Source organism: Nonomuraea sp. NPDC048881 (genome assembly GCF_040649795.1).
In the GTDB taxonomy this organism is placed as follows: domain Bacteria; phylum Actinomycetota; class Actinomycetes; order Streptosporangiales; family Streptosporangiaceae; genus Nonomuraea.
The window spans coordinates 223,816-281,486 of sequence record NZ_JBEZGC010000008.1 but is presented as its reverse complement, the minus strand read 5'-3'; the positions used below and the strand labels follow the sequence as shown (position 1 = coordinate 281,486).

The window sequence follows — 57,671 nt, the reverse complement described above, 5'->3', positions numbered from 1 at the left end:
AGGGTTGTGTGCGGTTCGGGTATTTCCGTGCAGCTTCCCGAGGTGGCAGGGGGCGTGGGGGAGGAAGTTGGGCCGTCCAGGTGGTGGTCTGGACGGCGGGCGTCTTCGTGGAGGGAGGAGGGGAGCTCAGTTTGTGGGGTGAGGGGGGTTCGTGGGGAGGGAGTCGAGCCAGTGGGTCAGGCGGGTGCCCTGGCGGGTCATGATCTCGGGGTCGCGCAAGGCGTTCGCCAGCAGCGACATCCCCTGGTACGCCCCGACGAAGGTGAGCGCGAGATCGTCGGCGTCCGGCTGGCCGAGGTCGCGGAACTGGCGCTCCGACCAGTCGAGGAGCAGCCGTACGACCCGGCCCGCCTCGACGTCGAGGCCGCCCTCCGCACGTTTGTCCAGCTCGGAGGCGAGCGTGCCGGTGGGGCAGCCGTACCGGGCGGCGATGTCCCGCTGGCTCACCCAGGCGTCCACCATGGCCTTGAGGCGGGCGCGCGGGTCGGGGAGCCGGTCGAGTTCGGCGGTGAGTTCGGCCAGGTGCCCGGCGTGTTCGGACAGTGCGGCCAGGACCAGTTCGTCCTTGGTCTTGAAGTAGTAGTACACGTTTCCCACGGGCACGCCGGCGGCCTCGGCGATGTCGGCGATGGTCGTCCGCTCGACGCCCTGCTCGTGCAGGACGCGGGCGGCGGCGGCCATCAGCCTGCGCCGCTTGTCGGCCCCCCGGGCCCGTGTCCTCGTTGAGTCAGTCACCCAACTTACTATATGTCCAGGACGGCCGGGACGGGCGGTTCCACGTACCGAATGAGTCGGCGCGGCGCGGGCGGGCTGGGTGAGGACGTGGCGAAGATGTCGGGAGGCGCACGACGTGAGTGGCAGGACGTGAGGCGGCAGGCTGAAAGGCGGCCACCCAAGCTGTGGCGGCTGAGCCACATCGTGCTTACCTGGGTACGCGTGGAGGAGCAAGGCTGTCGCTGAGGGGTAGGGGCGGGCGATGTTCGATGTCGCCGCCGATGTGCCGGTTGTGGACAGCGGTGGCGCTGAGCTCTGGATTCCCTCATGACAGAGTTAGCGATCAACGTCCAACGTCTGCCGGGCTGCCATGTGGTGCATCTCGACGGCGACCTCGACCGCGTGACCCGCATGCCGCTGGCCCGTACGCTCGCGGAACTCCTGGAGGCGGAGCGTCCGAAGGTCGTGATCGATGTCACCGACCTGGCCTTCTGCGACTCGTGCGGCCTCTGGGCCCTCATCGTCGGCCAGCGGCAGGCCGAGCGGCGCGGCGGCAGCGTCCGGCTGGTCGGGGTGCACGGGCCGCTGGCCCGCCTGCTGGACATCACCAGTCTGTCGCGCCTGTTCCCTTCGGACGACGGCCCGGCCGAGACCGCGAGCTGGGCCAAGCCGCGCGGTTGGCCGTCCTGACCCGGAGGGACGGTGAGGGCGGCGGCCACGGCCGCTCGGCAACGACATGCGCGGGTCCGGGCCCAGTACGGGTCAGCCGAGCCAGGGGCGCGGCGAGGGCTTCAGGCCAAGAGCCCGACGACGGCCCTTCGGGGGCGGCGGGGATCGCGGCGGACGCCCAGGCCGGATGTGCCGGTGAAGGGTCACAGCACGGCGCCGGGCCGACGCGGGATCGGGAGGGGCCGGCAGCGGGTCGAGAGCGTCCGGCAGCGGGATCGGGAGGGACCAGAAGCATGGCCGGGAGGGGCCGGCAGTGGGGTTGGAATGGGGTCGGTAGCGGAGTCGGGCCCGGGCCCTGGGGGGTGCGGGCGAGGTCGGGCGGGGCGGGGGCCTGCGGGGCCCGGCGGGCGGTGACGGGCAGGGGCCCCGAAGCGGGCCTGGGTGTCAGGTCAGGACGGTGGGGAGGGGGCCGGGTCCGGGCCAGGGGGATGTGACGCGTTGATCACCTGGTACAGCTGATCCTCCGGCCCCAGCCGCCAGCCGAGCAGTTCCAGCAGCTCGCGCACCGTCGACGAGGCGTTCTGGAGCACCAGCCTGCGCGGAGGCGGCAGGTCGGTGGCCGTGCTGATGATCAGCCGCAGCCCGCCGGCGTCGATGAAGGTAAGCTCGGACAGGTCCAGATGGACGTCGGTCTCGCCGATGCGTAACGCCCACGCCAGCGCTCGGGCCAGTGCGGGCCGTCCATGGTGGTCGATCTCGCCGCGTACGCGCAGGCCGAAGGGGTGCACCATGGGCAGCACATCGGCAGGGTCGCCGGTCTGGTCGGTCATTGAAATCACACCAATGCGGTCGTCTAGGGCAGAGCCGAGCCGCGCCACGTTCCCTATCGAGGGAAGGTGCGGGCGCCCCTGACAGATCGCCGAAAACAAGAGGGCCCGGCGCGCCGCGCGTCCATACAGCGTCGGCACATCGGGCAGAGGGAGAAGCAGATGTCGGGCGATCAACCCTTTCCGCCAGGCATCGTCCAGGTCACCACGGCTTCGGCCGCCGGTGAACCGGACAGGTGCGCCCGTGGCGCGCCCGGCTCGGCTCGTTTACTCGGTCGCCTTACTCTCTGCCCTCGATCGAGCGCTTTACGCCGCCGTAACCCCCGTACCCGGTAGGGGCAAGCCATGCAAGCACCCTTCCACCTGCGGTGCACCATCACCAACAATCTCGCGCTCACCCGCGATCTGGTGCGCGTCTACGCCACCCACGCGGGGCTGTCCGGCGCGCGGCTCGACCACCTGGTGCTCGCCGTCAACGAGGCCGCCGCGAACGTCCTGGAGCACGGTGGCGGTCGCGGCACGGTGACGGCCTACACCGACGCCGCCGTCCTCACGGTCGATGTATGCGACACGGCCGGACGCCTGCGGGCCGAGCATCTGGCCGACGCCCGGCTCACGCGTCCCTCGCCCTCGGCGCGGCGCCTCGGCCTGTGGCTGATCCATCGTCTGTGCGACGAGGTCGGCATCGACCATCCGCAAGGGGGCAGCAGGCTGCGGCTGCGTATGCGTCTGCCCCTCGCCACCCGTCTGCGTCCCTGGCAGGGGGGCGACTCCTCACCCGCGGCCAGCTAGCCACGGTGATCCGCCCGTCCGTCTCTGCTGGGCGGACGGGTGGTGAGCCGTCCTGATGAGCGGTGAGCCGCCGGTGAGGACGCGGTGAGCCGGCCCCGCCACTGTTGACCTGTCTCCGCGACCGCGGAGCACAGGCCACACACGTGGGGAGCGGACAATGGGCATGCTGACCGGCAAGACGGCGCTGGTGACGGGCGGTTCCCGGGGGATCGGCCGGGCGGTGTCGCTGCGGCTGGCCGCCGAGGGCGCGCTGGTGGCCGTGCACTACGGCGGCGACGACGAGGCGGCCAAGCAGACCGTCGCCCTGATCGAGGAGCGGGGCGGCCGGGCGTTCGCCGTGCAGGCCCGCTTCGGCGCGAAGCCCCAGCAGAGCGTCAAGGACGCGGAGGGTGCGCAAGAGGGCAGGGGCGTTGAGGGGGCGGTGGAGCGGTTGTTCGAGGGGCTGGCCGACGGGTTGGCCGGGCGTGGCCTGGACATCCTGGTCAACAACGCCGGCATCGCCTCGACCGTCCCGATCGCGCACCTGACCCCGGCGGAGTTCGAACGGGTGATGACGGTCAACGTCACCACTCCGTTCTTCGTGATCCAGCGTGCGCTGCCGCTGCTGAACGACGGCGGCCGCATCATCAACATGGGCTCGACGGCCAGCCGGTTCGCCGTCACCACGCAGATCGGCTACACGATCAGCAAGGCGGCGCTGGAGGCGATGGCACCGACGCTCGCCAACGAGCTGGGACGGCGTGGCATCACCGTGAACACGGTCGCGCCCGGCGCCGTACGGACCGACATGACCGCGGGCTACACCTCGATCCCCGAGGTGGTGGCCGCGCTGGAGTCCATCACCGCGCTCGGCCGGCTCGGGGAGCCCGAGGACGTCGCCGACGTGGTCGGCTTCCTGGCCGGTCCGGCGGGCCGGTGGGTGACCGGGCAGACCATCGACGTCTCCGGTGGCACGTACCTCGGGCCGCTCGCCTGACGGCGTCTTGGAACACTTTGCCCATCCATTACGGACCGTGCATATTCCCGTACGGGGAGCTTGCATAGCCTGATTTCATGGGAGATGTCCCCCACAACCCGCCACCACCTCCCGGCCCGGCGGCCGGCGACGGCGGCTGGACCCGCGACGGCGGGCCGGTCCACAACGGGGGCCCGGCCCACGACGAGGCGCGGGCCAACGCCGAGGAGCGGGCCCGTAAGGAGGGGCAGGCCCGTAAGGAGGGGCAGGCCCCTGACGAGGGGCGGGCCTCCGACGAAGAGCGCACCCGCGACGAAGGACGGCTCCACGACGAGGGGCAGGCGCACGACGGTGGCTCGGCGGGCGATGCGCACGTCGACAGGCTGCTGCTCGGCGCGGCCACCAGCACGCAGGCGCACGTGTGCGTGCTCTTCGTCCTGGCCGAGGACGGGCGTGTGCTGATGATGGACGCCGAGTCGGGGCTCCCCGAGCCCTTCTCGCGCTCGTGGGTCCTGATCAGGTCCACCGACCAGTCGCCGGTCGCGGTGGCGGTGCGGCAGCGGCGGCTGGTGTGGGTGCCCGACCGGGAGGCCATGGCCCGCGAGTTCCCGCTCGTGGCGCTCGCCTTCCCGTACGGGTTCGCGCTGGCCGTCGCGCCCCTGGTCGACCGCGACGGCGAGGTGCGGGGGGCCATGATGCTGCTCTGGCCGCCCGCCCCGGCCCGCCGTCCCACCCGGCACCAGCTCGACGTCCTGACCGCCACCTGCGCCGACCTGGCGGAGATCGTCCCGAGGGGGAACCGGCCGGTGCCGCCGGGACACCAGCCGCGCGTGCTGACCAGGGAGCCGCCCGGCGGCGAGGACCTGCTGACCTGCCTCAACCGGCTGCCCGAGGGCTACTGCATGCTCGATGTCGAGGGGCGGCTCACCCTGGTCACCGCCCCCGCCGAGGAGCTGCTGCAGGCCGAGGCGGGCGAGCTGACCGGCAAGCGCCCCTGGGACGCCCTGCCCTGGCTGGGCGAGCCCGCCTACGAGGACCGCTACCGCGCCGCCGTGGTCAGCCAGGAGGTCACCTACTTCACCACCCGCAACCCGGGCGGCCAGTGGCTGGCCTTCCACCTCTATCCGGGCCTGGCCGGCGTCACCATGCGGGTCACGCCGAGCACGATGGCCCGCGACCCGCGTCCGGTCATGCCCGACCAGCTCGTCGCCGCCGACCGGCCGCCGCGCCTCGTCGCGCTGCACGAGATGCTGCACCTGGCCACCACCCTGGCGCGGGCCGTCACCGCCCAGGAGGTGATCAACCTGGTCGCCGACCACGTGATGCCCGCCTACCATGTGCAGGCCCTGGCCATCCTCACCTCCAGGGGCGGGCGCATGCAGGTGGCCGCCTCGCGCGGGTACAGCGACCAGGCGATCGAGGAGTACGACGGCCAGCCCCTTCTGCACCTGTCGCCCGGCCACCCGCTGGCCGCCGGCGCACCGGCCTTCTTCGGCAGCTGGGCCGAGCTGCGCGCGACGTACCCGGAGGCGATCAGGTCGGACGACATGTCGGCCTGGGCGTTCCTGCCGCTGACGGCCGGCGGGCGGACGGCCGGCATGTGCATCCTGGCCTACGACCGTCCCCACCGCTTCACCACCGACGAGCGGGCCAGCCTGACGGCCCTGAGCGGGCTCATCGCCCAGGCGTTCGAGCGCGCCCGCCTCTACGACGTCAAGCACCAGTTCGCGCAGTCGCTGCAGTCGAGCCTGCTGCCGCGCACCCTGCCCGGCGTCCCGGGGCTGGAGGTGGTCGCCCGCTACCTGCCCGCCACGCCCGGCATGGACATCGGCGGCGACTTCTACGACCTGATCCGGCTGGAGGAGAAGGTGGCCGCCGCCGTCATCGGCGACGTCCAGGGGCACGACGTCACCGCCGCCGCGCTGATGGGCCAGGTGCGTACGGCCATCCACGCCCACGCGAGCGCGGGCGCCAACCCCGGCGAGGTGCTCGCGCACACCAACCGCCTGCTCAACGAGCTGGCCCCGGACCGGTTCACCAGCTGCCTGTACATCAGCGTCGACCTGGGGCGGAGCATGGCGTGCGTGGCCAGCGCGGGCCACCTGCCGGCGCTGCTGCGCCGGCCCGGCGAGCCCGCCCAGGTGGTGGAGTCCGCCCCCGGGCTGCTGCTCGGCATCGAACCCGGCGCCGAGTACGCCACCACCCAGCTCGCCCTGCCGCCCGGCTCGGTGCTGGCCCTCTACACCGATGGGCTCATCGAAGTGCCCGGTCACGACCTCGGCGAGGCCATCGGCGGCCTGGCCGCCGGGTTCACCCCCGCGCCGGATCAGCCGCTCACCGACGTGGCCGAGGACATGATCGCGGCCGCGGCGGCCGTCGAGCACCGCGCCGACGACATCGCCATGCTGCTCCTGCGCACCGGCCCAGCCTGAGCAGCGCCGACCGAATCTGAGCAGCGCCGATCGAATCCGAGCAGCACCGGGCGGGGGCAGGCGTCCCGGTCGGGTCAGGCGCGCCACTCCGGTGTGCGTTCCTGGCGGGCCTGGGCCAGGGCCTCCCTGACGCCCTCGGCGTCCTTGTCGGTGGTGTAGACGGGGCTGCCGGGCTGCTGCCGCCACGACTCGTCGAGCCCGCCGGCGTCCACGGGGTCGAAGCCGAGCGCGTCCACCAGACCCATCACGATCTTCTTGCCGCGCTCGTCGTCGGCGGCCACGGGCAGGGCGATGCGCCCGGGGGTGCCGGAGGGGCGGCCGCCGTGGGCGAGGTGGTCGGCGAAGATGTTGTTGAACGCCTTCACCACCGGATGGCCGAGCTGCTGCTCGACCCATCGGCTCTCCGGCATCCCGGCCTCGATCTCGTCGATCCGGCCGTCGCGCTGGGGGTAGTAGTTGCCGGTGTCCACGACGGTCAGGCCGCCGGTGACGTCGTCGAACAGGCCGTCGGGCAGCTCGGGCACCTTGCCCTGGGGGATCGTGACCACGACCAGGTCGGCTCCCTGGGGCGCCTCCTCGACGGTCACCGGGGTCGCGCCGGTCTCGGTGGCCAGGCCGGTGAGCGTCTGGGGGCCCCGGGAGTTGGCCACCGCCACCTCGTGCCCCAGCTCGGTCAGGCGCCGGGTGAGCGTGCCGCCGATGTTCCCCGCGCCGATGATGCCGATCTTCATGCTCCGCCCCCGGTTGTGCGCCTCAGCTACTGCTCGCCAGGATATCGTCACAATGCGTTATCGCTGTTCGGAGGCCGTGTCGGCGCGTCGGACGGCACCCGAACCCGATTCCGGGCGGATGGTTCCAGCGGCGCCGCTGGCATCAAGTGGTCACCGGCACGCAACTTCCTGGTCGTTCCGCGGCGGAATCTGCGCGCGACGAACCCGCACACTGGAACCCATAGGCAGGCAAACGGACGTTGGAGGACCGAATGGGAAATTCAGCATTACGTTCCGTCTCGCACGACGCTGGGCGGCGTGAATTCGTTAATCACGCGGGCGGGACGCGTCCGCATATCCAGCTGGTGTCCGACGAGCCGGGGATTCGGGGGTTGTTCCGTTACCGTCCCGAGGCGGCCGAACCGCTGACCCTGCTCTCCGAGGTGCTGCTGTGCGGGGACAGTCCGCTGACCCGGGGCGAGCGCGAGCTGATCGCGGCGTACGTGTCGTCGCTCAACCGGTGCCGGTTCTGCTTCCACACCCACGCGGCCTTCGCGGCCGTCCGCGTGCCGGACGGCATGACGCTGGTCGACGAGACCTGCGCCGACCCGGCGGCGGCCCCTCTCTCCGGCAAGCTCAAGGCCCTGCTGGGCATCGCCGGGGCGGTGCAGCGCGGCGGACGGGAGGTCACCGACGAGCACGTGCGCGCGGCCAGGGCCGAGGGCGCCACGGACCTGGAGATCCACGACACGGTGCTGATCGCGGCGGCCTTCTGCATGTACAACCGGTACGTGGACGGCCTGGCCACACTGGCCACCGACGACCCCGGCCACTACGCCGACCGGGCACGTCTGACCAGCGGATACGTGAAGGTGTGGAACGACGAGGCGCTGGACGAGGCCGGCTGAGCGGCCCCGTCCGGCGGGCCTGATCAGCCGAAGAACTCGTCCACCGAATAGGGGTCGAGCGGGAAGCTCCAGCGCTCGCTGATCTTCCCGTCGGTGATCCGGAACAACTGCATGCCGCGGTCGTCGAGCGAGCGGCCGTCGCGCTCACCGCGGATGCGCAGGACGGCGGCGACCTGGTCGCCGCCGACGAGGTAGGACTCCGGCTCCAGGCGCAGCGTGCCGGTGGTGGACTTCAGCAGCTCGGCGAGGTAGCCGAGCACGGCTTCCTTGCCGGAGTAGTCGCGGGCCATCGGTCCGCGGCCGGGGACGTGGAAGATCACGTCGTCGGCGAGCAGCCGGCGAAGGTCCTCCAGGTCGCCCTTGGCAATGGCGTCGTAGGTGTTGCCGGCAACGGTGATGTGGGGATGCTCATCCATGACGACCGCCAGTCACAAACGGGGTTTAGGTGGCGTCCGTGACATTACGCGCGTCAGTTGCAGGAGACAAGAAGGAGGCACAATTAACGAGATCTTGCGCAATTTGCCAGAGTGTGCAGACTAGGAGAAAACCGCATCGATGGGAGCTTGCGTGCCCCATATTGCCCTCGATTCCGATGAACCCGGAATCCGCGGACTTTTCCAGTTCAGCCCAGAGACGGCCGCCCCGATGAACGCGCTGGCCGAGGTCCTCCTGCGTGGCGACAGCACACTGAGCCGCGGCGAGCGGGAGCTGATCGCGGCCTACGTGTCAGGGCTCAACGAGTGCCGGTTCTGCACGGCCTCGCACGCCGCGTTCGCCGCCGCCCAGCTCCCCGAGGGCATGACGCTGGTGGACCAGGTCCGCGCCGACCCCGGCACGGCGCCCGTCACGCCCAAGCTCCGCGCCCTGCTCGCCATCGCCGCCGCCGTGCAGCGGAGCGGCAGGGACGTCACCGACAAGCTGGTGGCCGCGGCCCGGGCGGAGGGGGCCACCGACAAGGAGTTGCACCACACCGTGCTGATCGCGGCCGCGTTCTGCATGTTCAACCGCTACGTCGACGGCCTGGGCACCTTCGCCCCCGACGACCCCGCCGGGTACGACCTGGCCGCGCAGCGCATCCTGACGCACGGCTACACGACCGTCCCACCGGCGGCGGGACAGCAGGACTGATGGACGCGGAACACCACCGGTTCGTGATCGTCGGCGCCGGACCCGGCGGGCTGCAGCTCAGCTACTTCCTGCAGCGCGCCGGGGCCGACTACGTCACCCTGGAACGCGAGGACGCGCCCGGCGGCTTCTTCCGCAGCTACCCGCGCCACCGCCGGCTCATCTCGCTGAACAAGGTGCACACCGGCGAGAAGGAGCGCGAGATCCAGCTCCGCTGGGACTGGAACTCCCTGCTCAACGACGAGCCCGACCTGATGTTCCCGAACTACTCGCGCGAGTACTTCCCGCACGCCGACGACCTGGTCCGCTACCTGGCCGACTTCCAGCGCGTCCACGGGCTGCGGGTGCGGTACTCGACGGCCGTCGAGCGCGTCGAGAAGGACGGCGCGGGCTTCGTCGTCCACACCGGTGACCAGGTTCTCCGCGCCGACTGCCTGATCGTCGCCACCGGCTGGGGCGGCCCGCACATCCCCGACATCCCGGGCATCGAGCTGGCCACCGGCTACGAGGACGTCCCCGTCAACGGCGAGGACTTCGCCGACCAGCGCGTCCTGGTCATCGGCAAGGGCAACTCGGCGTTCGAGACCGCCCAGGCGCTGCTCCCGTACGCCGCGGTCATCCACCTGGCCAGCCCCAGCCCCGTCCGCCTGGCCTGGACGAGCAAGCACCCCGGCCACGTCCGCGGCCAGTACGGCGCCTTCCTGGACAGCTACTGGTTCAAGACCCTGCACGGCGTCCTGGAGTGCACCGTCGACCGCCTCTGGCGCGAGGGCGGCGGGATCAGGGCCGCGATCACCTACACGCTGGCCGACGGCGAGCAGGCGCTGCTCGACTACGACGCCATCCTGCGCTGCACCGGCTTCACCATGGACACCGGCCTGTTCGGCGACTCCTGCCGGCCCGCGCTGACCCCCGGCGGCCGGATGCCGGCGATCCGCCCCGACTTCCAGTCGGCCGACGTCGACGGCCTGTACTTCGCCGGCACCCTCATGCAGGCCCGCGACTTCAAACGGGCCTCCTCGGCGTTCATCGACGGCTTCCGCTACAACCTGCGCTCCCTGACCGCCCTGCTGCTCGAACGCTACGAGGGCCGGCCGCTGCCCGTGCGCGAGCTGCCCGCCGACGCCGACGTGCTCACCGGGTCGATGCTCGACCGGGTCAACCACAGCTCGGCGCTGTGGACCCAGTTCGAGTACCTGTCCGACGCGTACGTGCTCGGCCCGGACGGCGTCGTGCGGCACTACGAGGACCTGCCGGAGGACTACGCCCGCGAGCGCTTCGCCGCCGCCGGGCTGTGCCTCACGCTGACCCTGCGCTGGGGGCCGCGCGACCGGGCCGACGTGTTCGCCATCCAGCGCCACCCCACGCCCGAGCGGGCCGACGAGTGCGCCTTCCTGCATCCCGTCGTCCGGGCCTGGCGGCACGGCGAGCCGGTCGCCGAGCAGCACCTCCTGGAGGACCTCCAGGCCCGCTGGCGCGACCCCGTACGTCACGTCGAGCCGCTGCGCGCGTTCCTGGCCGACCGGCTCCAGCCGTAGGAGCCGGCCGGCTTCAGCCGTAGGAGGAGCCGGTCGGCTTCAGGCGTAGGCGGAGAAGCGGGCCACGAGATCGTCGACCACGTCGGCGAGCGCCCCGCGCCGGGCGTGCGCGGCCCGCTGGCGCTCGGCGCCGCCGCCGTTCTCGCGCAGCAGCCGCCACCCCTCCTCGGCCGCCTCCAGGTCGCCGGCCGCGGCCAGCGCGGGCCCGACGTGCTCCAGCAGCCGCGTCACCAGCTCGGCGACCGGCCGCGCCGCCCCCGTGAAGGGATCGACGCCGGACCCGCCCAGCCCGTCCCTGGCGGCCCGCCAGTAGGCCACGCGCAGCAGTTCGGCGGGCACCTCGGGGCCCGGATCGCCGTCCCGCACCCGGTGCAGCGACGTGGTGACCAGCGCCCGCACCACCAGCGCGAGGAACACCGACTCGCGCGTGGAGGCGGGCACGTCGGCCACCCGCACCTCCACCGTGGGCAGCCGGGCCGACGGGCGCACGTCCCAGAACAGCGTCCCGGGGTCGACCAGCGCGCCGCTGTCGGTCAGCGCCGCGACCGTGCGCTCGAAGTGCTCCAGCGACCCGAAGTACGGCGGCGGCCCGGCCACCGGCCACTTGCCCCAGGCCAGCACCCGCCAGCCCGCGTAACCGGTGTCGCGGCCGGCCCAGAAGGGCGAGTTGGCCATGAGCGCGAGCAGCACCGGCAGCCACGGGCGCACGTGGTTGCAGACCAGCACGGCCTGCTCCCGGTCGGGCACGTGGATGTGCACGTGACCGGCGCAGATGGCCTGCTCGTCGTGCAGGGCGCGGTAGTTGTCGATGCCGACGCCGTACCGGGGGTGCTCGGTGATCGGCGGCGGGACGACGTCGCCGATCACCGGCGTGCCGGAGGCGACCACGGCCAGCCCCTCGGCGCGCGCGGCGGCGGCCACGACCTCGCGCATCCGCCGCAGCTCCGCCTCCAGCTCGGCCCGGCTCGCGCAGGGCGCCGTCTTGGCCTCCACCTGGAACTGCGTGATCTCCGTGCAGACCCGGTCGCCCAGCCCGGCCGCGGCGCGCCCGACGACGGCCGCCGCCCCGGGGGCCACGGCGCGGGTGGCCGGATCGACGACCAGGTACTCCTCCTCGACGCCCATCAGGCGGGCGGTCACGCCGCCGGAGGTCTGCCGTAACGACTCGGCGGTAGCCGTCATGTGCGCTCCACTCCACTGCTCGACTCGACTGCGGGGACACCGCGCGGTGGGGGACACCGCGGGACACCGCGGGACACCGCGGGGATACTGCGGGGATACTGCGGGGACGCTGCCATCCGATCTTGCCCTGCCGGTGGCCGCCGCAGGGCCGAATGGCGCACACGCCCCGGGGGAATGGCTCTCCTGGCCGCATCACCCCCGCATCCGAAGGAGGGCCCGCCCGTGACCGCGACCATGTCCGTGGAGGAGGCCGGGCACGTGTTCGCCACGCCCGCCGCGTACGCCGACGAGACCCGGCTGCACGAGGCCCTGGCGCTGCTGCGCCGCGAGTCCCCCGTGCACCGCGTGGAGGTGCCGGGCTACAACCCCTTCTGGGCCGTCACCCGGCACGCCGACCTGCTGGAGATCGAGCGGAACAACGCCCTGTGGCTGAGCGCGCCGCGCCCGGTGCTGCGGAGCGCGGAGATCGACGCCCGGCTGGCCGAGCAGCGGGCCCGCGGCACCGGCCTGAAGACGCTCGTCCACATGGACGACCCCGAGCACCGCGTCGTGCGCGCCGTCGCCGCCGACTGGTTCCGGCCCAGGGCCATGCGCGCCCTGGAGGTACGCGTCCGCGACCTGGCCCGGCGCTACGTCGACCGGCTGACCGCCCACGGCGGCTCCTGCGACTTCGCCCGGCAGGTCGCCGTGCACTACCCGCTCTACGTCATCCTGTCGCTGCTGGGCCTGCCCGAGTCGGACTTCCCGCGCATGCTGCGGCTCACCCAGGAGCTGTTCGGCCAGGACGACAGCGACAACCGGCGCGGCGGCACCGCCCAGGACCACACCGCCGTGCTGGCCGACCTGCTGGACTACTTCCGCGAGCTGACCGCCGCGCGCCGGGCCAGGCCCACCGGCGACCTCGCCTCGGAGATCGCCAACGCCCGCGTGGACGGCCGCCCGCTGAGCGACCTGGACGCCGCCTCCTACTACGTCATCATCGCCACCGCCGGGCACGACACCACCAGCTCCACCATCGCCGGCGGCCTGGAGGCGCTCATCCGGCACCCCGGCGAGCTGCGGCGGCTGCGTCGGGACCCCGGGCTGCTGCCGCTGGCGGCCGAGGAGATGATCCGGTGGGTCAGCCCGGTGAAGGAGTTCATGCGCACCGCCGCCGCCGACACCGCCGTACGCGGCACGCCGGTCAGGCGGGGGGAGTCGGTGCTGCTGTCGTACCCGTCGGCCAACCGGGACGAGGAGGTGTTCGCCGAGCCGTTCCGCTTCGACGCCGGCCGTGACCCCAACCGGCACCTGGCCTTCGGCTCCGGCGTGCACTTCTGCCTCGGGGCCGCGCTGGCCCGGATGGAGATCCGGGCGCTGTTCGCCGAGCTGCTGCCCCGGCTGGAGAGCGTGGAGTTCGACGGCGAGCCCGCCTGGGTGGCCACCACGTTCGTGGGCGGGATCAAGCACCTGCCGATCCGCTACACGCTGCGCGCGTGAGGCCGCCCGCGCAGCCGGCGGGCGGTCAGAACAGCGTGGGGGGCTCGGCGGGCATCGGCTCGGGCAGCGGGCGCAGCTCCGGCACCCGGGCGCGCACCTCGTCGTGGAAGCGGCGGGCGAGCATCGGCGCGTCGGCGTTGTCGGGCGTGTGGACGAACACGGTGGGGGAGCGGCCCTCGCGCAGCCATCCGGCGACCGTGTCCACCCACTCCCGCCAGCCCTCGACCGTGGCCTCGACGGAGTCGCGGCCCAGGTAGCGGACGATCGGATGGCCGGTGAGCGCGCGGGTGCGGCGCGGCACGCGCGGCTTTTTCGTCCACGCGTCGCGTTCGGCGTCGCTGGTCGGCGGGGTGCGGAACAGCGTCACCGTGTCGAACGGCACCCATTCGGCGCCGGCGGCGGCCAGCACCCGTTCGAGCTGCCCGGCCTGGCGGGCGTCGTCGAAGAAGGCGCGGTGGCGGACCTCCACGGCGTAGCGGTGGGAGCGGGGCAGGCGGTGCAGGAAGGCCGCCAGCGTGCCGAGGTCGGCGGGGCCGAAACCGGGCGGTAATTGCACCCACAGGGCGTGCGCGCGTGGCCCGAGCGGCTCGATGGCGTCGAGGAAGGCGTGCAGCTCCTGCTCGGCGCCGGTCAGCCGGTGGTGGTGGGTGATGGCCTTGGGCAACTTGACCACGAAGCGGAAGTCGGGGTCGAGCTGCCGGGCCCACGACTCCACCGTGGCGCGGGCGGGGGTGGCGTAGAACGTGGTGTTGCCCTCGACCGCGTCGCACCAGGTGGCGTAGGCGCGCAGGCGCTCGCCCGGCGGGAGCGGATGGGGCAGGAAACGTCCGTTCCACGGTGTGTGCGTCCACATCGCGCATCCCACATGAAGCCGCATGCCTCCGACGTTAGCGGAGCTGCCGGGTGCCCGGGGCCGCCGCGGATGTCCGAGTACGCCACCGTTTAGGCTGGTCGCATGGGCATGGTCGGGACGGTCGGGCTGGTGCTGCATCCCCAGCGCGACTCCAAGAAGGCGATCGACACGATCCTGCGCTGGGCCGCGGACAAGGGGGCCACCGTCCTCGGGCTGCCCGAGGAGGTCGGGCGCATCGACTGCAGCGCGGTGCCGGTCGACGCGGTCGCCCTGGTCGAGCGGGCCGACCTGCTGGTGGGGCTCGGCGGCGACGGCACGATGTTGCGGACCATGCGGCTGCTGGCCGGCCGGCCCACGCCCATTCTGGGGGTGAACCTGGGCAAGCTCGGCTTCCTGGCCGAGATCGACGTGGACGAGCTGGCCGGCACGCTGTCGGCCATCGACCGCCACGAGTACACGATCGAGCCGCGGATGGCGATCAGGAGTGTGGTCGCGGGGGTCGCGGTGACCGCGTTCAACGACATCGCGCTGGTCCGCATCCCCGGCGAGGGGCTGGCCGGGGTGTCGGTCACCCCGTCGGGCAGCCCGTTCGTGAGCCTGTCCGCGGACGCGGTGATCGTGGCCACCTCCACCGGCTCCACCGCCTACAGCTTCTCGGCCGGCGGGCCGATCGTCTCGCCCCGCGTGGAGGCCATCCTCGTGGTGCCCGCCGCCGCCCACTCCTCCTTCAACCGGGCCCTGGTACTGCCCGCCGACGAGGAGGTGACGCTGGAGGTGCTGCCCACGAGCGGCCGGCTCGCCGTCGAGGTGGACGGACGGGTGGTCGGCCACCTGTGCCCTGGCGACACCGTCACGGTCACCGCCTGGCCGGGGGCGGCCAAGGTGGTCCGCCTCGGCACCACCTTCTACGAACGCGCCCGCCGCAAGCTGCGGGTGGACGGCAGCGCCGAGGTCGGCTGACCCCGCTCAGCGGCGGTGCCGGGCGGGCCTGGTGAGGGGCCCGCCGGCCCGCACGGGCCTGGTGTACGGCTCGCCCTCCGGCATCTCCGCGGGCCGCGCGCCGCGGGCGGCGACCAGGGCCGACAGCGCGGTCGTGATCGGCACGGCGGCGATCAGCCCGAGCGTGCCCACGACGCTGCGGACGATCTCCTGGGTCACGACCGGCGTGGTCAGCACGTCGCCGAGCGGCTGCGCGCCGATGCTGAACAGCAGCAGCAGCGGCAGCGACGCCCCCGCGTACGCCAGGATGATCGTGTTGATCACCGAGGCGATGTGGGCCCGTCCGACGCGTCCCGCGGCCCGGTACAGGCGGGCGAAGCCGTAGGAGGGGTTGGCCGCGGCAAGCTCGCCCACCGTCACCGCCTGGGTGACGGTGACGTCGTCGAGCACGCCGAGCGCCCCGATGATGATGCTGGCCAGCAGCAGCCCCTCGGTGTCGATGGACAGGCTCATGCCCAGCGTCAGGGCGGTGTCGTCGGTGACGCCGTTGAGCCGGGCCAGGCCGAGCGCCCCGTACGACAGCAGCCCGGTGAGCGCGAGACTGGCCAGCGTGCCCAGCACGGCCATCGACGTGGTCAGCGAGAAGCCGTGGGTGAGGTAGAGCACCGTCAGCATGATCGCGGCCGAGCCGACGACGGCGACCAGCATCGGCGGCTCGCCCGCCAGGACGGCCGGGATGACGAACGTCAGCAGCAGCCCGAACGTCACCGCCAGCCCCACCAGCGCCGTCACCCCGCGCCACCGCCCGAACGCGATGACCGCCAGCGCGAACGCGCCGCCCAGCAGCCACAACGTCGTCGACCGGTCGTGGTCGGAGAGCTGGTAGTCCCCGTCGGCGGCGCGCAGCAGCAGCACGTCGTCGCCCGCCGTGAACCGCTGGGCCCCCGGCCCGCCCGGCAGCCGCAGCGTGACGTCGCGGCCGGTGTCGGGCCCCGAGCCGACCCGTACGGTGGCGTTGCCGCAGGTGGCCGGGTCGGGCACCGGCATGCCCTCCTGGACGGCCGGGCAGCGCCTGAGCGTGACCGAGGCGATCGTGCCCTCGACCCGCTCGACCGCCGGCCCCTCCCGCCCGTCCTGGCCGACCGGCGCCGCCTGCCCCGCGGGCCAGAGCCACACCAGGCAGGCCAGCGTGGCCAGGGCCAGCGGCACCAGCACGGCCAGGCTCGCCACGACCGCGCCGCGCGACGGCGGCGCTGCGGCCACGCCGTGGCCGTGACCGTGACCGTGACCGTGGGAATGGCCGTGGAAATGATCGGCGCCCATCGCGTGAAAGATCCTCCTAGGCTTCCGGGACTGCGACAGTAACGCACCGGGCGCGGGGTAGGAGCCGGGTGTGGCGACGCTGGTGGGCACCTCCGGATGGCAGTACAAGGACTGGCGCGGCGTGCTGTACCCCGAGGGGGTCCCGCAGCGGTTGTGGCTGGAGACGTACGCGGCCGAGTTCCCCACGGTCGAGAGCAACAACGCCTTCTACCGCCTGCCGTCGCCGGAGACGTTCGCCGCCTGGCGGGAGCGCACGCCCCACGGGTTCGTGATGGCGGTCAAGGCCAGCCGCTACCTCACCCACATCAAGCGGCTGGCCGGGCCCGAGGAGCCGGTCGCCCGGCTGATGGCGGCCGCCGGGGCGCTCAAGGAGAAGCTGGGCCCGGTCCTGCTGCAACTGCCGCCCACGCTGCGCGCCGACCCCGCCCTGCTGGACCGCTGCCTGGGCTGCTTCCCCGGCGGCGTGCGGGTGGCGGTGGAGCCGCGGCACGACTCCTGGTGGACCGGCGAGGTGCGCGAGGTGCTGCTCGCGCGGGGCGCCGCGCTGTGCTGGGCCGACCGGCTCGGCCGGCCGCTGACGCCGCTGTGGCGCACCGCCGACTGGGGGTACGTGCGCCTGCACGAGGGCCTGGCCGCCCCCCGGCCCTCCTACGGCGCGGCGGCGCTGAAGAGCTGGGCGAGGAGGGTGGAGCAGGCCGGATGGCGGGACGTCCACGTCTACTTCAACAACGATCCGGGGGGAGCGGCCGTGCGCGATGCCCGGCGATTTGCCAGACTCACCTGATGCGCACGCGTCTGTACAGGAACGGCGTCCTCGAAAAGGAGGGCTTCCCCGTCGAGGAGGTCTCCGACCACGTCGGCGACCCCGAGGCCGCCGTCTGGTTCGATCTGTGCTCGCCCACCCCCGAGCAGCTCAACCAGGTCGGCGAGGAGCTCGGCCTGCACGAACTGGCCGTCGAGGACGTCCTCAGCGACCACCAGCGCCCCAAGGTGGACGTCTACGACAACCACCTGTTCATCACCGTGTACGGCATCCACCTCGACGAGGGCCGCCTCGTCCCCGTCGAGGTGAACGCCTTCGTCACCCGCAACGCCCTGGTGACCGTGCGGGAGAACGCCTGCTTCGACATCGACGAGGTGGTCAGGCGCTGGGACGCGACCTCCCGCCTGGCCGGGCACGGCGTCTCCTTCCTGCTGCACGGCCTGCTCGACTACGTCGTGGACAGCCAGTTCGACCTCGTCCAGGACCTCGACGCGCGGGCCGAGGCCATGGAGGAGTCGCTGTTCGACGACGCGCCCCGCGACGGCAGGCAGCTCCAGCGCGCCATGTACGTGCTGCGCAAGGACACCGCCAGGCTGCGCAAGATCTCCATGCCGATGCGGGAGGTGCTCGGCACGCTGCTCCGCCGCGACCAGGAGATCGTCGCCGACCCGGTGATGGCCCCCTACTACGAGGACGTCTACGACCACGTCCAGCGGGTCGCCGAGTGGGTGGAGGCGATCCGCGACATGCTCGCCAACGTCCGCGAGACCCGCCTGGCCCAGCAGGGCTTCCGCCTCAACGAGATCATGAAGCGGGTGACGAGCTGGGCCGCCATCATCGCGGTGCCCACCGCCATCACCGGCTTCTACGGCCAGAACGTGCCCTACCCCGGCTCCGGGGACATCTCGGGCTTCTGGGTGTCGTCGGTGCTGGTGGCGGTGGCGTCCGTGGTGCTGTACGCGGTCTTCAAGAAGAAGGACTGGCTCTGAACGCCGGTGACGGACGTCAGAAGCGCGGCCGGCACTCCGCGGCCAGCCTCTCGACCGGCACCGGGCCCGCCTGGCCGCCGTCCCGCAGCCGGACGGACGGCACGCCGTCCGAGACCTCCCGTGGCCCCACCACGAGCTGGTACGGCACCAGCCGGTGCGCCCTGATCCTGGCCCCGAGGCTGCCCCGGTCCGCGGGCGCCAGCTCGGCCCGCAGCCCGGCGGCCACCGCCCGCCGCAGCAAGTCCTCGGCCGCCGGGAGCTCGGCGTCCGACAGCGGCAGCACGACCGCCTGCACGGGCGCCAGCCACGCCGGGAACGCGCCGCCGTGCACCTCGATCAGGTGCGCGACCAGGCGCTCGATCCCGCCGACCACGCTGCGGTGCACCATGACGGGACGCCGCCCGCCCGCGTACGACAGGTCGAAGCGCTCGGGCTGGTACAGGTCCACCTGGACGGTCGACAGGGTGCTCTCGCGTCCCGCCGGGTCGGCGATCTGGATGTCGATCTTCGGGCCGTAGAAGGCGCCCTCGCCGCGTTCCTCGTCGTAGGCGCGGCCGCGTTCCTGCAGCACCTCGCGCAGCACGGCCTCCGAGCGCGCCCACATCGCGGGGTCGTCCACGAACTTGCCGCCCTCGCCGCGCAGCGAGAGCCGGTAGCGGGCGGCCTCGATGCCGAGCTGGGCGTGCGCGGCCTCGATCAGGTCGAGCGCGGCCGACACCTCGGCCGCCGCCTGCTCCGGCGCGCAGAACACGTGGCCGTCGTTGAGCTGGATGGCCCGCACCCTGGTCAGGCCGCCGAGCACGCCCGACAGCTCCGAGCGGTACATGCCGCCGAGCTCGGCCACGCGCAGCGGCAGCTCCCGGTGGCTGCGCCCGCGCGAGCGGTAGATCAGCGCGTGGTGCGGGCACAGGCTGGGCCGCAGCACGAACTCCTCACCGCCCACGTTCATGGGCGGGAACATGTCCTCGGCGTAGTGCGCCCAGTGGCCCGACCGTTCGTACAGCTCGCGCTTGCCGAGCACGGGGGAGTTGACGTGCACGTAGCCGTGGCGGCGTTCGAGCTCGTGGACGTAGTCCTCCACGGCCTTGCGCACGGCGGCCCCGGCGGGCAGCCAGTAGGGCAGGCCGGAGCCGATCAGCGGGTCGGTGCCGAAGATCTCCAGCTCGCGGCCGAGCCTGCGGTGGTCGTTCATGATCGTCCTTTGCGGTGAAAGGGCGAACGACCAGCTCCCGGGCGCCCGCCCGGGATGCATGGAATCAGCGCGCCGGGACCGTGTCCGGCGTCGTCGTGACGAGAGCGCGCTGCATGCCTGCCACCGTAGCACCGCGGCGGCCGTGAAGAAAATCTTCAACAGCCGGTCAAGGAATGGCAAATGATATAAAAGAGCACGTGGCTGAGATCACCTTGAGCGTCCGCCAGTTGCAGGCGTTCGCCGAGGTCGGCTACCAGGTCGCGGGCGGTGGCGGCGCGCACGCGGCGATGGCGGCGCTGCGCCAGGTGGTCCCGCTCGACGCCTACGAGTTCGTCGCCTTCGACCCCGCCACCGGCCGGCACCACAGCGTCGTCTCCGACGGCCACCGCCGCATCGACCGCGACGCCGCCGAGGAGTACGCCGCGCTCGACGCCTGCCGCGAGGCCATCGCCGGGCGGCGGCCGGTGCCCATGCCGCAGCCGGGCACCGAACGGTACTTCCGCCGCCACCTGGCCCCCTACGGATGGCGGGCCGGGCTGACCGCGCCGCTGTTCCTCGCCGACGGCGGCCGCTACACCGGCCTGCTGCACCTGGCCGCCAAGGACGCCTTCCCGCTGCTGGCCGGCGCCCTGGTCGCCGCCGTGAGCCCGATGCTCGCGCACGTCACCGACCTGACCCGGTGCGTGATCGACCCCGCCGGGCTGCCGCCCGACTTCCGCGCGGTCGCCTTCGACCGGCTCGGCGAGCGCCGCGCGGTGCCCGGCCACGAGGTCTCCCGCGAGCTGTGGGACGACCCCGCCATGGCGGCCTTCGCGCGGGCGTTCATCGACTCGCGCGAGCTGAGCCGGCGCGGCCTGTGGCTCGACGGCGGCGGCCGCTGGCACGAGGTGCGGCTGCTGCGGGCCGGCGTCGGCTACCAGGGCTCGCTGCAGGGCGCGGTCGCCGCCGAACGGCCCTGCCCGCTGCCCTACGACCTGACCGGCCGCGAGGTCGACGTGCTCACCCGGGTCGCGGCCGGCGACTCCAACCCGCAGATCGCGGCCTGCCTGGTGCTGAGCGTCCGGACGGTGACCACCCATCTGGAGCACATCTTCGCCAAGCTGGGCTGCGACAGCCGCACCAGGCTCACCACGAAGGCGCTGGCCGAAGGGTTGTGCCGGCTCGACCTGTGACGCACGGCTCCTGCCCGGCGGGCACGCGGGCCTGCGTCAGCTCGAACCAGACGGTCGTCGAGCCCCCCTCGCGGACGAACCCCCACCGGTGGCTGAGCGCCTCGATCAGCGGCAGCCCCCGGCCGCTGGTCGCCTGCGGAGCGGTCCGGCACACGCACGGCGGGCCGTCCGCGCCGCCGTCGGCCACGCACACCCGGACCGTGGTGTCCGAGCTGAGCACCGACACCGTGAACGAGCCGCCGTCCCCGGACCTGGTGTGCAGGATCGCGTTCGTGGCCAGCTCGCTGGTGAGCAGCACCACGTCGTCATGGAAGGGGTGATCGCGGCCGAGCGCGTCCGTCACGAGCCCCCTGGCCCGCGAGACCTGGGACGCGACCCCCGGAAGCCGGACCGCGAGGTCGCGGAAGCCGGGCGTCTCACCCCCGTCGGCATGGTCTGAGTCCCTCGGCGCCACGGCGACCTCCCCCGAATCAGGTGACGTCATGAGACGCGCGGGCAGGGGGCGAGAGATTATCGCGAAAAGGTAGGAATGCTCTTTCCAAGGTCGCCTGCACGACCTGCCGCGGCGACCGAGTACGCTGCGATCGACGAGTCGTCTAGGCCCGTGGGGGAGCAAAGCGTGCACAGCAGCCTACTCGCCCGGCCGTCGGAGGAGGTCGCGTGAGCAGCCTGGAGGCCGTCTGGGTGGAGCCGTACGACCGGCCCGGGGCGGCCGTCGTGACCGGCGTCTTCGACATCCTGCACGTCGGCCACGTGCGCTACCTGGGCGCCGTGGCCGCCCGCGGGCTGCCCCTGGTGGTCGGCGTGGAGGACGACCCGCGCGTGCGGGCGTGGAAGGGGCCCAGCCGGCCGTTCAACCCGGCGGCGGAGCGGGCCGAGGTGCTGGCCGCGCTGCGCTGCGTGGCCGGCGTATTCGTGGTGGCCGGGCCGCCCGAGGCGCACGGCCCCGAGGACTACATCGACCTGCTCGCGCCGATGCGGCCCGGCGCGCTGGCCCACACGGCCGGCGACCCGCACGCGGGCGCGCGGGCCACGGCGGCGGCCATCCTGGGCGCGGAGTGCTGGGAGATGGCGGCCATCCCCGACCGCTCCACGACCCGCATCGTGAACGCCGCCGGCAAGGGCTGACCAGGCGGCCCCGGAGCGGCCGGGGCGTCGCTGAAACGGGCAGCGGCCATGATCGCGTAATCTTTCATGCCATGATGGCCGACCTGGTGGCGAAGCGGGTGACGAACCTGCTGGCACCGCAAGTGCTGGTGATCGTCATGCCGCCCGCCGTGGGCCTGCTCGCCCAGGGATGGGCCGGCGCTGCCTGGGGGCTGGTGGCCTCGGCGTTCTGCGGCGGCGTGCCGGCGGCGGTGATCGCGCTCGGCGTGCGCTCGGGGCGGCTCGACTCCCACCACATCGTCGACCGGGCCCGCCGCACCGGTCCGCTGCTGGCCGCCGTGGCCGCCGTGCTGGTCGCGCTCGCGCTGCTGGTCGTGCTGGGCGCGCCGCGGCTGCTGGTGGCCACGGTGACCGCGATGCTGGTCGCCCTGGCGGTGACCGTGCCGATCACCACCCGCTGGAAGATCTCCTTCCACGCCGCGGTCTCGGCGGGCACGGTGGTGGTGCTGGCGCACGTGCTGCCCGCCGTGCCGGTGGCGATCGCCGGCGCGGCCGTGGTGGCGCTGGTGTGCTGGGCCAGGGTCCGCCTCGCCCATCACACCTGGGCGCAGGTCGCGGCGGGCGCGGTCACCGGCACGCTCACCACGTGGGCGACGCTGGCGCTGTTCGGGGTCTGAGTGCCGGAATAGCCCCGCCGCCACGCGGGTTGGCCGGGACATGGATGCCACGAACCGGGGCCGGGTCCGCGTCGAGCGGTCGGCCAAGCGCGTGCGGACCTACCTGGGCGGCCGGCCGATCGCCGACACGACCCGGGCCCTGCTGGTGTGGGAAGGCCCCTTCTACCCCACCTACTACTTCCCCCTCCAGGACGTCGATGAGGCGGCGCTCAAGCCGACCGGCGCGTCCAGGCACTCCCCGAGCAGGGGCGACGCCGTCGTCCACACGGTCACCTCGGGCGCCGCGCAGGCCCCGGAGGCGGCGTTGGTCTACGGCGACTCGCCGCTGGAGGAGATCCGCGGGCACGTGCGCTTCGACTGGGACGCCATGGACGCCTGGTTCGAGGAGGACGAGGAGGTCTACGTGCACGCCCGCGACCCGTACACGCGGGTGGACATCCTGCCGAGCTCGCGGCACATCCGGGTGGAGGTGGACGGGGTCACCGTGGCCGACTCGCGCAACGCCCGCATCCTGTTCGAGACCGGCCTGCCGGCCCGCTACTACCTGCCCAAGACCGACGTACGGCTCGACCTGCTGGAGCACACCGACACCGCGACCCGCTGCCCGTACAAGGGGACGGCGGAGTACTGGTCGGTCAACGGGAAGAAGGACCTGGCCTGGTCCTACCGCACGCCGCTGCCCGAGAGCGAGCGCGTGGCGGGTCTGATCGCCTTCTACAACGAGAAGCTGGACATCTTCGTCGACGGCGAGCGCGAGGAGCGTCCGCAGACCAAGTTCTCCTGACCGAGGTCATGCGCCCTGCCGGCGCCCCGCCGCTCGGGCGGGGCGCACGCGGGCCTCAGGCGGCCGGCGACCAGTGCGGGTCGCGGCCGAGGTAGCGCAGCAGGGCGGCGACCTCGTCGCCGGAGGCGTCGTCGGGGAGCGCCGGGGCGTAGGCGCCCCACGGGCGCAGCGGGTCGGCGATCTGCCGGGCGACCTCCAGCAGCGGCCCGGCCATCTCCGGCGTCAGCGGCGAGGGCTGACCGGTGGCCACGGCGATGTCCCAGGCGTGCACGGCCGCGTCGAGCGCGCACGCCGTCGAGCCCGCCCACGGCGACATCTTGTTCGGCGGCACCGGCGTGGGCACCTCGGCGGCGTCGCGGTCGACCGCGGCCCACGCCCTGGCCGAGCGGGTCAGCGCGTCATCGAGCTCGGCCGCCGGGTCGGCGCCCGGCTCGGCGGGCGGGTCGAACGGGTTGAACGCCGGCCCGGCCTCGCCCGTGAGCGTGGCGGCGAAGCCGATCTGGTCGCCCACGGCGTGCTTGAAGACCTTGGTGACGCTCCACTCGGAGCACGGGGTCGGCAGGTCCCAGCCGCCCGCCGGGATGCCGCTGACGGCCTTGCGCAGCGCCTCGTGCGAGGCGTCCAGAACGTCCCAGCCGCTGATGATGTCGCCCATGTGGAGCTCCTTTCGAGATGACTCCATATTAGCAGAACGGAATAGTTTGTTCCACTAGTTTGCGACGGCCTTCGCGAGACCGTCGATCAGCAGGTCCAGGGCCTGGTCGAAGTCGGCGGCCGGATCGACGCCGCCGCGCGTCCAGTGGAGCAGCCGGGCGAAGTGCGGCAGGTGGACGGGGTCGAGGGCGCGGATGTAGACGCCCACCTGCTCCTCGCCCGCGTGCCGGCCGGGGGCGCCGCCGAAGCCGCCGGTGGACAGCAGCAGGGTGCCGAACACCAGGCCGTTCACGGCGGTCAGCGCCCGCCAGACGCCCAGGTCGTCGAAGCCCGCCGCGTACAGCGTGCCGACCAGGCCGTCGAGGGTCCGCAGGGCGTGCGGCGAGGTCGGGTTGGACCGGTCGGTCGCCAGCGCCAGTGGGACCACCGGATGGCGGCTGAACGCCCGGTGCATGTTGCGTGCCGTCGCGCGCAGCTGCTCCTGCCACGGCAGCTCCGGGTCGGGCGGCTCCATCTGGCGGAACACCAGCTCCACGATGCCGTCGACCAGGTCGGCCTTGTTCGAGACGTGGTTGTACAGCGACATCGCCTCGACGCCCAGCACCTTGGCCAGCCGCCGCATCGACAGGCCGTCGAGGCCCTCGTTGTCGGCCAGCTCCAGGGCTGCGGCCAGCACTTTGTCCCGGTTCAGCGGCTCGCGCCGTGCCATCGGCTCTCCCTTCGCGCTTGACAGAGCTTACGGTGTACGTGCTCTACTTACGACGTAAGCATACGGCGTAAGTAAGGAGTCGGCATGACCGACGTGATCATCGTGGGCGGCGGGCCGGTCGGGCTGCTGCTGGCCTGCGAGCTCCGGCTCGGCGGCGCGCGGCCGCTGGTTCTGGAGGCGGCCACCGGCGCGGAACGCGTGAGCCGCAGCCTCGGCCTGCGTTCGCTCAACGCCCGCACCCTGCACTCGCTGGGGCTGCGCGGGCTGGTGGAGCCGCTGGCCGAGGCGCAGTGGCGGATGCTCGACGAGCTGGCCGCAGGCCCCGAGCCGGACCGCTCCGACATGGTCGGCATGATGACCGAGCTGCTGCGGAAGGGCGTGATGCGCGGCCACTTCGCCGGCCTGCCGCTGCTGGCGCAGGACGGCACGGCCGAGTACGTCATGCTCAAGCAGCACCGGATCGAGGCCGTGCTGGCCGCGCGGGCCGCCGAGCTCGGCGTGCCGGTCCGGCACGGCCGCGCCGTCGTGGACGTCACCGCGCACGCCGACCGCGTGGTGGCCACCCTGGCGGACGGCGAGCGCGTCGAGGCCGCCTACCTGGTGGGCTGCGACGGCGGGCGGAGCCTGGTGCGCAAGCGGTCCGGGTTCGCCTTCTCCGGCACGCCCGCCACCATGACCGGCAGGACGGCCGTGGCCACGCTGACCGGCCCAGGGGTGGTCGGCTCGTCCCTGCGCAGCCCGGGCGGGCTGGTGAACCTGTCGCTGGTGCCCGGAGAGATCGCGACCATCGAGTTCGACGGCGGCCCCGGCGACGCGTCCTCCGGGCGGGACGCGCCGGTGACCGCCGAGGAGCTGGCGGGCAGCCTGCGCCGGGTGACCGGGGAGGACGTCGGGGTCGCCCGCCTGGAGGCCGGCATCCGCTACAGCGACAACACCCGGCACGCCGACTCCTACCGCAAGGGACGCGTCCTGCTGGCGGGGGACGCCGCCCACGTGCACTCGCCGATCGGCGGCCAGGGACTCAACCTGGGGCTGCAGGACGCCGTCAACCTGGGCTGGAAACTGGCGCTGGTCGCCCGCGGCGCGGCCCCGGAGAGCCTGCTGGACACCTACACCGGCGAGCGTCACCCGGTGGCGGCCCGCGTGCTGCGCAACACCCGCGCCCAGGTGGCGGCGATGCGCCCGGGAGCCCAGGTGGACGCGCTGCGCGAGGTGCTGGCGGAGGTGATGGCGCTGCCGGACGCCGAGCGCCACTTCACCCGCATGGTCGAGGGCACCGACGTCGACTACGCGCCCGCCGCGCCCGACCCCCGCGTGGGCCGCTTCACCCCGTCCCTGACCGCCACCCCGCTGCCGGACGCGCAAGCCGCGACGGCGGAACAGGCCGGGCGGCCTGTCGCGGAGCTGCTGCGGGACGGGCGGGGGCTGCTGCTCGACCTGTCCGGCGGCGCGGGCGCGTCGGCCGACGCTCTGGCGGGGCACCGCGACCGCGTGCGCCCGGCCGTGGCCGACATGCCCCAGGCCGGTGGCGGGTCGCTGCTCGTCCGTCCCGACGGTTACGTCGCCTGGGCGGGCGGGAGCGGTCTGGAGGACGCGCTGACCGCCTGGTTCGGCCCGGCGGCCCGAGGGCGTCGCCGGGCCGGGACGGTCAGGTGAGCAGGCGGGTCAGCACGCGGGTGCCGAACTCCAGGCCCTCCACCGGCACCCGCTCGTCCTTGCCGTGGAACATGCCGAAGTAGTCCAGGTCGGGCCGGAGCATGAGCGGGGCGAAGCCGTACCCCTGGATGCCGATGGTGGCGAAGGACTTGGCGTCGGTGCCGCCGCTCATCACGTACGGGACCGGCCGCGCCTGCGGATCCTCGGCCACCAGCGCCCCCGCCAGCTCGTCGAAGAACGCCGACGGGTACGGCGCGGCGGGCGCCTCCTCCAGGTTCACGAACTCACGGGTGATCTTCGGCCCGAGCAGTTCGTCGATCGTCGCGAGGAACTCCTCCTGCAGGCCCGGCAGGTACCGGCCGTCCACGTGCGCCGAGGCCGTCGAGGGCACCACGTTCACCTTGTAACCGGCCGCCAGCATCGTCGGGTTCGCCGAGTTGCGGATCTGGCCGTGGAACAGCTCGCCGAGCGCGCCCAGCCGGTCGGCCTCGGCGTCCAGCCGGTCCAGGTCGATCGGCCGGCCGGTGATCTCCGACAGGCTCTCCAGGAGCGCGGCGACCGACGGCGTCAGGCGTACCGGCCACTGGTGCGCGGCGACCCGCGACAGGGCGTGGGCCAGCGTGGCGACGGGGTTGTCCACGGCGGGCCGCGAGCCGTGGCCCGCCACGCCGTGGGCGGTCACCTTCATCCAGGCGGTGCCGCGCTCGCCGACGGCGATCGGGTAGACGCGCCGCCCGCCGGCCTCGACGCTGAAGCCGCCCGACTCGCTGATGGCCTCGGTGACGCCGTCGAACAGGTGCCGGTGCTCGGTCACCGCGTACCGGGAGCCGTGGTCGCCGGTCGCCTCCTCGTCGGCCAGGAAGGCCAGCACCAGGTCCCGCTTGGGCCGCACGCCGCGCGCCGCCATGTCCAGCACGGCCGCGAGCGTCATCGCGCACGAGCCCTTCATGTCCACCGCGCCCCGGCCGTACACGCAGCCGTCGGTGATCTCGCCGGAGAACGGGTGCATCCGCCACTCGGCGGGGTCGGCCGGCACCACGTCCAGGTGGCCGTGGACGAGCAGCGCGTCGGAGGAGTCGCCGTCGATCCTGGCCACGACGGTCGTGCGCCGGGGTTCCGACTCGAACACCACCGGCTCCAGCCCCGCGTCGGCCAGCAGCGTGGCCACGTACTCGGCCGCCGGGCGCTCGCCCGAGCCCGGGTTGGTGGTGTCGAACCTGATCAGGTCCGAGCAGATCTCGGCGACGCTCTTCACGCTCTCCCCTTCAGCGTCAGCGGCGGCACGCCGGGCGTCTCCAGGTCGAAGATCAGCCCGTAGAAGGCCAGCTCGGCCTCCAGCACCGCCACGATGGTCTCTTCCCTGCGCCAGCCGTGCTGCTCGCCGGCGAAGGTGAGCAGAGCCCACTGTTTGCCGTGCTTGTCCAGTTCGGCGGTGAATCGCTCGGCCTGGCTCACGTCCACGATCGCGTCCTCCAGACCGTGCAACATGAGGCATGGGCCCGATGCCCGGGCCGCGTTCAGGAGCGGCGAGCGGTCGGTGTACCGCTGCCGCGTCTCGGGCAGCGGGCCCACCAGGCCGTCGAGGTAGCGCGACTCGAAGTCGTGCGTCTCGGCCGCCCAGCTCTCCGGGTCGGTGATCGCGTAGTGCGCGACGCCGCCCGCGAACACGTCGCTGTGCACCAGCGCGGCCACCGTGGTCCAGCCGCCGGCGCTGCCGCCCCGGATCGCGATCCTGGCCGCGTCCGCCAGGCCGAGCTGCACCAGCCCGCGCGCCACCTTCGCGCAGTCCTGGACGTCCACCACGCCCCACTGGTGCCGCAGCCGCTCGCGGTAGGCCCGGCCGTAACCGGTGGAGCCGCCGTAGTTCACCACGGCCACGCCGATCCCTCTGCTGGTGAAGTAGGCGACCTCCAGGTCCAGCACGACCGGCGTGTTCCCGGTCGGGCCGCCGTGCACGAAGATCACGTACGGCGCCGGCCCGGCGACCCCCGCCGGCGGGTGGAGATGGGCGTGCACGCCCTCGATCGTCACCGCCTCCGGGGTGGGCAGCAGCGCCCGGTCCGGCAGCGGCTTGGGGGCCGAGACGACCTCGTGCCCGCCGGTGGCGAGATCGACCAGCGTCACCTCCAGCGGCGTGTACGGCGTCGCCCCCACCGCCACCGCCTTGCCCCCGGCCGCCGACACCGTCGAGGCCCAGTACGTGTGCCCGTCCCCGCCGATCTCCCGCAGGCCGCCCGTCGCCGGGTCCAGCACGCCCAGGCGGCGGTGGTCGGCGGTGCCGTACACGACGACCAGCTGCTCGCCCGCCGGGGCCAGGCAGGCCAGGCCCGGCTTCCAGGCCGCCGCGCCGAACTCCAGCTCCACGGGGGTGAGGTTGCGCGAGGGGGAGCCGTCGAGGTGCACGAGGTGCACGTTCCACCAGCCGGTCGGGTCGGTGACGGCGTACAGGGACTCCTCGTCGCGCCACTCGGCCTGCGTCACCGACTCCTCGGGGCCGCCGGCCACGACCCGGTGGGGGCCCGCGACGCCGTCCGGGGACAGGTCGGCCACGCACAGCTCGGTGCCGTCCCAGGGCATGTCGGGGTGGTTCCAGCCGATCCAGGCGATCCGGGTGCCGCCGGGGGACAGGCGGGGGTTCATCAGGAAATGGTGGGCGCGGGCGACGACCCTGAGCGGGCCGCCGTCCAGGGGGACCGCGACCAGGTCGCGCGCGTCGTCGATCTCGCGGACCGCCCACACCTCGTCGCGGCCGGGCGGCAGGTAGAGGTCGCCGTACCGGGCCGGGCCCTCGGGCGTCAGGGCGACCGGCTCGGCGGCCGTCCCGGGGGCGGCGTCCAGGCGGTAGAGCCGCTGGTCGGCCCAATGGGTGAAGACCAGGCCGCCGCCCGGCAGCGGGCGCCAGGAGCGGCCGCCGTACTCGACCAGGCGGTTGCGGGCGTTCCAGCCCTGAGGCAGCGCGTCGGCGCGCGAGCCGTCGGGCAGGCGGCGCACCACGCAGCGCCTGCCGCCCTCGTGCGGGCGCGGCTCGTCCCACCACACCTCCACGCCCTCGGGCGTGGCGACGGCCTCCACCCACTGGGGGCCGCCGTCGGTACGCGCCACATCGATCGGTCGAATACTCATGAAAGATCACCAATTGCCGTTGGTACAGGGAGGCAGCGGGTGCCCGGGCGGATGGAGGACGTACACGATGCCGCCGCTGCCCGAGCTCCTCAGCCACACGTTCTCGAACGCTGCCCGCGGGTAGATCCGCCGAACCTCGCCGTCCGCGGGCGCGGCGGGGTCGTTGACGACGACGTCGCCCGCGGCGGTGAAGCCGGTGACGACGAGGATGTGGCCGTTCGTGGAGTAGCCGGAGCCGGGCAGCTCATGGGCCCGGAACGACAGCGAGGCGATCACCGGGATCCCCGCCAGCACGAACGCCTCCAGCTCGGCCGCCGACAGCAGCCTGGTCACGAAGCCGGTCAGCCCGTAACGCCCGGCGTAGGCCACGTTGAACGGCCAGTTCCCGGTGCCCTGGTAGCTGTCGTCGTAGGTGCCCATGGCCGCGTGGTCCACCGCCGGGGCGGGGTCGTCCGCGCCCACCCAGGCCAGCTCGCCGGGCTCGGGGCCGCGGCCCCAGAAGGCCAGCACCATCGCCACCGAGGCGGGGCTGCACCAGTTCGCGCCGCCGCCGTCCCAGCGCGGGTGGTGCCCGGCGTGCGCGTACTGGGAGTGGCCGGGCACGTCCAGCTCGACGTGCCCGGCCACCCCTGGCGTGCTCACCGTGACCGGACGCTGCGGCAGGGCCGAGGCCAGCACGCCGAGAGAGGTCATCCGCGCGCCCTCGCCGCGCGCGGTGACCCTCAGCTGGAACGCCACGACCGGCCGCCTGGCCACGAACGTGTCCACGGCCACGTCGCCGTCCTCGTCGCCCTGGCCGGGCACCGAGGTGCGCGTCCCGTGCTCGGACCACCGGCCCATGACGTACCACTTGGTCAGCGTGCCCGCCCCGGTCCTGGCCCGCAGCTCCACCTCGACCCCGCCGCCGGGCGGGGTGCGCGCGGTCCACGAGGGCACGAGCTGGGTGGCCGCGAAGCCGACCCGGTGTTCCTCGCTGGTCCACGTGCCTCCGGGCACGGTGAGACGGGTGAAGGCGACGCGCGCCAGATCGACGGTGAGCACCAGCCATATTGTGGTTTCACACCCGGTGTCGCACATCGGTTGGTTTACGTACCAGCCCGGACGTGCCCCCGGCGCGCGGGACGCCGGGGACGCGCGTGGCGCCCCCGGCGGAGCCGGATCAGAGGTAGAGACCGGTGGACTCGTCCGTGCCCGCCGGGGCGATCGCGCGGCCGGCGCGCAGGGCGTACAGCTCGGCGAGCGTCGCCCCCGAGGCGCCCACGCCCTGCGACGACCCCAGCCAGGCGACCGCCTCGTCCCTGGTCAGCGGGCCCACCTCGATCTGCGCCAGGCACCGGCCCGGACGGATCACGGCCGGGTGCAGGCGGGTCAGGTCTTCGTTCGTGGTGATGGCCACCAGCACGTCGCGGCCCTGGCCGAGCAGGCCGTCGGTGAGGTTGAGCAGCCGCGACAGCCCCTGCCCCGCCTGGGCCTTGGCGCCCGAGCTGATCAGCTCGTCGCAGTCCTCCAGCACCAGCAGCCGCCATCGCTGCGTGTCGTCGTCGGTGTCGTAGCCGACCGCCACCTCCATCAGGTAGCCCGGGTCGTTGAACAGCCGCTCGGGGTCGAGCACGCAGTCGACCTGGCACCAGTCGTGCCACTGCTTGGCCAGCGTGCGCAGCAGCGTGGTCTTGCCGGTGCCCGGCTGGCCGTGCAGCAGGATGAGCCGGCCGTTGACGTCGGCGGGCGTGGTCGCCATCAGGCGGCCGAGCGCCGGGCGCACCTGCGCCGAGTAGTTCGTGCCGATCTCGTCCCACGGCTGGGCGGTGATCGGCTTCTCCGACCGGTTGCCGCCGTGGGAGCCGCGCCACCAGAAGCCCATCTCGACGTGGTCGGCGTCGGGCATCGGCTCCTCGGCACCGTCGATGCTCTCCTTCAGCACCGAGGCGGCCAGCTCCTCGCTCACCGCCGTCACGCTCACCGTGGCGGTGCGGTTGCGGTGCCGCACGACCCGCAGCGTCCAGCCCTCGCCGCAGATGAGCCGCGACTCCGAACCGTCCTCCACCTGCGCGGTGCGCAGCATCCGGCCCTCGGCCGGCTGCAACCGGGCGTCCGGACGTACGCGCTCCAGATTGGCCAGCTTGGACCAGGGCTGGACGCCGGTCGCGAACGGCGACAACGCCAGGGCGTCGATGACGTCGATCGCTGAGTCGGCGTCGTCGATCCAGATGTTCATCGGCAGCTCGGACGAGGAGTCCGCGCTGGGGAACGGCACCTCCCTGATCACAGACATAGGTAAAGGATCTCCTTCGTGGGCTCGGATGTCGAAGGGTTATACGAGTGGTTCGGTCACTTTTTGCCGAGATCGCCGGTCTGGGTGACCATGCCCAGACCGGGCACGTCCCGCCAGGTGTAGGTGAGAGTGTCGCCTTCAAGCTCCAGCCAGACAGTACCCGGGATGCAGCCGCCCGTGGACGTCCCGAGGGAGAAAGTCAGCCGGTCCGGGCGCACCTCGGTCAGGGTGATCGTGGCGGCGCAGTCGACCTGGGAGTCCTTCTCCGTCCAGGCCGCCCGCGACTGGCCGGCCTTCAGTTCCACCGTGTTCTCGGCGCCGTCGGGGTCGAGCGGGTTGGTGGTGTCGGTGTGGCCGGACCAGGTGCCGGCGAAGGCGGCCGGGATCTTCAGATCGCCGGTGCCGCCAGGGGTCGCGGTGGCCGGCGCCGTGGCCGTCCCGGAGGTCGCGGCGGGTGTGGCGGGGCCGGTGGCCGTGGCCGGCGGGGTGGAGAGGGCGGCGGCGGCCGTGGACGGCGGCGGGGTGGACCGGGTGGCGGTCGAGCCGGGCGTGCGGGTGGTCAGCAGGACCACGCCGCCGGCCACGGCCAGGGCCAGCAGGGCCGCTCCGGCGCCGACGAGGGCGCGGCGTCCCCGATTTCGGGCCGCGCGGCTCTCGCGCGTGTCGGCCGCCCCCGCGTCCCTCAGAGCCCGCGCTCCTGGCCCCGGTGCCGCTCCTGCTCCCGGTCCTGTGGCCGGGGTGGGGGAGACCAGGGTCATCAGGAGGGCGGCGGCCGTCGGGCGGTGGGCGGGGTCCTTGGCCAGGGCGCCGGCGACCGGCCCGCGCAGCCGGGGCGGGAGCGCCGACAGGTCGGGCTCGGCGTGCAGCACCCGGTGCAGCACCGCCGGCACGGTGTCCGCCCCGAACGGGCTGACCCCCGTGGCCGCATAGACCATCGTCGCCCCCCACGCGAACACGTCGGAGGCCCCGGAGGCGGGCGAGCCCGCGATCTGCTCCGGCGACAGGTACGCGGGCGTGCCGACCAGCCCCGAGGTGTGCGTCGCCGCCCCCTCGGCCCTGGCGATGCCGAAGTCCACCACCCGCGGCCCGTCCGGCCCGAGCAGCACGTTGGACGGCTTGAAGTCCCGGTGGACGACCCCGGCCGCGTGGATGGCCGCCAGCGCGGTGGCCGTGCCGACCGCCAGGCGTTCCAGCTCCCCGCCGCGCAGCGGGCCGCGCCCGGCGACGTTCCCAGGGGCGTTCCCGGCGGTGTTCCCGGCCACCCGGTCTGCCAGCGAGGGCCCGTCCACGAACTCGCTCACCACGTACGGCCGCGAGCCCCGCGTCGAGACGCCGAGCACGCGGGCCGTGCAGAAGGAGGCGATCGACTCCAGCGCGTCGAGCTCGCGCGCCAGCCTCGCCCGGGTCTCCTGGTCACCGGCGTTGAGCAGCTTGACCGCGACCGGCTCCCCGGAGGCGGAGTGGGCCAGGTAGACCACGCCCTGCCCGCCCTCGCCCAGACGCCCGGCCAGCCGGAAATCGCCCAGGAACGCCGGATCGTCCGGTGTGAGGGGGATCACCATGGCGGCTACGTTACCGGTCGCCATGCGGAAGCCAAGATCGCCCGGTACCTTGTGACGTCGGTTTAAATCACTCCTTACACGGAGGTATCGGGGAAGTGTCGAGGATCACGGTCCGCGAACGGGCGCGGTACTGGTTCGACAACACCATGTCCAGGGGGACGGCCTCGCTCATCGGCTGGCTCGCGGTGGTGTCGGTCGCGCTCATCCTCGTGGTGGCAGCGCTCACGCTCTGGCTCGCGCCCGACGAGCCCGACGGCGTCAGCGGCCCAGGGCAGGTGCTGTGGGTCGCCCTCATGCACGCCCTCACCCCCAGCAAGGTCGCCAGCGACAAGGGCTCGTTCGGCTACATGACCGTCATGTTCGCCGGATCGCTGGGCGGCATCTTCATCGTCAGCATGCTCGTCGGCCTGCTGTCCAACGGCCTCAAGCAGAAGGTGGACCGCCTGCGCAGAGGCCGCTCGCGCATCGTCGAGTCCGGCCACACCGTGGTGCTCGGCTGGTCCGACCAGATCTTCACGATCGTCACCGAACTCGTCAAGGCGCACGCCAGCCAGAAGAACTCGGTCATCGCCGTCCTGGCCGACCGCGACAAGCTCGCCATGGAGGAGGACATCCGCGAGCACGTCGGCGACCTCGGCAGGACCCGCCTGGTCTGCCGCACCGGACGTCCCACCGAGCCGCGCGACCTCGGCCTGATGAACCTCACCGCCGCCAGGTCCGTCGTCGTGCTCTCCCCCGAGGGCGAGGACCCCGACGCGCACGTCATCAAGATCCTGCTCGCCCTGGCCAAACGGGACGGCTCACACCCGCCCGTGGTCGCCGCCCTGGCCTCCGCCCGCAACCTGGCCGCCGCCCGGCTGGCCGGCGGCGAGGACGTCCACCTCGTCGACTCCGACGACACCGCCTCCCGGCTGATCGTGCAGTCCTCCCGCCAGTCCGGCATGTCCGTCGTCTGCATGGACCTGCTCAACTTCGACGGCGGCGAGATCTACCTGCGCGCCGACGAGGAACTGGTCGGCGCCACCTACAGCAAGGCCCTGCACGCCTACGAGACCGCCGCCGTCATCGGCTTACGCGGCCCGGCCGGCGTCGTGCTCAACCCGCCCATGGACACCGTCATCACGGCCAAGGACCAGGTCGTCGTCATCGCCCACGACGACTCCCACATCACCCTCGCCACCGGCGAGCCCCCGATCGACGAACAGGCCGTCACCACCGCCGCCGCCCCGCGGCCCGAGCCCGAACGCACCCTCCTGCTCAACTGGAACGGCCGCGCCGAACAGATCGTGCGCTACCTCGACGGCTACGTCTCCACGGGCTCGGTCCTGGACATCGCCGCCGACCACCCCAAGGCCGGCACCGGCCTGACCGGGCTGCGCACCCTCACCGTCAACGTCAAGGACTGCGACACCACCGACCGGTACGCGCTGGAATCCCTCGGCGTCGGCCTCTACCAGCACGTCATCGTCCTGTCCGACGACCGCTTCGACCCCCACCACGCCGACACCCGCACGCTCATGACCCTGCTCCAGCTCCGCGACATGCAGAGCACGCTCGGCGAGCACTACTCGATCGTCAGCGAGATGCACGACGAGGGCAACCGGGCGCTGGCCGAGGTCACCGAGGCCGACGACATCGTCATCAGCGACACCGTCATCGGCCTGCTGCTGGCCCAGCTCGCCGAGAACCGGCACCTCGCCGACGTGTTCGGCTACCTGTTCGACTCGCACGGCTCGGAGATCTACCCCCGGCCCGCCGCCTCCTACGTCCGGACCGGCGCCGAGGTCACCTTCGCCACCATCGTCGAGGCGGCCCGGCGCAGGGGCGAGACCGCGATCGGCTACCGCGACAACGTCTCCAGGAACGTCCCGCCGCACTACGGCATCGTGCTGAACCCCGCCAAGAGCGACACCGTCGTCCTCGGCCGGGGGGACTCGGTGATCGTCCTGGCCGAACGCTGATCCCCGGCCCGGCCCAGGCCGGTGGGCTACCGTGTGCGGCGTGAGGACCATCGACTGGGCCGGCGACGCCGTCGAGCTCGTGGACCAGACCCTGCTGCCCGGCCGGTGCGTGCGGCTGCGCGTCGAGACCGTGGCCGAGCTCGTCGCGGCGATCAGGCGGCTGGCCGTGCGCGGGGCCCCCGCGCTCGGCGTGGCCGGCGCGCTCGGCGTCGTCCTCGCCGACGGCGACCTCGGCCAGATCGCCGAACTGCGCGCGGCCCGCCCGACCGCCGCCAACCTGGCCTGGGGCGTCGACCAGGCCGCCGCCCACCTGGACGAGGGCCGGCAGGCGGTCCTGGCGGCCGCGCTGCGGATCCGCGACGACGACATCGCCGCCTGCCTGGCCATGGGCGAGCGCGGCGCCGCCCTGCTGGAGGGCGACCGGTTGCGGATCATGACGGTGTGCAACACCGGCGGCCTGGCCGCCGTCGAACGCGGCACCGCCCTCGGCGTCGTCCAGACCCTGCACGAACGCGGCCGCCTGGCCGAGGTGCTCGCCCTGGAGACCCGCCCGCTGCTCCAGGGCGCCCGGCTCACCACCTGGGAACTGGCCAGGATGGGCGCGCCGCACCGGCTGGTCGCCGACTCGGCGGGGCCGTACCTGCTGGCCAAGGGCGAGGTGGACGCGGTGCTCATCGGCGCCGACCGCATCGCCGCCAACGGCGACACCGCCAACAAGATCGGCTCGTACGCGCTCGCGCTCGGCGCCGAACGGGCCGGAGTGCCGTTCATCGTGGTCGCGCCCGAGTCCACCATCGACCCCGCCACCCCGACCGGCGACCACATCGAGATCGAGGACCGCGACCCCGAGGAGATCCTCACCGTCGGAGGTGTACGCCTGGCCCCCGAGGGCACACAGGCGCTGAACCCCGCGTTCGACGTGACGCCGCACGATCTGATCACCGCGATCGTGACCGAACGGCGGGTGATCAGACCGTGAAATAGCGCGATCCCCGGACCTGCTCACCTCGCTGGCGTTACGCTCGGTCGTCCCGATATCTACTCTCGGAGAGCACTCGTGGACATCGATCTGGTGTTACGCCGCGACTGGCAGGCCCGCGCGCCCCGCGGCTCCTACACCCAGCTTGACTCGACCAAGGGCGTCAAGGTCCACTACACCGGCGGCCGGGTCGAACCCGCCATCGTGTCCGACCACGCCGGCTGCGTCTCCCTCGTGCGATCGATCCAGGCGTACCACATGGACGGCAACGGCTGGATGGACATCGGCTACAGCTTCGTCGCCTGTCCGCACCGGAAGGTGTTCGAGGGACGGGGGCTGCATCATCTGCCGGCGGCCAACGGTCCCGGGCTCAACTCCGGTCACTACGCCGTGCTCGCGCTGGTCGGCAACGCCGGGCTCGTGCAGCCGCCCGACGCGATGCTGGACGCCGTCCTCGACGCCGTCCAGTACGTGCGCGACCGGGGCGGCGCCGGCAAGGAGATCAAGGGCCATCGCGACGGCTACTCGACCGACTGCCCCGGCGACCCCCTGTACGCCTGGATCAAGCGCGGCGCGCCCCGCCCCGGCGGCGGCACCACCCCGCCACCGCCCAAGGGCGCGCCGCCCTTCCCCGGCCGGTTGCTGAAGTACCCGCCGGTCATGGAGGGCGAGGACGTGCGCACCTGGCAGCGGCAGATGCACAAGCGCGGCTACGACCTGACCGTCGACGGCGCGTACGGCGCCCGGTCCCGCGACGTGTGCCGCAAGTTCCAGCGCGAGCAGGGCGTCGAGGACGACGGGATCGTGGGCCCGCTCACGTGGAGGCTGGCCTGGGAGGCGCCGACGGCTGACGGGTAACCCCCGGATTACTGCGGCGGCCGGGCAGCGCCTACTATCCGTTGCATGGAACTGGCAGCGGGCTTTCCTCCCACCACTCGCGACGACTGGCGGAGGCTGGCGGTCGAGGTCCTGCGCAAGTCGGGGGTCGAGGCGGGCTCGCCCGAGGAGGCGCTGTCCAGCCCGACCTACGACGGCGTGCCGGTCATGCCGCTCTACGACGCGGGCGACCTGCCGGGCGATCCGGGGCTGCCGGGCGCGCCGCCGTTCACGCGGGGGGCGCGGGCGCGGCCCGGCTGGGACGTCCGGCAGCGGCACGCCGTGGCCGACCCCGAGGCGGTGCTGGCCGATCTGGAGAACGGCGTCACCTCGCTCTGGCTGGTCGTCGGCGACGGCGCGATCCCGGTGGGCGCGCTGCCCGCCGTGCTGAAGGACGTCTACCTCGACCTGGCCCCGATCGTGCTGGAGGCGGGGGAGCACACGCGGGAGGCCGCCGAGGCGCTGTTCGGCCTGGCCGCCGCGCAGGGCGTCACGCCCAGCGGCAACCTGGGCGCGAGCGGCGTCGAGGGGGTGGAGCTGGCCGGGCGGTGCGTCGCGGTCCCTGGGCTGCGCGCGGTCATGGTCGACGCCACGCCGTACCACGACGCGGGCGCCGCCGACGCCGAGGAACTGGGCTGCTCGATCGCGCGGGGCGTGGCCGAGTTGCGCACGCTCACCGGCGCCGGCCTCACGGTTGAGCAAGCGCTAGGCCAGATCGACTTCCGGTACGCCGCCACCGCCGACCAGTTCGCCACCATCGCCAAGCTGCGCGCGGCGCGCCGGTTGTGGGCCAGGGTGGCCGAGGTGTGCGGCGCCGCCGAGCACGGCGGCCAGCGCCAGCACGCCGTCACCAGCGCGGCCATGATGACCGCCCGCGACCCCTGGGTGAACATGCTGCGCACCACGCTGGCCTGCTTCGCGGCGGGCGTCGGCGGGGCGGAGGCGGTCACCGTGCAGCCGTTCGACGCCGCGCTCGGCCTGCCCGACGCCTTCTCCCGGCGCATTGCCCGCAACACGCAGTCGCTGCTGCTGGAGGAGTCGGGGGTCGGGCGGGTGGCCGACCCCGCCGGCGGCTCCTGGTACGTCGAGCGCCGCACGGCCGACCTGGCCGAGCGTGCCTGGGCGTGGTTCCAGGAGATCGAGGCCGCCGGAGGCGTGGCGGCCGCCGGGGAGCTGATCGAGCGGCGCGTCGCGGCCACCCGGGCCCGCCGCGACGACGACATCGCCCACCGCCGCTTCCCGATCACCGGCGTCAGCGAGTTCCCCGATCCCGGCGAGAAGCCGCTGCGCCGGCCGCCCGCCCCCGCCGGGCGGCCCGTGGCCCGCTACGCCCAGGAGTTCGAGGCGCTGCGCGACGTCGCCGACGCCCTGCCCGAGCGTCCGAAGGTGTTCCTGGCCACCATCGGCCCGGTCGCCGCGCACACCGCGCGGGCCTCCTTCGCCGCCAACCTGTTCCACGCCGGCGGCCTGGCCACCGAGACCGCCGGGCCGGGCGCCGACCCCGAGCAGATCGCCACCGCCTTCGCCGTGAGCGGCGCCGCCGTCGCCTGCCTGTGCTCCACCGACAAGCTGTACGCCCAGCACGCCCGCGCCGTGGCCGCCGCCCTGCGGCACGCGGGGGCGAGACGCGTCTGGCTGGCGGGGAAGGGAGACTACGAGGGCGTGGACGCCTGCCTCTACGCGGGGTGCGACGCGCTCGCCGTGCTCCGTCAGACGTTCGAGGACCTGGAGGTGCTGCGATGATCCCCGACTTCTCGGGCGTCCCGCTCGGGCCGGGGGCCGGCTCCGGCGCGGCGGCCGTCCCCGGGGGCGAGGTGTGGGAGACGCCCGAGGGCATCGGGGTCAAGCCGCTCTACACGGCCGCCGACCTCGACGGGCTCGACTTCCTGCGCACCTATCCCGGCGTGGCCCCGTACCTGCGCGGGCCCTACCCCACCATGTACGTCAACCAGCCCTGGACGATCCGCCAGTACGCGGGCTTCTCCACGGCCGAAGACTCCAACGCCTTCTACCGGCGCAACCTGGCGGCCGGGCAGAAGGGCCTGTCGGTCGCCTTCGACCTGGCCACGCACCGGGGCTACGACTCCGACCACCCGCGCGTGGCCGGCGACGTGGGCATGGCCGGGGTGGCGATCGACTCCATCTACGACATGCGGCAGCTCTTCGACGGCATCCCGCTCGACCGCATGTCGGTGTCGATGACCATGAACGGCGCGGTGCTGCCCGTGCTCGCGATGTACATCGTGGCGGCCGAGGAGCAGGGCGTCGCGCCGGAGGAGCTGGCCGGGACCATCCAGAACGACATCCTCAAGGAGTTCATGGTCCGCAACACCTACATCTATCCGCCGGCCCCTTCGATGCGCATAATCTCGGATATTTTCGCTTATACGAGCGAAAAGATGCCGAAGTTCAACTCGATCAGCATTTCTGGGTATCACATCCAGGAAGCCGGGGCGACCTGCGACCTCGAACTCGCCTACACCCTCGCCGACGGCGTCGAGTACCTGCGCGCCGGGATCGCCGCCGGGATGGACGTCGACCGGTTCGCCCCCAGGCTGTCGTTCTTCTGGTGCATCGGCATGAACTTCTTCATGGAGGTCGCCAAGCTGCGCGCCGCCCGGCTGCTGTGGGCCAAGCTGGTGTCGCGGTTCGGGGCGGCCAACCCCAAGTCGCTGAGCCTGCGCACGCACAGCCAGACCTCCGGCTGGTCGCTCACCGCCCAGGACGTCTTCAACAACGTCGCCCGCACCTGCGTCGAGGCCATGGCCGCCACCCAGGGCCACACCCAGTCGCTGCACACCAACGCCCTCGACGAGGCGCTCGCGCTGCCCACCGACTTCTCGGCCCGCATCGCCCGCAACACCCAGCTCCTCCTGCAGCAGGAGTCGGGCACCACCCAGGTCATCGACCCCTGGGGCGGCTCCTACTACGTCGAGCGGCTCACCCACGACCTCGCGGAGCGCGCCTGGGCCCACATCGAGGAGGTCGAGGCGGCCGGCGGCATGGCCAGGGCCATCGAGGCGGGCCTGCCCAAGCTGCGCATCGAGGAGGCCGCGGCCCGTACCCAGGCGCGCATCGACTCCGGCCGCCAGCCGGTCATCGGGGTCAACAAGTACCGCGCCGCCGACGACGAGCCCATCGAGGTGCTCAAGGTCGACAACAGCGCCGTACGCGCCCAGCAGCTCGACAAGCTGGCCCGTCTCCGGGCCGAGCGCGACGGCGAGGCCGTGCAGCGCGCGCTCGACGCGCTCACCAAGGCCGCCGAGAACCCCGCCCCGGGCCTCGACGCCAACCTGCTCAAGCTCGCCGTGGACGCCGCCCGCGCCAAGGCCACCGTCGGCGAGATCTCCGACGCCCTGGAGCGGGTGTTCGGCCGGCACGCCGAGCAGGTGCGTACCATCTCCGGTGTGTACCGCGACGAGTCAGGCAACGCCGAGGCCATCGAGCGCGTCCGCCTGGCCTGCGCCGACTTCGAGCGGGACGAGGGCCGCCGCCCGCGCATCCTGGTCGCCAAGATGGGCCAGGACGGCCACGACCGGGGCCAGAAGGTGATCGCCACCGCCTTCGCCGACCTGGGCTTCGACGTCGACGTCGGCCCGCTGTTCCAGACGCCGGAAGAGGTGGCCAGGCAGGCGGTCGAGGCCGACGTGCACATCGTGGGCGTCTCGTCGCTGGCGGCCGGGCACCTCACGCTGGTGCCCGCGCTGCGGCGCGCCCTGGCCGACCTCGACGCCGCGGACATCATGATCGTGGTGGGCGGCGTCATCCCGCCGGGCGACCACGACGAGCTGCGCGCCGCCGGCGCCGCCGCCATCTTCCCGCCGGGCACGGTGATCGCCGACGCCGCCCTCGACCTGCTCCGGACGCTCACCGGCCGCCCGTAGCGCTGCGGGCGGCTCGCCCGGGTCACCGGCCGCCCGTGACCCTTCGGGCGGCTCGCCCGGGTCAGGGGGCGTCGTCGCAGATGGTGACGGCGACGGTGCGCTGACGGGTGACCGGCGCGGTGATCCGCAGCGTGACGCTGTGGGGGCCGGCGGTCGTCAGCGCGGTCGGCGAGGTCAGGTGGCGGGGGGCGTCCTCGGCGACGGTGGCCGAGGAGCGGGTGGTGACCGTGCCGTCGACGATCCAGGTGTACCGGAGGGTGACCGGGTCGCCGGTCCTGGTCACCGCCGCCTGGAGCCGTACCGTGCCGTTCCAGCAGTCGCCGTTCCTGGTGCCGCCGGACGGGCGCAGGGAGGCCAGGGTGAGGCGGTCGGGGGCCGGGGTGGCGCCGGAGGTGCTCTCGTCCTGCGGCCCGGGGACCGGTGTGCGGGTGTGTCGTGGGCGTCGGGTGGGGGAGGTCGCGGTGCCGGGGGTGGGCGCGGGGGTGGGGGCGGTGGTCACGTCGGCCACGTGGGTCGCCTTGGGCGTGGGCGTCGAGGGAGTGAGCCACACGATCGCGCCCGACAGCACCAGCACGGACACCCCGGAGACCCCGGCCACCATCGCCGTCTTCACCCGCCGCCGCACCTTGACCTTGGGCGCGGTTCCCGGCGTGGCGGCCTGCGGGGCGGGGACCTGTGGGGCCGGGACCTGTGGGGCCGGGACCTGTGGGGCCGGCGGTCCTCCGTGGGGGAGGGGCGGCGTGCCCGCGACCAGACGCAGTCCGGTGGTCCCCGACGCGACCCCCGGCCCTGCGGCGGGTGCGGGGCGAGACGGCGCCCCGGCGGGTGCCGGGCGGGTCGGTGTTCCGGCGGGTGCCGGGCGAGGCGAGGGGCCGGCGGGTGCCGGGTGGGGGGAGGGGCCGGAGGTGGGGGCGGGGATGGTGGGCAGGTGGCGGAGGACGTCGGCCATGGGCGGGCGGCGGGCGGGGTCCTTGGCCAGGCAGGCGAGGACCACGCCGAGCAGTGGTTGCGGCAGGTCGCCGGTGCGGGGTTCGTCGTGCAGGATGCGGTTGATCACCGCCGGCAGCGAGTCCTCGCCGAACGGCGGCATCCCCGTCGCCGCGAAGACGATCACCGACGCCCACGCGAACACGTCCGCGGGCGCGCCCGCCTCCCGTCCCGAGAGCTGCTCGGGCGCCATGTACGCGGGCGTGCCCGTGATGGCGCCGGTCGCGCTCACCCCCGTCCCGAACGCCGCCGAGACGCCGAGGTCGGTCACCCGCGGACCGTCCGGCCCGAGCAGCACGTTGGACGGCTTGAAGTCGCGGTGCGCGACGCCCGCCCGGTGCGCCTCGGCCAGGGCCGTCGCGGTCGTCACCGCCAGCCGCCGCAGCTCGTCCGCGCCGCGCAGGGCGCCGGTGTCCTGGAGGGAGGGCCCGTCCACGTACTCGGTGACGACGTACGGCCGGCCCCTGACCGAGGCGTCCAGCACCCGCGCGACGCAGGACGGCTCCACGGCACGGGCGGCGGCGATCTCCCTGGCGAACGGCTCACCGGCGGTGACGCCCTCGGCGAGCACCTTGACGGCCACCGGTCCGCCGTCGCGTCCGCGGGCGAGGTAGACGACACCGTGGCCGCCCGCGCCGAGCCTCCCGGCCAGCCGGTAGGGTCCCACCGCCGCCGGGTCGCCCTCGCGGAGGGGTTCGACGTTGGGCATGAGGGGAGTGACTCCTGTGACGGCTGTGATCAGAACTCCAGCACCTTACTGGCAAATAACCGGACTTGTCAGAAGTTAGGCTGATCAATGAGAAGAAAGGGGTGAACCGCGTGCGCTCGCTGGAGGACTACGCCCAAGGCGTACGGGCAGGCTCCCGTACGTGGATCGCCCGCGCGATCACCCTGGTCGAGTCGACCAGACCGGACCACATGGCGCTGGCCCAGCGGCTGCTCGTCGAGCTCACCCCGCTGTCCGGCCGGGCCCGCCGGGTCGGCGTCTCGGGCGTGCCCGGAGTGGGCAAGTCCACCTTCATCGACGCGCTCGGCACGTACCTCACCGGCCAGGGGCACCGGGTGGCCGTGCTGGCCGTCGACCCCTCCTCGACCAGGACGGGCGGCAGCATCCTCGGCGACAAGACCCGGATGGCCCGGCTGTCGGTCGATCCGGCCGCGTTCATCCGCCCGTCGCCGACCTCCGGCACGCTCGGCGGCGTCACGAAGGCGACCAGGGAGGCCATGGTCGTGGTGGAGGCCGCCGGGTTCGACGTGGTGCTGGTCGAGACCGTCGGGGTCGGGCAGTCGGAGACCGCCGTGGCCGACATGGTGGACACGTTCCTGCTGCTCACCCTGGCCCGTACCGGTGACCAGCTCCAGGGGATCAAGAAGGGCGTGCTGGAGCTGGCCGACGTGATCGCGGTCAACAAGGCCGACGGCGAGTACGAGCTCGCGGCCAGGAAGGCGGCCAGGGAGCTGGCCGGAGCGCTGCGCATGCTCCGCTCGGACGCCGGGCCGCCGCCCGTCCTGACGTGCAGCGGGCTCACCGGCGACGGCCTGGAGGAGCTGTGGCGGCGCATTCTGGCCCATCAGGACTCGCTGGACCTGGCCGCCAAGCGCCGCCGTCAGCAGGTCCAGTGGACCTGGACGCTGGTCCGCGACCGCCTGCTCGCCGAGCTGCGCCACGACCCCGAGGTGGCGGCGATCACGGCGGAGGTCGAGCGGGAGGTGCTGGCGGGGGAGCTCACCCCCGTGCTCGCCGCCGACCGCCTGCTGTCGGTGTTCAAGCGGCCCTGACGTCCGGCCGTGGCTGTTCGAGTGGCTCTGACGTCCGGCTGTGGCTGTTCAAGCGGCTCTGACGTCCGGCGGCGGGCGCCGGGAGCTCTCCACTCCCCGGAGGAACAGACTTGCGCCCGGGGGAGAAATATCCCTATCCACAGCGTCATCTCCGATCCGACGGCTTGAGCGGGACATGTCACGATGTCGCGCAACCGACGTGGGGAGAAGCGCAGATGTGTGCGGAACCGATGCTGCCCGGAACGGTCGCGGAGGCCCTGGAGGAGTACGGTCGCCTGCTGGCCGGGCACGGCATCACCTGGGGCGAGCCGGAGATCCACTACGTGAAGTTCTTCGCCCGGCGCAGGGTGCTGCCGCCCTCGCTGTTCGGCACGTTCTGGCGCCTGGCCTTCGAGGAGGCCGCGCGGCTGCACCCGGGGCAGCCGATCGACCGGCTGGCCGCCCACCTCGCCGAGCCCGACTACGACCGGGTGCTGCGCGACGCCCTCGCCGGCGAGCTGCCGCCGCACCTGACCGCGCTGCGCGTCGGCCCCGACCGGATCGAGCTGCGCGGAGCGCCGATCACCGTCCTGACCCCGGGAGAGCCGCACTCGGGCCCGCGCGGGGTGGGCGCGGTGCCGGTGGCGGACGCCCGGCCCGCGACGGCCGTTGAGGCGCCGCCGCCGCCCTCCGGGCGCGGTGCGGAGAAGATCTTCCTGCTCGTCGACTCCTCCCGCGACACCCCCTGCCCGGTCAGCGTGGACGACGCCCGCCGCGAGCTGGCCCCCCACGGCGCCTGGCTGGTCGAGGCCGACGTCGGCAGCGTGATCATGGCCGACGGACAGCGCGTCCGGCTCGATCCCCTGCTGCGCCCGGTCCCCGCCGCACGGCTCACGCTGGTGGCGGGGGAGCCGTGCCGGTGGAGCGTCGCATCCCGGGACGGCCGCGGCTGGTACCCGCCCGGCGTCCCGGCCCGGCACGACTACCACGGCAGGCCCTACTTCCACGGTGACGGCCGCACCCTCGACGTCCCGGCCGAACCGCTGACGATCACCGTCACCCGGGGCATGGAGTACACCGAGTCCGCCCTGGACGTCACCCTGGCCCCGGGCGAGGAACGCGTGGTCCGGCTCACCCCGGAACGCCTCTACGACGCCGCCGCCCGCGGCTGGTACGGCGGAGACCTGCACGTCCACCTCAACTGGGCCGGCGACCTGGTGGGCCTGCCCGCCGACGCGGCCGCCGCCCAGCTCGGCGAGGACCTGCACGTGCTCAACCTGCTCGCCGGGAACGTCTCAGGGCCGCGCGTCTACGACCGGGAGGCCCTCGACCACTGGGCGGGGGAGGACCTGCCCTGGTCCGACGCCACCCACCTGGCCCGCATGGGCGTCGAGTACCGCAACGATCTGCTCGGCCACGTCTACGCCTTCGCCCCGGAGCGCGCGCCGGGCCGGTTCCACACCGGGTTCGCCGGCGACGCCGACTGGCCGCCGAACGCCGAGGGGCTGCGCGAGCTGCGCGGCCTCGGCGCGGTCCTCGGCTACAGCCACCCCTTCGCCACGCCGCTCGCCGACGGCGATCCGCCCAGGGCCGTCGTCTCCCCGGCGCCGCGCAACTGCGCGGCCCGCGAGCTGGTCGCCGACGCCGCGCTCGGCCTGGTGGACAGCCTCGACGTGCTCACCCACGCCTCGATCCCGTCCACGGCGGCCGTCTACCGGCGGCTGATCGGCGCCGGCAACCGGCTCGCCGTCACCGCCGGGACCGACTCGATGATCTCCTTCACGCGTTCGGACAACCAGTCCAACCCGCCCGGCTGGGCCCGCGTCTACGCGCGGGTGGAGGGCGAGCTGACCGCCCGCGCGTTCGCCGACGCCGTACGGGCGGGCCGCACGTTCGCCACCACCGGCCCGTGGCTGGAGCTGACGGTGGACGGGCACGGCCCCGGCCACGTCATCGACGCCCGCCCCGGCGACCTCGTCCGGGTCACCGCCACCGCGATCGGCCCGGAGGTGGCCGCCGTGCGCGTCCGCACGGCCGAGGGCGTCCGCGCGGGCGCGGAACGGCTCCCGGCCGGCGAGCGGCTCCCGGACGGCGAACGGCGCCCGGCGGGCGAACGGCGCCCGGACGGCGAGGAGCGCCTGACCGTGACGGCCGACCTGCGCGTGGACGAGCCGACGTACGTGCTGGCCGAGGTCGTCTGCGACCCCCACCCGCGCACCATGACCGGCACCGGCTACGCCCTGACCAGCCCCGTCTACGTGGACCTGGCCGGCCGCCGGGTGGCCAGGCCGGACGACGTGCGCTGGTGCCTGGAGTGGCTGGACCTGCTGGAGGAGCTGATCAGGTCGCACGCCCGCCTGACCGCCCCCGGCCAGCTCGCCGACCACGTCGCCCTGCTGGACCAGGCCAGAGAGATCTACCGCGACCGCCTGTCCTGACCCCGGCGCGATGCCTGACCCCGGCGCGGTCCCTGACCTCTCGCGATCCCTGCCCTCTCGCGGTTTCCGACCCCTGTGCGACCCCTGTGCGACCCCTGACCCACTCGCGTTTCTGGCCGCCTGTGCTAGATTTTGGCCATGCGGTCAGAAAATCAGTCGAGCGGCCAGAAGGCGCGCTCGTTCATCGAGGAGGCCAGGCGGGCGCAGATCATCGCCTCGGCCGTGGAGGTGATCGCCGAGGTCGGGTTCGGTCAGGCGTCGCTGGCGCGCATCGCCCAGCACGCGGGCATCAGCAAGGGCGTCATCTCCTACCACTTCGCCGGCAAGGAAGAGCTGATGGAGGAGGTGGTCAACAGCGTCTACGGCGAGATCGCCGCACACGTCATGGCGCGGATGGAGGGCGTCGAAGGCCCCACCGCCATGGTGCGCACGCACATCCTCGCCGTCGCCGGGCACATGCGCGACCACCGCACCCGGCTCAAGGCCCTCGGCGAGATCTTCTACAACCTGCGCACCGCCGACGGGGAGCCGCGCTACGGCGTCAACGCCAACGACGAGCTCTACCAGCTGATGGAGCAGATCTACGCCTACGGCCAGTCCAGCGGCGAGTTCCGCGAGTTCGACCGCCGCGTCATGGCCATCACCCACTTCTCCGCCATCGACGACATGTTCGCCTACTGGGTGGCGAACCCCGACCACGACCTCGACGCGCACGCCGCGGAGCTGGCCGACCTGTTCGAGAGGGCATGCAGGCGATGAAGACCGAGACCGGCACCAGACTCTTGGCCGTCGACAACCTGCGCGTGCTGCTGACCGCGCTGGTCGTCGCCCATCACGTCGCCGTCACGTACGGCAACATCCCGCTGTGGTACTACACCGAGCCGGCCGCCGACCCCTCCGGGACGGCGCTGGACATCCTGGTGGTCTTCGACCAGGCGTTCTTCATGGGGTTCTTCTTCCTCGTCTCCGGCTTCTTCACCCCCGGCTCCCACGACCGCAAGGGCGGGCGCGCGTTCGTCCGCGACCGGCTGGTCAGGCTCGGGGTGCCGCTGCTGGTCTTCCTCCTGCTGCTGCGGCCGCTGCTCACGATCGGCGAGCACGGCATGCCGTTCTGGAAGTGGTACATCGTCTCGTGGGACCCGGGGCCGATGTGGTTCGTCGAGGTGCTGATCGTCTTCGCCCTGCTCTATGCGTGGTGGCGGCGTGCCGGCGGGCAACGGGCCGGCGCGGAGAGGGGTGGGGCGCCGAGCCTCAAGGGGGTCGTGCTGTTCACCCTCGGGCTGGCGGCGGCCACGCTCCTGTGGCGGATCCCGGTGCCGCAGGGCACGTACGTGCCGGTGCTCGGGCTGCCCACGCCCTACTTCCTGCCGCAGTACGCGGCGATGTTCGCGGCCGGCGTGGTCGCCTTCCGGCGCGGCTGGTTCGAGGCGCTGCCCGGGCGGGCCGGGCGGGCCGGGTTCGTCGTCGCGGGCGTGGCGACCGTGGTGTTGCTGCCGCCCGCGCCGAGGCCTTGGCCAGCTTCGGGTGCTTGCGGATCTTCTCCTTGTCCGCGGCGGTCTGCGCCTTGTTCAGCAGCTCGGTGGTCATCAGCAGGTCCAGCAGTTCCAGGGTGTCGTCGACCGACTTGGCCTCCAGGAACGCCACCGTGGCCAGCAGCGTCGCCAGACGGCGGCCATCGCGGTGACGGCGGATCTGCGAGGCGTCCGCGCTCATCCCGTATTTGGCCAGCTCCACCAGCCGGCGCGGCGGCACCAGGCGGTCGGCCTCCAGGTCCGTCATGCCCAATCCCGCGACCTCGGCGACCTGCTCCAGTGCTTTGATCAGCGTCGGCCCGGACCCGCGCGGGACCGGGCCCTTGCGCCAGCGCTCCAGGTCGGAGATCCGTGATCCCGGCGGGAACCTCCAGCAGCTGGTCCAGCACATAGCGCTGGCCCACGGTCAGCAGCCCTTCCAGGACACCCCACAGCCGCCGGGTCGTCTCATCGCGGACGTTGGTGACCAGCCGCGCCAGCGTCGTAACCCCGGGCAGGAGCACATCGCGTTCCCGCAGCCAGCTCACCGCGTCAAGAAAGATCGCCTTCGGTCCGTCCCCCGTGGTCCAGGATCTGGCCTCCACCCACGCTCGCAGACCCGCTTCGACGGTCCCGAACTCCTTCAGGCCGTACACCCGCCGGATCTCCCACTGGTGGTCGAATCGCGTCTTGGTCCGCTCGGTGTACTTCTTCACGCACGAGGGATCATTGATGCCCAGCTGTTCGGACACGAAGTCGAGGACCGCGGTCGGCACGTCCAGGGGGTCCTCCAGGAATGCCCCGATCCAGCGAACGGTGACGAGTTGAAGGCTGAAGCCGAGCTTCATGTGCTCGCCGCGGCGGCGCTCGATCAGCTCCCGGTCCTCGTCATCGAGGAAGAACACCCGCTCCAGGTCCGCGCGCGATGGCACTTCTGCGTATCGGCCGTACGCGGACGCTTCGTCATCGGTAAGGAACTCCACCACCGGCATAAGCCGCAAAGTACGGCCAGCCCGCCCACAACAAACCGAAAGTAGCCGAACAGTTACTCAATCCACCGCCATGTTGCTGCTCACCCACAACGGGCCGCTGGATGGCGGTAGGTCCGCCGACATCAGCTCGCTACCGCCACTGACCGATTGGTTGCTGCTCAGGGGCCGGATCCTGGCGACGGCACTTAGGCGACCTGCTCACCGTGGCGGACATCGCCTTGACCGCCATCCGGGAGCTGGGCGACCGGCGCGGCGAAGCCTTGGTGCTGAACAACCTCGGGATCGCCCTGCAGCAGGCGCGGCGGTTCGAGGAGGCAATCATCGCTCACCAGGACGCCGCCGCCATTTGCCAGGAGCTGGGCGACCGGCACGGCGAAGACGTGGCGTTGATCAACCTCGGGCTCGCGCTGCGGGAGGTGCGGCGGTTCGAGGAGGCGATCACCGCCTGCCAGGACGCCGCCGCCATTTGCCAGGAGCTGGGCGACCGGCACGGCGAAGGACAGGCGCTGAACAACCTCGGGCTCGCGCTGCGGGAGGTGCGGCGGTTCGAGGAGGCAATCACCGCTCACCAGGACGCCGCCGCCATTTGCCAGGAGCTGGGCGACCGGCACGGCGAAGCCTTGGTGCTGAACAACCTCGGAATCGCGCTGCAGGAGGCGCGGAAGTTCGAGGAGGCAATCACCGTCCACCAGCAGGACTTGGCCATCTGCCGGGAGCTGGGCGACCGGCACCGCGAAGGCATGGCGCTGAACAACCTCGGGCTCGCGCTGCGTCAGGTACGACGGTTCGAGGAGGCGATCACCGCCTGCCAGGACGCCGCCGCCATTTGCCAGGAGCTGGGCGACCGGCACGGCGAAGGCATGGCGTTGAACAACCTCGGGCTCGCGCTGCAAGAGGTGGAGCGGTTTGATGAGGCGATCACCGTCCACCAGCAGGACTTGGCCATCTGCCAGGAGTTGGACGACTGGCACCGCGAAGCCTGGGCGTTGAACAACCTGGGGCTCGCGCTGCAGGGGGCCCAGCGGTTCGAGGAGGCGATCACCGCTCACCAGGACGCCGCTGCCATTTGCCGAGAGCTGGGGAACCGGTACGGCGAAGGACAGGCGCTGAACAACCTCGGGATCGCGCTGCAAGAGGTGGAGCGGTTTGATGAGGCGATCACCGTCCTCCAGAACGCCATCACCATCTTCAACCAGTTGGAGGATGCCCATGCGGTCTCCGTGGCCAGCAACTTTTTGGAGAGGACCAGACGTCTGGGAGATGAGGATGCACCGTCCTAATGAGACAGCACGCGCCGATGGTGCGGTTTCCTGAGCGGTCACTTATGAAAACACCGCCTGCGGTGCCCCGGCCGACTCGTCCTGCTATATACCGGCCGCGGCAAGGTGGGCGGCCGCGCGCTTCCGGCTGGTGCCCGACCTGGCCAAATCCCTGGCCGTGACGGTCCCGGCGGTGCGCAAGCCCGGCGCGATGTGGAAGGCCATGCCGCGCCCCGCCCCAGCTGGCACCGAACCGGCCGGACACGCGCGCATCGGCTACGCCCGCGCCTCCACCGTCCGCCAGTCGCTCGACACGCTCAAGGCCGCCGGCGTCTCCCCGGGTCTTCGCCGAGACGATCTCCACCCGCGCCACCGGCCGCCCCGGACTCGAGCGCGCCCTCGCCTGGCCACGGAGATGCGGTCCTCCGACCTGGCGGTCACCCTGGTCGTGCACGAGCACAAACGCCTGGGCCGCGGCCTCGAACTGGCCCCCTGGCCAACAGCTGCGCGCCGCAGGCATCCGGCCCGGAGTTCCTGTCCCGCTAGCTGCAGGGCAGCCACGGCCCGTCCGGAATCGTCTTCACCGTGCTGGCCACCCTGTCGGATATGGAACGCGAGTACATCCGCGACCGCACCCTGGAAGGCCACGAATCGACCCGCACCCGAGGCAAGCACATCGGCGGCGCCGCTGTCACCGACGGGACCATGCTGTCGATGGCCCTGCATCTACGTTCCCAAGGGGTCAGCTTGCGCGACATCGCCGCCCGTCTGGTCATGATCCGCGGCAAGAAGGGCCAGGCCCCCTGCCCCGGCCACCGTCCGGCGGATGCTCTGCGATCACGACGAAACTACCGCCGCTTTGGTATGACGAGGGTTCCGACGTGGGAGAAAGCGCTCGTTTGGGGCTGGTGACATGTTCGTTAACGGGACCCATCTCCGCCGAGGTCTGATCCCGCAGCAGGCCTGTGTTTACCAGATGCCAAGGGGAACGCGGCACAGGAGATGACTTCTGTCGAACCATTCTTCGGTTAGAGGCGTGCCGGTAATGCGGCCGATGATCGTGAGATAGGCGTCCTCCTGGGTCCCCGGCCGCCCTTCGAATGACAGGCCCGCCATGTTGCGCGCGAACAGGCCATCAGGTTGCGCCGGCGTATGGTTAAACGCGTGGATGTCATCTGTTCTCCGGGCGTTCTCCACCAACACGAGATCTTCGATTCCCTCCACTTCAGTAACGCACATGAACAGCAGTCGCCCGCCACCTCTGGTTAGGCTGGAGTGGAGGGTGGGGTAGGCGGCATAGTTTCCGCTGATCTGCAGGACATGTGTCCAATGCGGGCCGTGGCGTCCCACCCACAGCGTTTCCTCAGGCTCGTCCCCAGAGCCGAAGGGGTAACCCTGCATTGCTGAGGAGAAATCGCTGCGCGATATGGCTTTGGCACCGAGCCTCCGCGCCACTGCTTCTTCGTCGGGACAGTCGATCCATATGCTGAGGAAGTAATCTTCCAGCCCTTTAGCCCGGACGATGTCCCAGGTATTTCCGGACATGTTTCCTTCGTTCTTCGGATGGGATGGGTGGCGGCGCGAGGGGCTGGGCGACTCGCGGGGCCGCGAGCCGCCCAGCCTCCTAACATCTCTATTCCGGCATGACGCGTACCAGGAACGGATCATGCTCGTTCACTACGCGATTGCGTGAATAGAACTGGTTGAGCCAGATGAACCCGTGATTGCGGTTCTGGGTTCCGTCCACTGCTCGGATGGAGTAGTGGCCGTTGGCGTTGGACGCACCCTGTCGCGTGCTGGCGAACGGGTATTCATCGCATTGCCGGCCGGTCTGCTTGTAGGAGGTGTATCCGGGGTACTGGAAGTAGACCTGGCAGAGCCCGTCGGGGTACCTCACCCCGTCTATGGTGACCGGGGCACCGAACGTCTCCCGGTTCGCCTTCTTGAGGTCAGCGTCTCTTGTACGTGTCAGAACTGTCCCAGCGGGCGTGTTCCTTGCCGCATCGGCATTGCCGGGAATGTTCTTCGGTTGCCGGACGCCGTTCTTGAGGAGCGGTGGCTCCGTCAGAGCGTTGGTCTGGGGATTCAACGCCGCAGCGATGTGGTCTACCACTTCGTCCATCGGCTTGCCCGCGTCCCTGGCCTCCTTCTTGGACATCTCGAAGACGGGGACATCCCCAGGGTCGACGCATCCTCCCTCGTGAATCCCGTAGGTGTTGCCAGCCGCCAGCGCCGCGACCCCTTCTGGGTCCGTGGCGCCTTCGCGCCAGGAGTCGCAGCGGAAGGTGGGCTTCCACATGTACTTGTCGCCTCCGACTGGAGCGGTGCCGAAATACTTCCCGTGGTCGATGCCCAGACTGTCGAACACGCCGGTGGGCCAAAGGGGGATCGGGAACTTGCCGTATGTCTGGTCCCTCTCGTCTCCTTCACCGTCGCTGTCCCAGTCGGCAAGAGTGTTCTTGAGGTACGGTGCGATCGCGCACATGTGGGTCTTGTCGGTGTCGGTGAGATTCGTGTCGCGGGACTCGAACCGGAAATAGTTGTCCGAGGTCGCCTGCCACTGGGGCACTGTGGAGACACGTTCCTTGGAGCCTGAAGTCATCGTGCATGTTGACCCGGCCTCACCGCCGGACTCGACTTTCAGCCCGATGCGATAGTTGCCCAGGTTGGCCTGAGGCACCCGATCGCCGTTCTCCCATACCGCGATGTTCTGCAGCCTGGTCCACAGGGCAATGTTGCGTGGTTTGATGTCACCGGTGCCTCCGTTCACCACATTCGTGCCTGTGGAATTGCCCAGGTAAGAGTGGTACACGGTGGCGACTTCCACGGCGAAGCCGTCTTCGACGTCCGGTTTGACCCGTTCCGGGTTGAGCGGGTCCTTGCTGTACTCGCCGACGCCGATGTACTTGCTCCAGCAGGCACTGTAGGGCGTGTCGCTGTTCTTGTTCTCCCACCAGCCGAAGCTGGCGTACGGGAGAGTGGATGTCCTCCGCGCCTGCATGCACGCTTCGAGCGACGTGTGATGATAGTTGAAGCCTGCGGTAGCCGCCGATGTCACCATTGCAGGCTCTTTTTGGCTGAGCGGCTGGGAGGCGGCTTGCGACGGCTCCTGGCTCTGAGACGTCGCGCCGCTGTGAAGCGCTGCGATGTCGGCGGCGGGCAGCACACGTTGGAAGACCTGGACGTCGTCGAGATCGCCGATGATGCGCGTGCCCAGCGTCATGCCCTGCACGCCGTGCCAGGGAACGAAACTGAGAGGTTCAGTCTTGATCGGCTGGCCGTTCAAGTACAGCGTTACGCTCTTGGCCGTGGCGTCGTAGACGCCGGCGAGGTGGAACCACTCGCCGACCGGGGGCTCCACACCGGACAGCACACCTTCGGCAGCCGCGTCGCCCGCGTCCGAGCTGGTGAAGGTGAACACCAGCCCGTGATCGGGGGTGTTGCCCAGCCGGAACGGAGCCTGGTGGATGCCCCTCTGCTCGATGACCGTGTAATCGCCTTCCTTGTCCGCCCATCGCAGCCATGCTGACACGGTGAAGCTCTCATTGGTCTGGATAACCGTTTCGCCGGTGTCCGCTAGAGGCTTCTCCCCGGGCTGGCGGACGTCGACGGTGACATGCTGCCATTCGGCCCAAGGAGAGCTGAGGCTGCCGGCCATGGCGCGGACGCGCCAGCGTATCTTCCATCCGTCGGTGAGCTTTCCGGCGGGAATCGTCACGCTCGCCTGTGTCCCGGAGGCGACGCCGTCCACTGCCTGAGCCCAGATCTGGCCAGTGCCTTGACCGGTCGCGGAAGGATCATGCTCGATCTCGAACTCGGCCCGCAGCGGCTGCCCGTCAGGGTTGGTGACGGTCGCCTTGAGCTCCGGGGTGAGCACGTCGGTTATCGTGACGCCGTTGACCACGGACGCCGGAGTGATGATCAGGCCGGTGGCGGCGGGTTTAGGCAGGCTGACGGTGAAGGACTGCCAGTCCGACCAGGCGGAGGCGGCGGTGGTCGAGACGGCGCGGGCGCGCCAGCGCACCTTCCACCCGTCGGTCAGGGTGCCCGCCGGGACGACGATATTCGCCTGAGTGTTGGCGGGGACGTTGTCCGCGCTGCCGGTCCAGATCTGGCCGGTGCCCTGCCCGCCGGGTGCGGCCGGGTCGTGCTCGATCTCGGCTTCAGCCCGTAGGGGCTTCCCGGCAGGGTCGCTCACCTGGGCCAGCAGGGCAGGGGTGAGGGTGGGGGTGACGGTGGTGCCGTCTACCTGCTGGGACGGTGTGACCTGCAGCGTGCCGACGGCCGGTTCGGAGACCGGCTCCGGCACGTCGACGGTCAAGGTCTGCCAGTCCGACCATGGCGAGCCGATGGTGGTGGCGGTGTTCACGGCGCGGGCGCGCCACCGCACCTTCCACCCATCGATCAGCTTCCCGTCAGGGACGGTCACCGAGGCTTGCGTACCAGAGGCGACGTTGTCGACAGTGCCGACCCAGATCTGGCCGGTGCCCTGACCGGTCGCGGCCGGGTCGTGTTCGACCTCGAACTCGGCCCTGAGCGGCTGCGCGGCCGGGTCGGTGACCATGGTACGCAAGGCCGGGGTCAGGCTCGTGGTCACGGTGACGCCGTTGACCATCTGAGAGGGCGTGACCTGGAAGGCGCCGACCGTCGGGTTGGGCACATCGACCGTGGCCGTCTGCCAGGCCGACCAGGCCGAGGTGGTGGCGGTGGCGTTGGCCGCGCGAGCTCGCCAGCGGATCTTCCAGCCATCGGCCAGCTTGCCGGCGGGGACGCTCACTGTGGCTTGGCCGCCGGAGGTGACCACCGGCGATGCGCCGGCCCAGATCTGGCCACTACCCTGCCCGGTCGCGGCCGGGTCATGCTCGATCTCGAACTCGCCGTTGAGACGACCGCTCGCGCTGTCGGCGACGGTCGCGGCCAGTTGCGGAGTGAGTGAGCTGGTCACAGTGACGCCGTTCACGCTCTGCGCCGGCGTGATGGCGAGGTTGGAGACGACCGGCTGCGAGGCCGGCCCACTCGTGGTGATGGTCAGTGTGGGCGGCTGGTTGAAATCGGTGTCTTCCGAAGCCGTGAGGACTCGCCAGTTGATGGCCGTGCTCTCGGTCGGGGACTGCACAACCAGACCATGATTGGCGGCGCCAGCTGCCCAGTCCTGAGCGATACCGGTGAGATTCCACTCCAACGGCTTAGGCCCGCTGGAACACGATACGCCGTACCCGGCCTTGTTGATCTGCGCGTCTTCCGTGGTCGCTGCCGGCTTGTTCGTCCAGGTCAGATTGTTGACGTTCCATGGACCGGTCACGCGGCGAATCTGCAAGCCGTCACTGACCGACGTCCCACAGGCGGAGCTGTCCATGTTGAACAGTGACAGTTTGGCGTCAGTCACCGTCTGCCCTGAAAGATTTCCGGTGTTGAATCGCAGATACGAGCGCAGCTTCTCCCCAGTCTGCACACCGGTCATCATCGTCGTGCCGCTTGGATAGGCCGGCGACGTGTTGGTGGTGGCGACCGTGATGTCTTCGCTGCTCGTGACCGTTACCGTCGGGTCCACCCGCACGGGGTAGATCGTCGCCGGATCGGACAGGAACGAGTGGTCAGGCTTGAGCACCAGTTCGGTGCGGCCGTCCTTGGTGACCACATCCGTGTCGACCTTGGCCTGCTTGGCCAGCGGAAGACGTCCCTTGGCGCTACCGTCCCACATCAGCGGCTGCGGCGCCGAAGCCATCACCTTGCCGCCCTTGCCCTTGAGCAGCAGCCGTCCGCCGCTGCCCTCACTCAGGGTCAGGCCGTCATCTTCTACGCCGATACGCAGTTCCAGGGGCTTGGATGGCCGCTGCCGCAGCAGCACATCGTGCCGGAACCCGGTCGGCAGCACCGTCACCACCAGGTCGGCGCCGACACCGGCGGCGTCAGTGTAGGTGGCGACATTGCCCTTGACCGTCGGCTTGGGAAGCGGCGTCGGCCAGCGCAGGGCATAGGACTTCCCATCAGCGGTCATCTTCACGAACGCATCGCTACCGCCCGCGGAAATCTCCACCAGAGCGCCTTCGGCGATCGCCTTCGGTCTCAGCTTCCCGCTCTGCTCCACAAGAGTGCTGTCGATCGGCATCCACGCGTTGCCCTGCCGGATCCGCACCGGACCGGCCGTGACCTCGGTCGTGAACGTCTTCCCGTCAGGCTGAGCGTAGGTGATGCTGGTGGCGGTCGTCTCGTCGGCAACCGCGACGGCCCTACCCTGTTTGATCGCCGCCCGGGAGGCGGCGATCCGGGCCTGCGACGGCGCATTGGAGACCGCGTTTCCGCGCTTCCCAGCGACCCACTGAACACCCCTAGTCAGGGTCGCGTCATGACCCTGACCTGACGAGTCCGCCGCGGTGTTGCCGTCGCCTTCGTCGAAGGTCCAGTGACCTGCCGCCTTGAGGACGGTGGTGAAGGACCAGGAATGCGGCTCCATCATGTTGTCCCAGATATCCGTACCGCTTTTTGCCTCGGCGTTGTATCTGACACCAGGCGAAAGCGGCCGTTCCGGCGTGAACACCACTGTGGTCTGCCCGTTCGGTTCCGCGACCGACGAGGACAGCGAACCGCTGACCACCGCGCCGGAGGCGTCTTTGACCACGAGCTCGGTGCCCCTTGTCTCCTCGCTCAACGTCACGGACACGGTAGCGTCCAGCGGAACGTCCGCGGACTCCGCGGCTGGTGAGGTGGAGATGACACGTGGAGGGGTACCGTCCTCTCCGTCCCCCTCGGGCGGGTCTTCGAAGCTCTCCCCTTCCAAGGGCAGCAGCTGAGTCACTCCCGTGCCGGCTTCGTCGTATCGGTGGTTGGCGAGGGCCCGTGCCTGCGTCTCCGATACCGGCTGGGCAGCGGTCTCTTCAGGGGTCCAGGTTTCCCATGCGACGGCCTGCTCATAAGTGGGGAACGTGGCCAGGTCTTCTCGGGTCTCGAAGACGACACGGATACGCTCCGCGGGCTCGAAGTCGACCGTGAGCCTGGGACCGTGGGCGGGATAGCCGCTGGTCTGCTCGCGGGTACGGTAGCGACGCCAGTTCCGCAATTCGGATTCGTCACCAGCGGTGAGCTGGAACCCGTAGTTCGGTTCCCCGCCCGCCCATGCCTGGACGATCTTGTTGACCGAGTGGATGAGGTCGTGTTCGTAGTTCATCGAACCGGAGCAGTCGGGGCTGTAGGCACCGTACTCGGTGTCCGCGCCCAAATTGGTGACCGATGGCTGGTCGCCCCACTGCAGAGTCAGCTGATCCCAGTCCGACGTGACCTGCCGGGCGGTGATTCCGGACCCGACATACAGTCCGCAGTCGTTGGACAGGTAGTTCCACAAGACCAGGTCAGCGTTCTGAATCCTGGAGCCCCAAAACGGGTCGCTGGCCGGGGGGAGCGGGAACTGGACGTAGGCGCGCCAGCGCTTGGCGATGCTGCTGGCGTAGGACTTGCCGACCCACATCTGGTCGCGGTAGTGCATGTCCCAGCTGTCGGTGAGGTCCACGTCATTGATGTAGGTGTCCATGGGATCGCCGGCAGGGCAGGGGGCGCCGCCGAGAGTGCACTCATACCAGTCGTCGTCGACGGCCGCCATGGTCACCGGGTACGTCGTTGCTGAGTCGGCTAGGAAGGCCGGGTCAGGGCTGTATACCAGCGTCGAGCCGTCCAGGCGTACCTGTGCTCTGCCCACTCTGACCGCGCCAAGGTCGGCGTTCCCGTCGGCCGCGACCGCGTCCAGCAGCGCCGCGGGTCGGATGTCGAGGCTGTACTTGCCGTCGGCGCTCTTCAGTGTCGGTTGTCCCTTGGTGTTCTCGCCGAAGGAGATGCCCTTGGGCAGATCCACAGGGACGCGGAACGTGACCGGGCCGGCGGGGCGCTCCCGGATGACGATCTGCTGGCGGAATCCGGTCGGGGTGGCGG

General features: G+C 72.0%; 46 protein-coding genes and 1 pseudogene (1 of these 47 running past the window's edge). 27 read left to right on the top strand and 20 right to left on the bottom strand.

Features of this window, described 5'->3' with window-relative positions:
- Positions 1-126: 126 nt before the first annotated feature.
- Positions 127-735 (bottom strand): TetR/AcrR family transcriptional regulator, encoded by a 609-nt coding sequence (locus tag AB0C33_RS28490; protein ID WP_358293328.1) that lies wholly within the window; start codon positions 733-735, stop codon positions 127-129.
- Positions 736-1,041: 306 nt separating this feature from the next.
- Between AB0C33_RS28490 and AB0C33_RS28485 the strand changes: the two genes are divergently transcribed.
- Positions 1,042-1,404, top strand: a complete 363-nt coding sequence (locus AB0C33_RS28485; RefSeq protein WP_358293326.1) for an STAS domain-containing protein — start codon at positions 1,042-1,044, stop codon at positions 1,402-1,404.
- Positions 1,405-1,832: 428 nt separating this feature from the next.
- On the opposite strand, the gene AB0C33_RS28480 is transcribed toward AB0C33_RS28485, so the two are convergent.
- Positions 1,833-2,213, bottom strand: a complete 381-nt coding sequence (locus AB0C33_RS28480) for an STAS domain-containing protein (protein WP_358293324.1) — start codon at positions 2,211-2,213, stop codon at positions 1,833-1,835.
- A gap of 342 nt (positions 2,214-2,555) precedes the next feature.
- On the opposite strand from AB0C33_RS28480, the gene AB0C33_RS28475 reads away from it, so the two are divergent.
- The 3 genes from AB0C33_RS28475 (at position 2,556) to AB0C33_RS28465 (ending at position 6,389) form a co-directional block, all read left to right on the top strand.
- On the top strand, positions 2,556-3,002 hold the full coding sequence (locus AB0C33_RS28475) for an ATP-binding protein (protein WP_358293322.1): 447 nt from the start codon (positions 2,556-2,558) through the stop codon (positions 3,000-3,002).
- A 157-nt stretch (positions 3,003-3,159) separates the two neighbouring features.
- The gene (locus AB0C33_RS28470; RefSeq protein ID WP_358293320.1) at positions 3,160-3,978 is read left to right on the top strand and encodes an SDR family oxidoreductase; all 819 of its coding nucleotides are present in this window, start codon (positions 3,160-3,162) and stop codon (positions 3,976-3,978) included.
- Between the two features lie 77 nt (positions 3,979-4,055).
- A complete protein-coding gene (locus tag AB0C33_RS28465) occupies positions 4,056-6,389 on the top strand; it encodes a SpoIIE family protein phosphatase (RefSeq protein ID WP_358293318.1) in 2,334 nt (777 codons plus the stop codon).
- 74 nt (positions 6,390-6,463) lie between these two features.
- On the opposite strand, the gene AB0C33_RS28460 is transcribed toward AB0C33_RS28465, so the two are convergent.
- Positions 6,464-7,171 carry an NAD(P)-binding domain-containing protein gene (locus AB0C33_RS28460; RefSeq protein WP_358293317.1) on the bottom strand — a complete coding sequence of 236 codons (708 nt, stop codon included), beginning with the start codon at positions 7,169-7,171 and terminating at the stop codon, positions 6,464-6,466.
- Positions 7,172-7,491: 320 nt separating this feature from the next.
- Between AB0C33_RS28460 and AB0C33_RS28455 the strand changes: the two genes are divergently transcribed.
- Entirely contained in the window at positions 7,492-8,007 is a 516-nt protein-coding gene (locus AB0C33_RS28455; RefSeq protein WP_358293316.1) for a carboxymuconolactone decarboxylase family protein, read from the top strand.
- Positions 8,008-8,030: 23 nt separating this feature from the next.
- Here the strand turns inward: AB0C33_RS28455 and AB0C33_RS28450 are convergent, their stop codons facing one another.
- Positions 8,031-8,423: a nuclear transport factor 2 family protein gene (locus AB0C33_RS28450; RefSeq protein WP_352330337.1), complete on the bottom strand. Its 393-nt coding sequence runs from the start codon at positions 8,421-8,423 to the stop codon at positions 8,031-8,033.
- Positions 8,424-8,562: 139 nt separating this feature from the next.
- On the opposite strand from AB0C33_RS28450, the gene AB0C33_RS28445 reads away from it, so the two are divergent.
- The gene (locus tag AB0C33_RS28445; RefSeq protein WP_358293315.1) at positions 8,563-9,135 is read left to right on the top strand and encodes a carboxymuconolactone decarboxylase family protein; all 573 of its coding nucleotides are present in this window, start codon (positions 8,563-8,565) and stop codon (positions 9,133-9,135) included.
- Entirely contained in the window at positions 9,135-10,670 is a 1,536-nt protein-coding gene (locus AB0C33_RS28440) for an NAD(P)-binding domain-containing protein (RefSeq protein ID WP_358293314.1), read from the top strand. The genes AB0C33_RS28445 and AB0C33_RS28440 overlap by 1 nt, the downstream gene beginning before the upstream one ends.
- A gap of 39 nt (positions 10,671-10,709) precedes the next feature.
- Here AB0C33_RS28440 and AB0C33_RS28435 read toward each other — a convergent pair whose 3' ends face one another.
- Complete coding sequence (locus AB0C33_RS28435) at positions 10,710-11,852, bottom strand: glutamate--cysteine ligase (protein ID WP_358293312.1); 1,143 nt, start codon at positions 11,850-11,852, stop codon at positions 10,710-10,712.
- A 222-nt stretch (positions 11,853-12,074) separates the two neighbouring features.
- On the opposite strand from AB0C33_RS28435, the gene AB0C33_RS28430 reads away from it, so the two are divergent.
- A complete protein-coding gene (locus AB0C33_RS28430; protein WP_358293311.1) occupies positions 12,075-13,331 on the top strand; it encodes a cytochrome P450 in 1,257 nt (418 codons plus the stop codon).
- Between the two features lie 25 nt (positions 13,332-13,356).
- Here AB0C33_RS28430 and AB0C33_RS28425 read toward each other — a convergent pair whose 3' ends face one another.
- A complete protein-coding gene (locus tag AB0C33_RS28425; protein WP_358293310.1) occupies positions 13,357-14,208 on the bottom strand; it encodes a DUF72 domain-containing protein in 852 nt (283 codons plus the stop codon).
- A gap of 78 nt (positions 14,209-14,286) precedes the next feature.
- Here AB0C33_RS28425 and AB0C33_RS28420 point away from each other — a divergent pair, with 78 nt between their 5' ends.
- The gene (locus AB0C33_RS28420) at positions 14,287-15,144 is read left to right on the top strand and encodes an NAD(+)/NADH kinase (protein WP_358293309.1); all 858 of its coding nucleotides are present in this window, start codon (positions 14,287-14,289) and stop codon (positions 15,142-15,144) included.
- Positions 15,145-15,150: 6 nt separating this feature from the next.
- On the opposite strand, the gene AB0C33_RS28415 is transcribed toward AB0C33_RS28420, so the two are convergent.
- Positions 15,151-16,386, bottom strand: coding sequence for a YibE/F family protein (locus AB0C33_RS28415; RefSeq protein ID WP_358293307.1), 1,236 nt, complete (start codon positions 16,384-16,386; stop codon positions 15,151-15,153).
- A 130-nt stretch (positions 16,387-16,516) separates the two neighbouring features.
- On the opposite strand from AB0C33_RS28415, the gene AB0C33_RS28410 reads away from it, so the two are divergent.
- The gene (locus tag AB0C33_RS28410) at positions 16,517-17,230 is read left to right on the top strand and encodes a DUF72 domain-containing protein (protein ID WP_358293306.1); all 714 of its coding nucleotides are present in this window, start codon (positions 16,517-16,519) and stop codon (positions 17,228-17,230) included.
- Complete coding sequence (locus AB0C33_RS28405) at positions 17,230-18,198, top strand: magnesium transporter CorA family protein (protein ID WP_358293305.1); 969 nt, start codon at positions 17,230-17,232, stop codon at positions 18,196-18,198. The genes AB0C33_RS28410 and AB0C33_RS28405 overlap by 1 nt, the downstream gene beginning before the upstream one ends.
- A 16-nt stretch (positions 18,199-18,214) precedes the next feature.
- On the opposite strand, the gene thrS is transcribed toward AB0C33_RS28405, so the two are convergent.
- Entirely contained in the window at positions 18,215-19,390 is a 1,176-nt protein-coding gene (gene thrS, locus AB0C33_RS28400) for a threonine--tRNA ligase (protein WP_358293304.1), read from the bottom strand.
- Between the two features lie 197 nt (positions 19,391-19,587).
- Here thrS and AB0C33_RS28395 point away from each other — a divergent pair, with 197 nt between their 5' ends.
- Positions 19,588-20,562, top strand: coding sequence for a LuxR C-terminal-related transcriptional regulator (locus tag AB0C33_RS28395; protein WP_352328875.1), 975 nt, complete (start codon positions 19,588-19,590; stop codon positions 20,560-20,562).
- Here AB0C33_RS28395 and AB0C33_RS28390 read toward each other — a convergent pair.
- Complete coding sequence (locus AB0C33_RS28390; protein ID WP_358293301.1) at positions 20,516-21,016, bottom strand: ATP-binding protein; 501 nt, start codon at positions 21,014-21,016, stop codon at positions 20,516-20,518. The genes AB0C33_RS28395 and AB0C33_RS28390 overlap by 47 nt on opposite strands.
- Positions 21,017-21,222: 206 nt before the next feature.
- Between AB0C33_RS28390 and AB0C33_RS28385 the strand changes: the two genes are divergently transcribed.
- The 3 genes from AB0C33_RS28385 to AB0C33_RS28375 all read left to right on the top strand — a co-directional run bounded on the left by AB0C33_RS28385 (position 21,223) and on the right by AB0C33_RS28375 (position 23,130).
- Positions 21,223-21,690 (top strand): adenylyltransferase/cytidyltransferase family protein, encoded by a 468-nt coding sequence (locus AB0C33_RS28385; RefSeq protein ID WP_352354085.1) that lies wholly within the window; start codon positions 21,223-21,225, stop codon positions 21,688-21,690.
- Between the two features lie 71 nt (positions 21,691-21,761).
- On the top strand, positions 21,762-22,346 hold the full coding sequence (locus AB0C33_RS28380; RefSeq protein WP_358293300.1) for a hypothetical protein: 585 nt from the start codon (positions 21,762-21,764) through the stop codon (positions 22,344-22,346).
- Between the two features lie 40 nt (positions 22,347-22,386).
- Positions 22,387-23,130: a DUF427 domain-containing protein gene (locus AB0C33_RS28375; RefSeq protein WP_358293299.1), complete on the top strand. Its 744-nt coding sequence runs from the start codon at positions 22,387-22,389 to the stop codon at positions 23,128-23,130.
- 55 nt (positions 23,131-23,185) lie between these two features.
- Here the strand turns inward: AB0C33_RS28375 and AB0C33_RS28370 are convergent, their stop codons facing one another.
- A complete protein-coding gene (locus tag AB0C33_RS28370; RefSeq protein ID WP_358293298.1) occupies positions 23,186-23,785 on the bottom strand; it encodes a TIGR03086 family metal-binding protein in 600 nt (199 codons plus the stop codon).
- A 54-nt stretch (positions 23,786-23,839) separates the two neighbouring features.
- Positions 23,840-24,493: a TetR/AcrR family transcriptional regulator C-terminal domain-containing protein gene (locus AB0C33_RS28365; protein WP_358293297.1), complete on the bottom strand. Its 654-nt coding sequence runs from the start codon at positions 24,491-24,493 to the stop codon at positions 23,840-23,842.
- An 84-nt stretch (positions 24,494-24,577) separates the two neighbouring features.
- Between AB0C33_RS28365 and AB0C33_RS28360 the strand changes: the two genes are divergently transcribed.
- Complete coding sequence (locus tag AB0C33_RS28360; protein WP_358293295.1) at positions 24,578-26,149, top strand: FAD-dependent monooxygenase; 1,572 nt, start codon at positions 24,578-24,580, stop codon at positions 26,147-26,149.
- On the opposite strand, the gene AB0C33_RS28355 is transcribed toward AB0C33_RS28360, so the two are convergent.
- The 5 genes from AB0C33_RS28355 to AB0C33_RS28335 form a co-directional block, all read right to left on the bottom strand.
- Positions 26,142-27,404 (bottom strand): M20/M25/M40 family metallo-hydrolase, encoded by a 1,263-nt coding sequence (locus tag AB0C33_RS28355; RefSeq protein WP_358293280.1) that lies wholly within the window; start codon positions 27,402-27,404, stop codon positions 26,142-26,144. The genes AB0C33_RS28360 and AB0C33_RS28355 overlap by 8 nt on opposite strands.
- Positions 27,401-29,272, bottom strand: a complete 1,872-nt coding sequence (locus AB0C33_RS28350; protein WP_358293278.1) for a prolyl oligopeptidase family serine peptidase — start codon at positions 29,270-29,272, stop codon at positions 27,401-27,403. Before AB0C33_RS28350 ends, AB0C33_RS28355 begins: the two co-directional genes overlap by 4 nt.
- A gap of 6 nt (positions 29,273-29,278) precedes the next feature.
- Complete coding sequence (locus AB0C33_RS28345; RefSeq protein ID WP_358293269.1) at positions 29,279-30,313, bottom strand: C39 family peptidase; 1,035 nt, start codon at positions 30,311-30,313, stop codon at positions 29,279-29,281.
- Positions 30,314-30,431: 118 nt separating this feature from the next.
- Positions 30,432-31,544, bottom strand: coding sequence for a DUF5925 domain-containing protein (locus AB0C33_RS28340; RefSeq protein WP_358293268.1), 1,113 nt, complete (start codon positions 31,542-31,544; stop codon positions 30,432-30,434).
- Positions 31,545-31,600: 56 nt separating this feature from the next.
- A complete protein-coding gene (locus AB0C33_RS28335) occupies positions 31,601-33,106 on the bottom strand; it encodes a serine/threonine-protein kinase (RefSeq protein WP_358293267.1) in 1,506 nt (501 codons plus the stop codon).
- 95 nt (positions 33,107-33,201) lie between these two features.
- Here AB0C33_RS28335 and AB0C33_RS28330 point away from each other — a divergent pair, with 95 nt between their 5' ends.
- From AB0C33_RS28330 to scpA, 5 genes are all read left to right on the top strand, one after another.
- Positions 33,202-35,067, top strand: a complete 1,866-nt coding sequence (locus tag AB0C33_RS28330) for a potassium transporter TrkA (RefSeq protein WP_358293266.1) — start codon at positions 33,202-33,204, stop codon at positions 35,065-35,067.
- 40 nt (positions 35,068-35,107) lie between these two features.
- Positions 35,108-36,046: an S-methyl-5-thioribose-1-phosphate isomerase gene (gene mtnA / locus AB0C33_RS28325; protein WP_352328327.1), complete on the top strand. Its 939-nt coding sequence runs from the start codon at positions 35,108-35,110 to the stop codon at positions 36,044-36,046.
- Between the two features lie 78 nt (positions 36,047-36,124).
- Positions 36,125-36,904 carry an N-acetylmuramoyl-L-alanine amidase gene (locus tag AB0C33_RS28320; RefSeq protein ID WP_358293265.1) on the top strand — a complete coding sequence of 260 codons (780 nt, stop codon included), beginning with the start codon at positions 36,125-36,127 and terminating at the stop codon, positions 36,902-36,904.
- Positions 36,905-36,949: 45 nt separating this feature from the next.
- Positions 36,950-38,665 (top strand): methylmalonyl-CoA mutase family protein, encoded by a 1,716-nt coding sequence (locus tag AB0C33_RS28315; protein WP_358293264.1) that lies wholly within the window; start codon positions 36,950-36,952, stop codon positions 38,663-38,665.
- Entirely contained in the window at positions 38,662-40,806 is a 2,145-nt protein-coding gene (scpA, locus tag AB0C33_RS28310; RefSeq protein WP_358293262.1) for a methylmalonyl-CoA mutase, read from the top strand. The genes AB0C33_RS28315 and scpA overlap by 4 nt, the downstream gene beginning before the upstream one ends.
- Positions 40,807-40,867: 61 nt before the next feature.
- Here the strand turns inward: scpA and AB0C33_RS28305 are convergent, their stop codons facing one another.
- On the bottom strand, positions 40,868-42,502 hold the full coding sequence (locus tag AB0C33_RS28305; RefSeq protein ID WP_358293261.1) for a protein kinase: 1,635 nt from the start codon (positions 42,500-42,502) through the stop codon (positions 40,868-40,870).
- A 101-nt stretch (positions 42,503-42,603) separates the two neighbouring features.
- Here AB0C33_RS28305 and meaB point away from each other — a divergent pair, with 101 nt between their 5' ends.
- The 4 genes from meaB to AB0C33_RS28285 all read left to right on the top strand — a co-directional run bounded on the left by meaB (position 42,604) and on the right by AB0C33_RS28285 (position 47,809).
- Positions 42,604-43,572 (top strand): methylmalonyl Co-A mutase-associated GTPase MeaB, encoded by a 969-nt coding sequence (gene meaB, locus AB0C33_RS28300; RefSeq protein WP_358293260.1) that lies wholly within the window; start codon positions 42,604-42,606, stop codon positions 43,570-43,572.
- A gap of 215 nt (positions 43,573-43,787) precedes the next feature.
- The gene (locus AB0C33_RS28295) at positions 43,788-45,989 is read left to right on the top strand and encodes a CehA/McbA family metallohydrolase (RefSeq protein ID WP_358293259.1); all 2,202 of its coding nucleotides are present in this window, start codon (positions 43,788-43,790) and stop codon (positions 45,987-45,989) included.
- A 138-nt stretch (positions 45,990-46,127) separates the two neighbouring features.
- A complete protein-coding gene (locus AB0C33_RS28290; protein WP_358293258.1) occupies positions 46,128-46,748 on the top strand; it encodes a TetR/AcrR family transcriptional regulator in 621 nt (206 codons plus the stop codon).
- Positions 46,745-47,809 (top strand): acyltransferase, encoded by a 1,065-nt coding sequence (locus AB0C33_RS28285; RefSeq protein WP_358293256.1) that lies wholly within the window; start codon positions 46,745-46,747, stop codon positions 47,807-47,809. Before AB0C33_RS28290 ends, AB0C33_RS28285 begins: the two co-directional genes overlap by 4 nt.
- Before the next feature lie 230 nt (positions 47,810-48,039).
- Here AB0C33_RS28285 and AB0C33_RS28280 read toward each other — a convergent pair.
- Positions 48,040-48,492, bottom strand: a pseudogene (locus AB0C33_RS28280) (DUF4158 domain-containing protein); the annotation flags it as partial.
- Positions 48,493-48,695: 203 nt separating this feature from the next.
- Between AB0C33_RS28280 and AB0C33_RS28275 the strand changes: the two are divergent.
- Complete coding sequence (locus tag AB0C33_RS28275; RefSeq protein WP_358293254.1) at positions 48,696-49,772, top strand: tetratricopeptide repeat protein; 1,077 nt, start codon at positions 48,696-48,698, stop codon at positions 49,770-49,772.
- Between the two features lie 564 nt (positions 49,773-50,336).
- Entirely contained in the window at positions 50,337-50,663 is a 327-nt protein-coding gene (locus AB0C33_RS28270; RefSeq protein WP_358293252.1) for a hypothetical protein, read from the top strand.
- Between the two features lie 57 nt (positions 50,664-50,720).
- Here AB0C33_RS28270 and AB0C33_RS28265 read toward each other — a convergent pair whose 3' ends face one another.
- Entirely contained in the window at positions 50,721-51,296 is a 576-nt protein-coding gene (locus AB0C33_RS28265) for a hypothetical protein (protein ID WP_358293250.1), read from the bottom strand.
- An 88-nt stretch (positions 51,297-51,384) separates the two neighbouring features.
- Positions 51,385-57,671: the 3' portion of a DNRLRE domain-containing protein gene (locus AB0C33_RS28260; RefSeq protein ID WP_358293248.1), read on the bottom strand. The gene runs 406 nt beyond the window's last position; only the last 6,287 of its 6,693 coding nucleotides appear in the window; the start codon falls outside the window, past its right edge — the gene reads right to left on this strand; it ends in the stop codon at positions 51,385-51,387.

What these genes read in the sequence shown, in the direction of transcription:
- AB0C33_RS28465 (WP_358293318.1), top strand. Translation starts at nt 4,056, where the DNA reads ATGGGAGATGTCCCCCACAACCCGCCACCACCTCCCGGCCCGGCGGCC.
- AB0C33_RS28470 (WP_358293320.1), top strand. Translation starts at nt 3,160, where the DNA reads ATGGGCATGCTGACCGGCAAGACGGCGCTGGTGACGGGCGGTTCCCGG.
- AB0C33_RS28420 (WP_358293309.1), top strand. Translation starts at nt 14,287, where the DNA reads ATGGGCATGGTCGGGACGGTCGGGCTGGTGCTGCATCCCCAGCGCGAC.
- AB0C33_RS28295 (WP_358293259.1), top strand. Translation starts at nt 43,788, where the DNA reads ATGTGTGCGGAACCGATGCTGCCCGGAACGGTCGCGGAGGCCCTGGAG.
- AB0C33_RS28315 (WP_358293264.1), top strand. Translation starts at nt 36,950, where the DNA reads ATGGAACTGGCAGCGGGCTTTCCTCCCACCACTCGCGACGACTGGCGG.
- AB0C33_RS28365 (WP_358293297.1), bottom strand. Translation starts at nt 24,493, where the DNA reads ATGGCACGGCGCGAGCCGCTGAACCGGGACAAAGTGCTGGCCGCAGCC.
- AB0C33_RS28265 (WP_358293250.1), bottom strand. Translation starts at nt 51,296, where the DNA reads ATGTCCGGAAATACCTGGGACATCGTCCGGGCTAAAGGGCTGGAAGAT.
- AB0C33_RS28370 (WP_358293298.1), bottom strand. Translation starts at nt 23,785, where the DNA reads ATGGGCGACATCATCAGCGGCTGGGACGTTCTGGACGCCTCGCACGAG.
- AB0C33_RS28340 (WP_358293268.1), bottom strand. Translation starts at nt 31,544, where the DNA reads ATGTCTGTGATCAGGGAGGTGCCGTTCCCCAGCGCGGACTCCTCGTCC.
- AB0C33_RS28450 (WP_352330337.1), bottom strand. Translation starts at nt 8,423, where the DNA reads ATGGATGAGCATCCCCACATCACCGTTGCCGGCAACACCTACGACGCC.
- scpA (WP_358293262.1), top strand. Translation starts at nt 38,662, where the DNA reads ATGATCCCCGACTTCTCGGGCGTCCCGCTCGGGCCGGGGGCCGGCTCC.
- AB0C33_RS28445 (WP_358293315.1), top strand. Translation starts at nt 8,563, where the DNA reads ATGGGAGCTTGCGTGCCCCATATTGCCCTCGATTCCGATGAACCCGGA.
- AB0C33_RS28375 (WP_358293299.1), top strand. Translation starts at nt 22,387, where the DNA reads ATGGATGCCACGAACCGGGGCCGGGTCCGCGTCGAGCGGTCGGCCAAG.
- AB0C33_RS28485 (WP_358293326.1), top strand. Translation starts at nt 1,042, where the DNA reads ATGACAGAGTTAGCGATCAACGTCCAACGTCTGCCGGGCTGCCATGTG.
- AB0C33_RS28305 (WP_358293261.1), bottom strand. Translation starts at nt 42,502, where the DNA reads ATGCCCAACGTCGAACCCCTCCGCGAGGGCGACCCGGCGGCGGTGGGA.
- AB0C33_RS28350 (WP_358293278.1), bottom strand. Translation starts at nt 29,272, where the DNA reads ATGAGTATTCGACCGATCGATGTGGCGCGTACCGACGGCGGCCCCCAG.
- AB0C33_RS28360 (WP_358293295.1), top strand. Translation starts at nt 24,578, where the DNA reads ATGACCGACGTGATCATCGTGGGCGGCGGGCCGGTCGGGCTGCTGCTG.
- AB0C33_RS28380 (WP_358293300.1), top strand. Translation starts at nt 21,762, where the DNA reads ATGATGGCCGACCTGGTGGCGAAGCGGGTGACGAACCTGCTGGCACCG.
- AB0C33_RS28425 (WP_358293310.1), bottom strand. Translation starts at nt 14,208, where the DNA reads ATGCGGCTTCATGTGGGATGCGCGATGTGGACGCACACACCGTGGAAC.
- AB0C33_RS28335 (WP_358293267.1), bottom strand. Translation starts at nt 33,106, where the DNA reads ATGGTGATCCCCCTCACACCGGACGATCCGGCGTTCCTGGGCGATTTC.
- AB0C33_RS28475 (WP_358293322.1), top strand. Translation starts at nt 2,556, where the DNA reads ATGCAAGCACCCTTCCACCTGCGGTGCACCATCACCAACAATCTCGCG.
- AB0C33_RS28480 (WP_358293324.1), bottom strand. Translation starts at nt 2,213, where the DNA reads ATGACCGACCAGACCGGCGACCCTGCCGATGTGCTGCCCATGGTGCAC.
- AB0C33_RS28440 (WP_358293314.1), top strand. Translation starts at nt 9,135, where the DNA reads ATGGACGCGGAACACCACCGGTTCGTGATCGTCGGCGCCGGACCCGGC.
- AB0C33_RS28290 (WP_358293258.1), top strand. Translation starts at nt 46,128, where the DNA reads ATGCGGTCAGAAAATCAGTCGAGCGGCCAGAAGGCGCGCTCGTTCATC.
- AB0C33_RS28285 (WP_358293256.1), top strand. Translation starts at nt 46,745, where the DNA reads ATGAAGACCGAGACCGGCACCAGACTCTTGGCCGTCGACAACCTGCGC.
- AB0C33_RS28405 (WP_358293305.1), top strand. Translation starts at nt 17,230, where the DNA reads ATGCGCACGCGTCTGTACAGGAACGGCGTCCTCGAAAAGGAGGGCTTC.
- AB0C33_RS28435 (WP_358293312.1), bottom strand. Translation starts at nt 11,852, where the DNA reads ATGACGGCTACCGCCGAGTCGTTACGGCAGACCTCCGGCGGCGTGACC.
- thrS (WP_358293304.1), bottom strand. Translation starts at nt 19,390, where the DNA reads ATGAACGACCACCGCAGGCTCGGCCGCGAGCTGGAGATCTTCGGCACC.